This window comes from Tessaracoccus sp. ZS01 (assembly GCF_022342445.1).
GTDB lineage: Bacteria > Actinomycetota > Actinomycetes > Propionibacteriales > Propionibacteriaceae > Arachnia.
In genome coordinates, this window is the sequence record NZ_PQFE01000015.1 from 1 (window position 1) to 57,067 (window position 57,067).

The 57,067-nt window shown below is 69.0% G+C and carries 49 protein-coding genes and 1 riboswitch (1 of these 50 cut by a window edge); of the genes, 27 read left to right on the forward strand and 22 right to left on the reverse strand.

The annotated features are described in order from the left end of the window. The first annotated feature begins 127 nt into the window (after positions 1-127). The 6 genes from C3E87_RS14960 to C3E87_RS11700 all read left to right on the forward strand — a co-directional run bounded on the left by C3E87_RS14960 (position 128) and on the right by C3E87_RS11700 (position 8,527). Positions 128-1,093: a MoxR family ATPase gene (locus tag C3E87_RS14960; RefSeq protein ID WP_076063068.1), complete on the forward strand. Its 966-nt coding sequence runs from the start codon at positions 128-130 to the stop codon at positions 1,091-1,093. Beyond that, positions 1,093-2,328: a DUF58 domain-containing protein gene (locus C3E87_RS11680; RefSeq protein ID WP_083665625.1), complete on the forward strand. Its 1,236-nt coding sequence runs from the start codon at positions 1,093-1,095 to the stop codon at positions 2,326-2,328. Before C3E87_RS14960 ends, C3E87_RS11680 begins: the two co-directional genes overlap by 1 nt. After that, positions 2,325-4,616, forward strand: a complete 2,292-nt coding sequence (locus C3E87_RS11685) for a transglutaminase family protein (RefSeq protein WP_076063070.1) — start codon at positions 2,325-2,327, stop codon at positions 4,614-4,616. Before C3E87_RS11680 ends, C3E87_RS11685 begins: the two co-directional genes overlap by 4 nt. Positions 4,617-4,707: 91 nt before the next feature. After that, on the forward strand, positions 4,708-6,033 hold the full coding sequence (locus C3E87_RS11690; protein WP_083665626.1) for an RDD family protein: 1,326 nt from the start codon (positions 4,708-4,710) through the stop codon (positions 6,031-6,033). 42 nt (positions 6,034-6,075) lie between these two features. After that, positions 6,076-6,651 (forward strand): dCTP deaminase, encoded by a 576-nt coding sequence (gene dcd, locus C3E87_RS11695; protein WP_076063075.1) that lies wholly within the window; start codon positions 6,076-6,078, stop codon positions 6,649-6,651. A 7-nt stretch (positions 6,652-6,658) separates the two neighbouring features. Beyond that, positions 6,659-8,527, forward strand: coding sequence for an ABC transporter ATP-binding protein (locus tag C3E87_RS11700; RefSeq protein WP_076063078.1), 1,869 nt, complete (start codon positions 6,659-6,661; stop codon positions 8,525-8,527). Between the two features lie 29 nt (positions 8,528-8,556). On the opposite strand, the gene C3E87_RS11705 is transcribed toward C3E87_RS11700, so the two are convergent. The 4 genes from C3E87_RS11705 to C3E87_RS11720 form a co-directional block, all read right to left on the reverse strand. After that, positions 8,557-9,408: a carbohydrate ABC transporter permease gene (locus tag C3E87_RS11705; protein ID WP_076063080.1), complete on the reverse strand. Its 852-nt coding sequence runs from the start codon at positions 9,406-9,408 to the stop codon at positions 8,557-8,559. Then, positions 9,401-10,336, reverse strand: a complete 936-nt coding sequence (locus C3E87_RS11710) for a carbohydrate ABC transporter permease (protein ID WP_083665627.1) — start codon at positions 10,334-10,336, stop codon at positions 9,401-9,403. The genes C3E87_RS11705 and C3E87_RS11710 overlap by 8 nt, the downstream gene beginning before the upstream one ends. A 65-nt stretch (positions 10,337-10,401) precedes the next feature. After that, the gene (locus C3E87_RS11715) at positions 10,402-11,703 is read right to left on the reverse strand and encodes an extracellular solute-binding protein (RefSeq protein ID WP_143571022.1); all 1,302 of its coding nucleotides are present in this window, start codon (positions 11,701-11,703) and stop codon (positions 10,402-10,404) included. 95 nt (positions 11,704-11,798) lie between these two features. Further along, entirely contained in the window at positions 11,799-12,974 is a 1,176-nt protein-coding gene (locus C3E87_RS11720) for an ROK family protein (RefSeq protein WP_143571023.1), read from the reverse strand. Between the two features lie 89 nt (positions 12,975-13,063). Here C3E87_RS11720 and C3E87_RS11725 point away from each other — a divergent pair, with 89 nt between their 5' ends. Next, a complete protein-coding gene (locus tag C3E87_RS11725) occupies positions 13,064-14,260 on the forward strand; it encodes a family 20 glycosylhydrolase (RefSeq protein WP_083665628.1) in 1,197 nt (398 codons plus the stop codon). A gap of 38 nt (positions 14,261-14,298) precedes the next feature. Here C3E87_RS11725 and deoC read toward each other — a convergent pair whose 3' ends face one another. After that, entirely contained in the window at positions 14,299-15,009 is a 711-nt protein-coding gene (gene deoC / locus C3E87_RS11730; protein WP_076063085.1) for a deoxyribose-phosphate aldolase, read from the reverse strand. 161 nt (positions 15,010-15,170) lie between these two features. Here deoC and C3E87_RS11735 point away from each other — a divergent pair, with 161 nt between their 5' ends. Continuing rightward, positions 15,171-20,567, forward strand: a complete 5,397-nt coding sequence (locus C3E87_RS11735; RefSeq protein ID WP_083665629.1) for an endo-alpha-N-acetylgalactosaminidase family protein — start codon at positions 15,171-15,173, stop codon at positions 20,565-20,567. 515 nt (positions 20,568-21,082) lie between these two features. On the opposite strand, the gene C3E87_RS11740 is transcribed toward C3E87_RS11735, so the two are convergent. The 4 genes from C3E87_RS11740 to C3E87_RS11755 are packed head-to-tail and all read right to left on the reverse strand — an operon-like array spanning position 21,083 to position 25,139. Next, positions 21,083-22,504, reverse strand: coding sequence for a cell wall metabolism sensor histidine kinase WalK (locus tag C3E87_RS11740; protein WP_076063091.1), 1,422 nt, complete (start codon positions 22,502-22,504; stop codon positions 21,083-21,085). Further along, positions 22,501-23,226: a response regulator transcription factor gene (locus tag C3E87_RS11745; protein WP_076063093.1), complete on the reverse strand. Its 726-nt coding sequence runs from the start codon at positions 23,224-23,226 to the stop codon at positions 22,501-22,503. The genes C3E87_RS11740 and C3E87_RS11745 overlap by 4 nt, the downstream gene beginning before the upstream one ends. A gap of 33 nt (positions 23,227-23,259) precedes the next feature. Further along, on the reverse strand, positions 23,260-23,787 hold the full coding sequence (locus C3E87_RS11750; RefSeq protein ID WP_076063095.1) for a DoxX family protein: 528 nt from the start codon (positions 23,785-23,787) through the stop codon (positions 23,260-23,262). An 8-nt stretch (positions 23,788-23,795) separates the two neighbouring features. Beyond that, positions 23,796-25,139 carry an NAD(P)/FAD-dependent oxidoreductase gene (locus tag C3E87_RS11755; protein ID WP_076063097.1) on the reverse strand — a complete coding sequence of 448 codons (1,344 nt, stop codon included), beginning with the start codon at positions 25,137-25,139 and terminating at the stop codon, positions 23,796-23,798. Between the two features lie 70 nt (positions 25,140-25,209). Between C3E87_RS11755 and mptB the strand changes: the two genes are divergently transcribed. From mptB to C3E87_RS11810, 11 genes are all read left to right on the forward strand, one after another. After that, on the forward strand, positions 25,210-26,574 hold the full coding sequence (gene mptB, locus C3E87_RS11760; protein WP_076063099.1) for a polyprenol phosphomannose-dependent alpha 1,6 mannosyltransferase MptB: 1,365 nt from the start codon (positions 25,210-25,212) through the stop codon (positions 26,572-26,574). 10 nt (positions 26,575-26,584) lie between these two features. Further along, positions 26,585-28,012 carry a threonine synthase gene (thrC, locus tag C3E87_RS11765; protein ID WP_076063102.1) on the forward strand — a complete coding sequence of 476 codons (1,428 nt, stop codon included), beginning with the start codon at positions 26,585-26,587 and terminating at the stop codon, positions 28,010-28,012. A gap of 66 nt (positions 28,013-28,078) precedes the next feature. Continuing rightward, complete coding sequence (locus C3E87_RS11770) at positions 28,079-28,903, forward strand: N-formylglutamate amidohydrolase (RefSeq protein ID WP_076063104.1); 825 nt, start codon at positions 28,079-28,081, stop codon at positions 28,901-28,903. Next, positions 28,900-30,069, forward strand: a complete 1,170-nt coding sequence (locus C3E87_RS11775; RefSeq protein WP_076063107.1) for a flavohemoglobin expression-modulating QEGLA motif protein — start codon at positions 28,900-28,902, stop codon at positions 30,067-30,069. The genes C3E87_RS11770 and C3E87_RS11775 overlap by 4 nt, the downstream gene beginning before the upstream one ends. Then, a complete protein-coding gene (locus C3E87_RS11780) occupies positions 30,066-31,109 on the forward strand; it encodes a glutathione synthetase (protein WP_076063109.1) in 1,044 nt (347 codons plus the stop codon). The genes C3E87_RS11775 and C3E87_RS11780 overlap by 4 nt, the downstream gene beginning before the upstream one ends. A 26-nt stretch (positions 31,110-31,135) precedes the next feature. Then, on the forward strand, positions 31,136-31,726 hold the full coding sequence (locus tag C3E87_RS11785) for a DUF1707 domain-containing protein (protein WP_076063111.1): 591 nt from the start codon (positions 31,136-31,138) through the stop codon (positions 31,724-31,726). Between the two features lie 7 nt (positions 31,727-31,733). Next, the gene (locus C3E87_RS11790; RefSeq protein ID WP_076063113.1) at positions 31,734-32,696 is read left to right on the forward strand and encodes an alpha/beta hydrolase; all 963 of its coding nucleotides are present in this window, start codon (positions 31,734-31,736) and stop codon (positions 32,694-32,696) included. Positions 32,697-32,882: 186 nt separating this feature from the next. Further along, the gene (gene dnaK, locus C3E87_RS11795; RefSeq protein ID WP_076063116.1) at positions 32,883-34,733 is read left to right on the forward strand and encodes a molecular chaperone DnaK; all 1,851 of its coding nucleotides are present in this window, start codon (positions 32,883-32,885) and stop codon (positions 34,731-34,733) included. After that, complete coding sequence (locus tag C3E87_RS11800; protein ID WP_083665630.1) at positions 34,730-35,278, forward strand: nucleotide exchange factor GrpE; 549 nt, start codon at positions 34,730-34,732, stop codon at positions 35,276-35,278. The genes dnaK and C3E87_RS11800 overlap by 4 nt, the downstream gene beginning before the upstream one ends. Positions 35,279-35,380: 102 nt before the next feature. Then, on the forward strand, positions 35,381-36,544 hold the full coding sequence (gene dnaJ, locus C3E87_RS11805) for a molecular chaperone DnaJ (protein WP_076063118.1): 1,164 nt from the start codon (positions 35,381-35,383) through the stop codon (positions 36,542-36,544). A gap of 3 nt (positions 36,545-36,547) precedes the next feature. After that, positions 36,548-36,970, forward strand: a complete 423-nt coding sequence (locus tag C3E87_RS11810; protein ID WP_076063120.1) for a heat shock protein transcriptional repressor HspR — start codon at positions 36,548-36,550, stop codon at positions 36,968-36,970. 203 nt (positions 36,971-37,173) lie between these two features. Here C3E87_RS11810 and C3E87_RS11815 read toward each other — a convergent pair whose 3' ends face one another. Then, positions 37,174-38,124: an L-lactate dehydrogenase gene (locus tag C3E87_RS11815; protein ID WP_076063123.1), complete on the reverse strand. Its 951-nt coding sequence runs from the start codon at positions 38,122-38,124 to the stop codon at positions 37,174-37,176. Positions 38,125-38,352: 228 nt separating this feature from the next. Here C3E87_RS11815 and C3E87_RS11820 point away from each other — a divergent pair, with 228 nt between their 5' ends. Then, positions 38,353-38,919, forward strand: coding sequence for a hypothetical protein (locus C3E87_RS11820; protein WP_076063125.1), 567 nt, complete (start codon positions 38,353-38,355; stop codon positions 38,917-38,919). A gap of 79 nt (positions 38,920-38,998) precedes the next feature. Here C3E87_RS11820 and C3E87_RS11825 read toward each other — a convergent pair whose 3' ends face one another. The 4 genes from C3E87_RS11825 to C3E87_RS11840 form a co-directional block, all read right to left on the reverse strand. Next, positions 38,999-39,841 (reverse strand): hypothetical protein, encoded by an 843-nt coding sequence (locus tag C3E87_RS11825; protein ID WP_143571024.1) that lies wholly within the window; start codon positions 39,839-39,841, stop codon positions 38,999-39,001. Next, a complete protein-coding gene (locus tag C3E87_RS11830; RefSeq protein WP_076063129.1) occupies positions 39,825-41,039 on the reverse strand; it encodes a hypothetical protein in 1,215 nt (404 codons plus the stop codon). The genes C3E87_RS11825 and C3E87_RS11830 overlap by 17 nt, the downstream gene beginning before the upstream one ends. A 14-nt stretch (positions 41,040-41,053) precedes the next feature. After that, the gene (locus C3E87_RS11835; RefSeq protein WP_076063132.1) at positions 41,054-41,596 is read right to left on the reverse strand and encodes a hypothetical protein; all 543 of its coding nucleotides are present in this window, start codon (positions 41,594-41,596) and stop codon (positions 41,054-41,056) included. A gap of 131 nt (positions 41,597-41,727) precedes the next feature. After that, positions 41,728-44,286, reverse strand: coding sequence for a glycogen/starch/alpha-glucan phosphorylase (locus C3E87_RS11840; protein ID WP_083665631.1), 2,559 nt, complete (start codon positions 44,284-44,286; stop codon positions 41,728-41,730). Positions 44,287-44,475: 189 nt separating this feature from the next. Here C3E87_RS11840 and C3E87_RS11845 point away from each other — a divergent pair, with 189 nt between their 5' ends. Beyond that, the gene (locus C3E87_RS11845) at positions 44,476-45,348 is read left to right on the forward strand and encodes a PRC-barrel domain-containing protein (protein ID WP_076063135.1); all 873 of its coding nucleotides are present in this window, start codon (positions 44,476-44,478) and stop codon (positions 45,346-45,348) included. A 236-nt stretch (positions 45,349-45,584) separates the two neighbouring features. Next, positions 45,585-46,550, forward strand: coding sequence for a hypothetical protein (locus C3E87_RS11850; protein ID WP_238974202.1), 966 nt, complete (start codon positions 45,585-45,587; stop codon positions 46,548-46,550). Between the two features lie 199 nt (positions 46,551-46,749). Here C3E87_RS11850 and C3E87_RS11855 read toward each other — a convergent pair whose 3' ends face one another. From C3E87_RS11855 to tdh, 6 genes are all read right to left on the reverse strand, one after another. Further along, positions 46,750-47,436: a TenA family protein gene (locus tag C3E87_RS11855; RefSeq protein WP_076063139.1), complete on the reverse strand. Its 687-nt coding sequence runs from the start codon at positions 47,434-47,436 to the stop codon at positions 46,750-46,752. Beyond that, positions 47,433-48,275, reverse strand: coding sequence for a bifunctional hydroxymethylpyrimidine kinase/phosphomethylpyrimidine kinase (gene thiD, locus C3E87_RS11860; protein WP_076063142.1), 843 nt, complete (start codon positions 48,273-48,275; stop codon positions 47,433-47,435). The genes C3E87_RS11855 and thiD overlap by 4 nt, the downstream gene beginning before the upstream one ends. Further along, positions 48,272-48,949 (reverse strand): thiamine phosphate synthase, encoded by a 678-nt coding sequence (thiE, locus tag C3E87_RS11865; RefSeq protein WP_076063144.1) that lies wholly within the window; start codon positions 48,947-48,949, stop codon positions 48,272-48,274. Before thiE ends, thiD begins: the two co-directional genes overlap by 4 nt. After that, positions 48,949-49,749, reverse strand: a complete 801-nt coding sequence (gene thiM, locus C3E87_RS11870) for a hydroxyethylthiazole kinase (protein ID WP_076063146.1) — start codon at positions 49,747-49,749, stop codon at positions 48,949-48,951. Before thiM ends, thiE begins: the two co-directional genes overlap by 1 nt. Further along, positions 49,740-49,836: riboswitch (TPP riboswitch) on the reverse strand. (Overlaps the previous gene by 10 nt.) Before the next feature lie 24 nt (positions 49,837-49,860). After that, complete coding sequence (locus tag C3E87_RS11875; protein WP_076063148.1) at positions 49,861-51,048, reverse strand: glycine C-acetyltransferase; 1,188 nt, start codon at positions 51,046-51,048, stop codon at positions 49,861-49,863. 48 nt (positions 51,049-51,096) lie between these two features. Then, positions 51,097-52,122: an L-threonine 3-dehydrogenase gene (gene tdh, locus C3E87_RS11880; RefSeq protein ID WP_076063151.1), complete on the reverse strand. Its 1,026-nt coding sequence runs from the start codon at positions 52,120-52,122 to the stop codon at positions 51,097-51,099. 167 nt (positions 52,123-52,289) lie between these two features. On the opposite strand from tdh, the gene C3E87_RS11885 reads away from it, so the two are divergent. The 3 genes from C3E87_RS11885 to C3E87_RS11895 are packed head-to-tail and all read left to right on the forward strand — an operon-like array spanning position 52,290 to position 53,828. After that, positions 52,290-52,646 (forward strand): VOC family protein, encoded by a 357-nt coding sequence (locus tag C3E87_RS11885; RefSeq protein WP_076063153.1) that lies wholly within the window; start codon positions 52,290-52,292, stop codon positions 52,644-52,646. Positions 52,647-52,657: 11 nt separating this feature from the next. Then, complete coding sequence (locus tag C3E87_RS11890; RefSeq protein ID WP_076063155.1) at positions 52,658-52,933, forward strand: DUF2277 domain-containing protein; 276 nt, start codon at positions 52,658-52,660, stop codon at positions 52,931-52,933. A gap of 25 nt (positions 52,934-52,958) precedes the next feature. Continuing rightward, positions 52,959-53,828 carry a hypothetical protein gene (locus tag C3E87_RS11895; RefSeq protein WP_076063158.1) on the forward strand — a complete coding sequence of 290 codons (870 nt, stop codon included), beginning with the start codon at positions 52,959-52,961 and terminating at the stop codon, positions 53,826-53,828. Positions 53,829-53,861: 33 nt separating this feature from the next. Here C3E87_RS11895 and C3E87_RS11900 read toward each other — a convergent pair whose 3' ends face one another. Beyond that, positions 53,862-55,652, reverse strand: a complete 1,791-nt coding sequence (locus C3E87_RS11900) for a glycoside hydrolase family 3 protein (RefSeq protein WP_076063159.1) — start codon at positions 55,650-55,652, stop codon at positions 53,862-53,864. 153 nt (positions 55,653-55,805) lie between these two features. Between C3E87_RS11900 and C3E87_RS11905 the strand changes: the two genes are divergently transcribed. Continuing rightward, complete coding sequence (locus tag C3E87_RS11905; RefSeq protein WP_076063161.1) at positions 55,806-56,381, forward strand: hypothetical protein; 576 nt, start codon at positions 55,806-55,808, stop codon at positions 56,379-56,381. A 14-nt stretch (positions 56,382-56,395) separates the two neighbouring features. Here C3E87_RS11905 and C3E87_RS11910 read toward each other — a convergent pair whose 3' ends face one another. Then, positions 56,396-56,893, reverse strand: a complete 498-nt coding sequence (locus tag C3E87_RS11910; RefSeq protein ID WP_076063163.1) for a histidine phosphatase family protein — start codon at positions 56,891-56,893, stop codon at positions 56,396-56,398. Positions 56,894-57,063: 170 nt separating this feature from the next. Between C3E87_RS11910 and C3E87_RS11915 the strand changes: the two genes are divergently transcribed. Then, positions 57,064-57,067, forward strand: partial view of an ABC transporter substrate-binding protein gene (locus tag C3E87_RS11915; protein ID WP_076063165.1) — the 5' end (the start) only. 1,400 nt of this gene lie beyond the right edge of the window; only the first 4 of its 1,404 coding nucleotides appear in the window; the start codon lies at positions 57,064-57,066; the stop codon falls past the right edge of the window.

The following is a 57,067-nucleotide window of genomic DNA, read 5'->3' on the forward strand; positions in this document are numbered from 1 at the left end:
CCCGAGCCCACCACCTCCACCCCGCCGGACATCAAGCCCACCCGGATCGACGTCACCTGCACGCTGAACGGCTCCACCCAGACCTGGAGCAGGATCAGATGAGCCCGAACGAAGGAAACCAGAGCCAGTGAATCCCGAACAAGCCCGGTGGTTCGGCGAGAACTTCGCCAACATCGTCGCCAACATCGAACGCGTCATCATGGGCAAGACGGAGGCCGTCCGGCTGGCCGTCACCTGCATGCTCGCGGAAGGGCACCTCCTGCTCGAGGACTACCCGGGCACCGGGAAGACCACGCTCGCGCGCGCCATCGCCCAGTCCGTGCAGGGCACCAACAGCCGCATCCAGTTCACGCCGGACCTGCTGCCCTCGGACGTCACGGGTGTGACGATCTTCGACCAGAAGTCCGGCGACTTCGAGTTCCACCAGGGCCCCATCTTCGCCTCCATCGTCTTGGCCGATGAGATCAACCGCGCCTCCCCCAAGACCCAGTCGGCGCTGCTGGAGGTGATGGAGGAGTCGCGGGTCACCGTGGACGGCCAGTCCTACAACGTCGGCCAGCCCTTCATGGTCATCGCCACCCAGAACCCCATCGAGCAGGCCGGCACCTACCGCCTGCCGGAGGCGCAGCTCGACCGTTTCCTCATGAAGACGGCGCTCGGCTACCCGGACCACGATGCCACCATGCGGATCCTCGCCACCGGCGGCAGCCGCCCGCGCTCGACGGCGCTGCCGTCGGTGCTCTCCACCTCCCAAGTGGCGGAGATGAGCCAACTGGCCGCGTCCGTGCACATCGAGTCGTCGATCTTCGACTACATCACCCGCCTCACGGAGGCCACCCGCCACGTCGACGACGTGCGGCTGGGCGTCTCCGTCCGTGGCGCCCTGGCGCTGGTGCGCTCAACCCGCGTGTGGGCCGCGTCGCTGGGGCGGCACTTCGTGGTGCCGGACGACGTGAAGATGCTCGCCATCCCGTGCCTCGCGCACCGTCTCATCCTCGACCCGGAGGCCGAGTTCAACGGAGTCCAGGCGGTTGACGTCATGGCCGAGGTGGTCGGTTCTGTGGAGCCTCCGACGGAGCGTCAGTCCGCCTGATGACCGCAACTCCCGCGCGGTGGGAAGCTCCCGAGGTTGTGGACCCACCCACGTTCGACGGCCTGCGCCGGTTCTATGACCGGCTCCGCCGCGTCACCGGCCTGCGCACCAGCGGCTGGATGGCGCTGGCCGCCGGCGCCCTGGCGTTGGCGCTCGGCCTGGGTTTCGGGTGGTTGGAGTACACCGTCGCGGGAGTGCTGGCGGTGGTCACCGTCGGGCTGTGCCTGCTGTTCACCATCGGCCGGCCCACCCTCGAGGTCGGGCTGCGGCTGGCCGGCCGCGCCGTCGTCGTGGGTGACCCGGCCCAGGGGGAGTTGCTGGTGCGTAACGCCGCACCCCGCCGCCACTGGGGTTCGCGGCTGGACCTGCCCGTCGGGCCCGTGTCGACGAGCTTCTCGCTCCCGTCGCTGGTCTCCGGCGCCGTGTCGCACAACACGTTTCGCATCCCCACGGACAAGCGCGGTCTTGTCACGGTCGGCCCGGCCCAGACGGTGCAGGGCGACCCCTTCGCGCTTGCCGGCCGCTCCACCACCTGGACGGAGGCCCTCGAGCTCTACGTCCACCCCCGCACCGTGCGGCTGCCCGGCCGGCAGGCCGGCTTCGTCCACGACCTCGAGGGCCACGCCAGCTCCCACATCTCGTCGGCCGACATGAACTTCCACGCGCTGCGCCCCTATGTCGCCGGCGACGACCGGCGCCACGTCCACTGGCGCTCCACCGCCCGGGCGGGCGAGTTGATGGTGCGGCAGTTCGAGGAGTCACGCATGTCGCGCGTCGTCGTCGCGCTCGACACCGGACGCGGCGCCTACCTCGACGACGCCGAGTTCGAACTCGCCGTGTCCTGCGCCGCCTCGGTGGCGCTGCAGACGCTGTACTCCGAGTCGCCGCTGGCGGTGCTGACCACGCACGAGACCCTGATGAGCGTCACGCCCACCAGGACGCTGGACGAGTTGTCGCTCGTGGGGCAGAGCACCCGCGGCGGCATCGCGGACCTGGTGCACACCACCATTCGGCGCGAGGCGTCGGCGTCCGTGGCGGTCTGCATCACCGGCTCGACGGCGACCCTGGCTGACCTGCGCCGCTCCTGCGCCCGGTTCGACGTCGACACCCGCGTCGTCGGCATCCGCGTGGCCGACGGCGCGGAGTTGAGGGCCCGTTCCGCGAGCAACGTGACCGTGCTGCAGGTGGGCACCCTCGACGAACTGCCCCGCGCCATGCGGAAGGCCATGCAGTGAGCGCCCCCGCCCGCCGGGCCCTGCCGGCGCACGACGCCACCCCGTACGAGCTGTCCCGACGGTGGCGCTGGGCCGCCGTCGACGCCACCGCGATCCTCGTGCTGCTGGCCCTGGTGGCGCTCTCCTTCTACCCGGTGTACGGCACCCTCTGGCTGTTCGTGGCGGTTCTCGGCTTCGGGGCCGTGGGCATCGGCCTGGCCGTCGTGTCGGCCCTGCAGCACTGGTCCTCGGGCGTCACCGCCCTGGCCGCCGCCGGGGCGTGGTTCCTCTTCGGCGGCCTGCTCGCCATGCCGTCGTCGACGATCGGCTTCGTCGTCCCCACCCCGCGCACGTTGTTCGGCCTGCTCGTGGGGCCAGTGACGGCGTGGCGCGACATGCTGACGCTCGACCCGCCCATCGGCGAGACCTACAACCTGCTGACCGTGCCCGGGCTGGTGGGACTGACGGCCGGCCTGCTGGCGATGGTCATCTCGCTGCGCTCGCGTCGGCCGGCGATGGCCTGGCTCCCGCCGGTGCTGGGCTACCTGATCGGCGTCGTCGTCGGCTCGCAGGTGGCCTACCGCCCCCTGGTGGTGGGTGGCCTGCTGTTCGTCGTGGTGCTCGTGTGGACGAGCCACCGCCGCGCCGTGGTGCGCGGCCAGCTCGCGGGCAGCGCGAACCGGCTCAAGCCGTTGCGCGCGCTGCTCGGCGCCGGCGTGCTGGTGGCCGCCTTCGCGGTGGCGCTGGCCGCCGTGCCGTTCATCTCGCCCACCCCGGCGCGCGAGACCCTGCGCACCGCGATGGAGCCGCCCATCGACCTGGAACAGTTCGCCTCCCCCCTTCAGGGGTTCCGCGCCAACATCACTCAGCACCGTGCGGAGGTGCTGTTCGACGTGCTGGGGGCGCGCCCGGACGACATCGTGCGCATCGCCACCCTCGACAAGTACGACGGCATCAGCTACCGGGTCTCCACCCTCGACGACACCGCGGTGCAGGCCACCACCTTCACCCGCGTGGGCCAGTGGATCGCCGACGACACCGAGGGCGACGACCTCTCCGTGCGCGTCACGGTGCGCGGATACGACGGCGTCTGGACCCCGACGGTGGGGCGCAGCACGCAGGTGGCGTTCCAGGGGCCGCGCCGCGTCGAGCTGGGGGAGAACTTCTTCTACAACCGGAGCTCCGGCACCGGCCTGAACGTGGCCGGGCTGCGGGAGGGCGACACCTACGAGCTCGGCGCCCGGGTCGCGCCCCGTCCCCCGGACGAGGAGATCGCCAAGGCGCGTGCCGGCCGGTTCGACCTGCCGGAGACCAACGGTGTTCCGGACGAGCTGATCGCCGCGGCCCGCGCCTGGGCCCGCGACGGCGGCACGGCCGGCCAGCTCGCGCTGACCCTGGAGGAGCGGCTGAGCAACGGCTACTTCAGCCACGGCCAGGCCGACGAGGTCGCCTCGCTGTCCGGCCACTCCGAGCGGCGCCTGATCGATCTCCTCGCGGACCCGGAGTTGATGGTCGGCGACCACGAGCAGTACGCCGTCGCGATGGCGCTGATGTCGCGGGAGCTGGGCATCCCGGCGCGAGTCATCTACGGCTACCAGGTGGACACGGGCAGCGCGATCTCCGGCGGCCACGTGGGCGCCTGGACGGAGGTCTACCTCGAGGGCCTGGGATGGGTGGTGTTCAATCCCACGCCGCCCGAGGACCGCGAGCCGCCCGAGGACGACGAGCGCACGCCGCCTGAGCAGCTTCCCTTCATCGAGAACCCGCCCCCGCCGCCGCAGCGGCCGGAGGTGCCGCCCCCGGACGAGTTGCTGCCCATCGAACCGGGCGAGGCCCCGGAGCCGGAGAGCCGCATCGACTGGGCGCAGATCGGCGCCATCGCGGCGCTCACCGCCATCCCGCTGCTGACCATCGTGGCGCCGTTGGCGCTGGTCATCGGGCTGAAGCTGCGCCGTCGCTCCCGTCGGCGCAACGACCCCGTCCTGGACAACCGGATCGCCGGCGCCTGGGCGGAGTTGGTGGACCGCGCCCGCGACGTGGGCCGCTCGCCGTCCATCTCGGCCACCCGGTCCGAGCAGGCCGAGGCCCTCGTCGGGGACTTCCCCAAGGTGGGCACGGTGGCGGATCCCATCGCGCTGGCGAAGGAGGCCGACTGGTTGGTGTTCGCCCCGGGCGAGCCCAGCGAGACCACCGCCCGCGAGTACTGGCGGTCGTCCGCCGCCATCAACCGCGGCATGCGGCGCTCCGTCAGTTGGGCGCGTTGGCTGGCCAGCTACCTGTCGACCAAATCGTTCCGGAGGATCAAGTGATGCGGGGATGCCCATCTCACCCCACCGGCCGCCGTGCCGGCTGGCACCCCTACCGGTATCCTCTGCATGTATCTGGTCTAGGAGGAGCTAGGTGAGTCGGCTGATCCCACGCGGTGCCGTGGTCGCTGGGCTGGGGAAGCGATTCCTCGCCGCAGTGATCGACGCGCTGCCGTTCCTCGCCATCGGCGCCCTGGGCGCGTTCGCCGGGCGGTCCGCCAGCGAACCGACGGTGGCCCTGGTCATCGTCATCGGCGCCGGCGTGCTGTCCCTGGCCTTCGCCCTGTACCAGTGGTGGGCCTATGCCGTCCGCGGCGCCGGGCTCGGCGCGCAGGCCATGGGCCTCCGGCTGGTGTCGCTGAAGGACGGCGAACCCATCGGGTGGTGGCGCGTGTTCCTGCGCCACGTCGTGTTCTCCGCGGTGATGGGCACCGTCATCGGCGGCATCGCGCTGCTGATCTTCCTCGTGATCCACGAGCGTCGCCAGGGGTGGCACGACATGGCCGTGTCCGCCGTCGTGGTGCAGCCCAGGGAGGCCGAGGCCCGTTCCGGGGGCGCTGCGCCGCGGAAGACGGCCCAGGCCAGCACCGTCGGGTTGCCGCCCCACCTGTCGAGCTCGTTCAGCCCTCAGCCCGGCACCACCGCCACACCCAACTGGGATTCCTTCGCGCCGCGCGGGGCCCAGCAGGGCGCTCCGCAGGGAGCGCCGCACGGAGGCGTCCCCGCGCAGCCCCGCACCCAGCTGTCAGCGCCGGACTGGTTGCCCGGCGTCCAGTCCGAGCCCGTCGAGCCTGCGCCGCAGCAGGCGCCCTTCCAGGCATCGGCACAGTGGCGGCCGCCGGCCGCCAAGACCCCCGCCCCGTCGCCGTGGCAGGCCCCGCAGCCGCCCAAGCCGGTGCTGCCGGAGCCGACGCCCGCTGAGTCGCCCAAACCTCCCCGCGCCTGGATCCCGCTGCCCACCCCCACGTCGGTGATCGAACCGTCGATGAAGGTGCGCCGCCGAGACTTCGGCGAGGTGGAGGACAACGAAGGCACCCGCATCGCCAACCTGCCGTCCACGGCCAGTCGCGGCGGCGGCGAGGGCTGGTATCTCCGCCTCGACGACGGCCGCGAGGTGGAACTCACCGTCACGGTGCTGCTGGGCCGTAACCCGCAGAAGGGCCCGGAGGACCCGGAGGTGCACCTGGTGCCCGCGTCGGGCGACGGCCGGATGATCTCGCGCACCCACGTGCAGATCGGGACGGACCCCCGCGGCGTGTACGTCGTGGACCGCGGCTCCACCAACGGCACGGCCCTCGTCACGCAGGGCGGCGAGCTGGAACCCTGCCCGTCCGGCACCCAGGTGCGGGTCAGGGAGGGGCAGCAGGTCAGCTACGGCAACCGTTGGTTCACCGTCCTGCGCCGCCCCGTCATCGTGTGAGCACGCCTCTGGGCCGGTCGCCGCGGCGTTAGGATCGACCACATGCTGCTGAGCGACCGCGACATCCTGGCCGAAGTGCACGCCGGGAACATCCTGCTGGACCCCTGGGATCCCGCCATGGTGCAACCCGCGTCCGTCGACGTGCGCCTGGACAAGCTGTTCCGCGTGTTCGAGAACCATCGCTACCCGTCGATCGATCCGTCGGTGGAGCAACCCGAACTCACGCGCCTGATCGAGGTGGCGGACGGCGAACCGTTCGTGCTGCACCCGGGCGAGTTCGCTCTGGCGTCCACGTACGAGCGCATCACGCTCGGCCAGGCGTTGGCTGCCAGGCTGGAGGGCAAGTCGTCGCTGGGCCGGCTGGGCCTGGTGACGCATTCGACGGCGGGCTTCATCGACCCGGGCTTCTCGGGCCACGTCACCCTCGAGCTCTCGAACATGGCCACGCTGCCCATCAAGCTGTGGCCGGGCATGAAGATCGGCCAGTTCTGCTTCTTCCAGCTCAGCTCCCCGGCGGAGCACGCGTACGGCTCTGAGAAGTACGGCTCCCGCTACCAGGGGCAGCGCGGTCCCACGCCGTCGCGCTCGCACCTCAACTTCCACCGAAGCCAGGTCTGATCCGCCCATGAGCGTCGGCAGGGGGATGGGCGGGGGCCGGGTCCTCGGCCGGCTCGCCACTGGATCCGAGATCCGTGACCACAAACTCGACCGCGGCACCGCGCGCCGCGTCATCGCCTACGGCGGACCCTTCAAGGGCCTGATCCTGCTCTTCCTGGTCAGCGTCACGCTCGGGAGCGCGCTGTCGGTGGTGCCGCTGCTGCTGTTCCAGCGGATCATCGACGACGGCGTGCTGGCGGGCGACGTCCGGCTCATCGTCGTGCTGTCGCTGGCGGTGGCGGGCATGGCCATCGGTTCCGCGGCGCTGTCGATCGTTGAGCGGTGGTGCTCGGCGCGCATCGGCGAGGGGCTCATCTATTCGATGCGTACCCAGATCTTCGACCACGTGCTGCGCATGCCCATCGCGTTCTTCAGCCGCTCCCACACGGGCAAGCTGGTCTCGCGGCTCCACTCGGATGTCAACGGCGCGCAGCAGGCGTTCACCTCCACGCTGTCGTCGCTGGTTTCCAACGGCGTCACGCTGCTGCTGGTGCTGGGCTCCATGCTGGCGCTGTCGTGGCCGCTGACGCTGGGCGCGCTGGTGCTGCTGCCCATCTTCATGGTGCCCGCCCAGTTGGTGGGCAGGCGGTTGGCGGACCTCTCCCGTGACCGGATGCAGCACCAGGCGGAGATGTCGGCCACCATGACCGAGCGGTTCTCCGTCTCCGGGGCGCTGCTGGTGAAGCTGTTCGGCGACCACGCCACGGAGAACGCCACGTTCGCCTCGCAGGCCAGGGCGGTGGCCGACGGCGGGGTGAAGATCGCCATGACCTCGCGGGTGTTCATGACCGCGATGACCTTTGTCGGGGCGTTGGCCACGGCGCTGTTCTACGGCTTCGGCGGCTACGCCGCGGTGGAGGGTCAGCTCACCGTCGGTACCCTCACTGCGCTGGTGGCCCTGCTGGCCAGGCTGTACGGGCCGCTGATCCAGTTGAGTTCGCTGCGGGTGGATGTGATGACGGCGCTGGTCAGCTTCGAGCGGGTGTTCGAGGTGCTGGATTTGAAGCCGCTGATCGTCGACGCGCCGGACGCGAAGCAGTTGACCGGGCCGCCGAATGTCGCCTTCCGTGACGTGTGGTTCACCTACCCGGACGCACACCAGGTGTCGTTGGAGTCGCTCGAGCCCGCCATGGCCGTGGGGGAGTCGGCCAACGAGCCGGTGCTGCGGGGCGTGACGTTCGAGGTGTCGCCGGGGCAGACGGTCGCGCTGGTCGGCCCGTCGGGCGCGGGGAAGACGACCATCACGCACCTGCTGGCGCGGCTCTACGACGTGGACTCGGGCAGCGTCGAGATCGGCGGCACGGACGTGCGCGAGCTGGCGTTGTCGTCGTTGCAGGACGAGATCGGCTACGTGACGCAGGACGCCCACCTCTTCCACGACACCGTGGGCGCGAACCTGCGCTACGCCAAGCCGTCGGCCACCGAAGACGAGCTGTGGGCGGCGCTGGAGGCCGCCCAGATCGCGGGGTTGGTGCGGCGGCTGCCCGACGGGATGGACACCGTGGTGGGCGAGCGTGGCTACCGGTTGAGCGGCGGCGAGCGGCAGCGCTTCGCGATCGCCCGGCTGCTGTTGAAGGCCCCGCCCATCCTGGTGCTGGACGAGGCGACGGCGCACCTGGATTCCGAATCCGAGCACCTGGTGCAGCAGGCGCTGGACAACGCGCGGGAGGGTCGCACGTCGATCGTGATCGCGCACCGTCTCTCCACCGTGCGGCATGCAGACCAGATCCTGGTGGTCGAGTCCGGCCGGATCGTGGAGCGGGGCACGCACGCTGAGCTGCTTGAGTCCCGCGGCCATTACGCCACGTTGTACTACACGCAGTTCTCCGACGACTGAGCGCTGGGCGGGGCCACGCGCCGTGGGGTTCAGCCCTTCACAGCGCCGGAGACGAGGCCCTGACCCATCCGGTTCTGGACGACGGCGAACAGGATCATCACCGGCACCGCGATGAGGGTGGAGCCGGCCATCACTCCGCCCCAGTCCGAGCCGCGCAGACCCTGCTGGAACGACTGGAGCCAGATCGGCAGCGTCACCGCGGTGTCCCGGGACAGCACGATGAGGGCCAGGGTGTATTCGTTCCAGGCGTGGAGGAACGCGAACACGCCGGTGGAGATGAGGCCTGGCAGGAGCAGCGGCAGCGTGATGCGCATGAACGCCCCGATGCGGGAGCAGCCGTCCACCATCGCGGCCTGTTCCAGTTCCTGCGGCACCCCGTCGATGAAGCCCCGCATCATCCAGATGACGAAGGGCAGCACGCCGCCGATGTACAGCAGGGAGAGACCGGACACCGAGTTGAGCAGGCTCCAGCCGTCGAGCATCCGGTACTGCGAGAGGAACAGTGCCTCCGCGGGGATCATCTGGATCACCAGGATGGCGACGATGAGGCTCCGCCGGCCACGGAAGCCGAACCTGGAGAGGGCGAGTGCCGCGAGGAGGGAGGCGGCGGTGGTGAACGTAACGGTGATCAATGCCGTGAACAGCGACATCCGCAGCGCCGACCAGAAGCTCGGGTCGCTGAGCACACCGGAGTAATTCTCCAGCGTCGGGTTGGGCGGCAGCAGGTTGGGGGGCGTCGAGAGAAGGTCTGACCGGTCCATGAAGGAGGAGTTGACCATCCAGTACACGGGCAACGCCCAGATCAGGGCGATCAACCCCAGCCCGAGACCCGCCCAGCGCTGGCCGGCGCGCCTCCGGTTCCTGCTCCTGGTCCTAGACATTGGCGTTGCCACCCTTCTTGAAGAGCATCCGGAGGTACTGGAGCGTGATGAGCACGGTGACCAGCAGGATCACCGTCGCGATGGCGGAGGCGGTCCCGTAGTCGCCTCGGGCCACGCCCACCTGGTAGACGTAAGTGCCCAGCAGGTTCGTCTCCGTGGAGATGCCGCCGGACTGCTGCAGGACATAGATCTGGGTGAAGACCTTGAGGTCCCAGATGATCTGGAGGATCCCGATGAGGGCGACGACGTTCGCGATGGTCGGCAGCACCACGTGGCGCAGCCGCTTGAGGTAGCCCGCGCCGTCGATCTGGGCCGCTTCGACGACAGCCTCGTCCACCTGGGTCAGCGCCGAGTAGATGGTGATGGAGGCCAGGGGCACCGACGCCCAGATGATGACCGCCGACGCGACGAGGTAGAAGGTCCAGAAGCTGGACGCCAGCCACGAGAATCCCTCGAACTGCCCGAACCCCAGCGAACTGAGCAGGAAGTTGAGGAGGCCGAAGTTGGGGTCGACGAGCCACTGCCACACCGTGAGGCTGGCCAGCACCGGCATGGCCCACACGACGATGAGCACGATGTTCATGACGGTGCGCATGAGGGGAGACGCGGCGCGCATCAGCAGGGCGATCAGCATCGCCATGCCCATCGTCAGTCCAGCCGTCCAGGCGGCGAACCCGATGGACTTGGCCAGGACCGCCCAGAAGTACGGATCCTTCAGGATGGAGAGGTAGTTGGCCAGCCCGACCCACTCGGCGGGCTGGCCGAACTGCTGCGCCAGCCCGAACTCCTGGAACGACATGGTGAACTGCTTGAGCATCGGGTAGCCGAGCACAATCAGGATGAAGGCCGCGGCCGGTGCCAGGAGCAGCCACGGGGCGAACTGGTGGCTCAGGCGCGATCGGCGACCCGTCCTGCCATTGACCGTCATATGAGTCCTTGTGGGTGGGGCTCCAGCACTGGGGAGGGCTGGAGCCCCGTCGGAGGTGAGGGGGATCAGGAGTTCAGGGCTTCTTCGAACTTGGCGTTGTACTCTTCGGACACGGCAGTGACGTCGCCGCCCTGCGCGATGGCGGTGAAGTAGTCGCGCACGAGGTTGTCGCCCGCGGCGACGGCCCACGAGGGGGTGTTCGGCGTCAGGCGGGAGTTCTCCACGACCTCAGCCGAGATCTTGCCGAACTCACCGGGCACCTCGTCGCCGAACGCAGTGTTGCCGGGCACCCAGCCGTCCGCCGCGATGAGCTTCTGGAAGCCCTCGGAGAAGATCACGCCCAGCGCGGCCCTGGCCAGCTCCGGGTTGGGGGAGTTCTGCGACATGGAGATGTTGGACCCGCCGGCGAAAGTGGCGCCGACCTCGCCGGGGGCGTTACCCGGTAGGGGCATGACGCCGACCTTCCCCTCGTCCCAGAAACGCTGGTCGATGTTGCCGGTGACGTTCCCGGTGCCCACCAGCACGCCGACCTTCTCCTCGTTGAAGTACTTCCAGAACTCCTTCTGGGAGGCCTGGGAATCCAGCGCGTAGGCGGAACCGTTCTTGAACAGGCTGGAGACGCGCTCCATCGCCTCGATCGACTCCGGCGCGGTCAGCTTGCCCACCCACTTGTCGCCCTCCTGGGCGGCCCAGTGGCCGCCGCCGGCGAACCAGACCGATTCTGCACCGTGGATATCGACAGCGGCCAGATACATGCCGGAGAAGCCAGGCACCCCGTCGGGATTGGCGCCGTCGAGCTTGATGACGGCGTCATGGAACTCGTCCAGGGTGGTCGGGACCGCGATGTCGGCCTTCTCGAAGAGGTCCTTGCGGTAGTAGAGGCCACGTGCGCCGGCGTACAGCGGGTACGAGTAGTTCTTCCCCTCCCACAGGCCGGCGTCGACGAAGCTGGGGATGAGCTTGTCGCCGCCCAGGCTGTCGTAGAGGTCGCTGACGTCGGCGAAGGCCCCGACGCTGGAGAAGGCCGCCGACTGCGTGTTGCCCGTCTCCACCAGGTCGGGCGACTCGGACTTCGACGCGAGAGAGGTCTGGATCTTGCTCACGATCCCGTCCCACGGCTGGATCTCCACGCTCATGGTGTTGCCGGGGTACTCGCTCTCGAAGGTCTCCTTGAGGTACTTCTGGGCGCCCTCGCTGATCGAGCCCTCCATGAACCACACACGCACGGTCTTGCCGGTGATCTCGCTGGCGTTGCCGGTCGGCGTGGTGCCGGTCCCCGTGGTGCTCCCGCACGCGGTGAGCCCCAACACGGCCGCGCCGGCGACGGATGCGGTCAGGAAGCCTCTTCTGGTGAAGTTCGACGACATTGTCTCTCGATTCTCGGGGAACCCCGCTCATGACGATGGACGAAGATGTCCATTTCCGTTACACGAGGGTAGACACATCGCTCGGTTCATGTCAATCAATGTGGCATTCCCAGGATCGTGTCGACGATGCGGTCGAAGCCCCTGTGGTCCCGCTTCAGCAACTCGAAGGCCGCGGCGACGACGCTCTCGGGGTTCGACGTGGCGGAGGCGCAGGTGACGCGCAGCGTCCGGGTGATCAGGGGGAGCGCACGTCGCTTGATGGCCTCGCGCACCGGTTCGACGTACAGGTCGCCGGCGCCGGCCACCGGGCCGCCCAGGACGATGAGGTCCGGGTCCAGCAGGTTGCACACCGACGCGAGCGCCTCGCCCATGAGCGTGCCCGTCTGGTCGATGATCCGTTGCGCGGCGTAGTCGCCGCGCCGGGCTGCGGCGATCCCGTCGGTGATACTCGCGCCCGGCCCCAGAATGGCGGCGAACTCCTCCTCGAGGAACTCAGAGCCCACGTACCTCCCGAGGCAGCCGCGGTTGCCGCACTCGCACGGGCGCCCGTTGTGGTCGATGCTGAGGTGGCCGAGTTCACCGGCGCCGCCGTGGCTGCCCGCCGCGATCTCGCCGTTGATGATCTGGCCCATCGCGACGCCGCCCGTCAGGTGGGCATAGATGAGGTTGCGTGCCTCCGGGTGGGCCAGGTGCTCGACGAAAGCGAGTAGTCGGGAGGAGTTCTCGACCTTCACGGGGGAACCCAGCGCAGCCTCCACCATGGTCTTGGGATTGACGTCCACCCAGGCCGCGGAGGCGCGGCCGCCGAGGATCTCGCCGGTGGTGCTGTCCGTCTGCGAGTTGACGGCGACATGGCTCAGCAGGATGGGGACCTCGCCGAGGCCCAGGTCGACCTGCAGCCGCCGCACCATCTCGATGGCCGACTGGAGGCGCATGGATCCGCTGTCGAGCGCGCCTCCATGCTTGACCTCGGATCCCAGGAGGCGGCCGTCGAGCGCCGCGATGCCAACGGTGAGGGTGGTCCGCCGCGAGACGATCGACACCAGCAGTCCGCACCGCTGGGAGATGGCCAGGCGCTGCTTCTTCGGCGTGCCGGTTCCCGTCTCGGCGGAGTCGTCCCCGGCCGAGAGGATGCCCTTCGCGACGAGCGGTGCCACCACGTTGGTCACGGTGGTGCGTGACACGCCCATCACGCGCGCCAGGTCCGCTCGGTGTGTGGCTCCGTCGCGCAACAGGAGCGCGACGACGGTGTCGCGTGGGGTGGTGATCACGGGAGCCTTCACTTTCCGGGGGTGGCCTCCTGGTATCGTCGCACCAGAACGTCACGTAAGTTAACACTAATCTTCTCGGGGAGAACACTATGAGCGAGCTTAGCTCCAGCCGGTCCGCCATTCCATCGCCAGGCCGCGAGGAGAGCCCGGCATACGGCTGGCGAGGGTTCCACCTGGATTCGGCCCGCACGTTCTGGCCGGTCGAGGATGTGCTCGAGATCCTGGAGCTGATGGCGCGCTACCGGCTCAACCGGCTGAGCTGGCACCTCACCGACGACCAGGGGTGGCGTTTCGCCGTGCCGGGCTACGAGCGACTCCTCGACATCTCTGCCCAGCTCCCACGCACCTCGTTCGACAACTACGACAACGCGCTCCCCGCCAAGCGTGAGGCGCTGCACGAGGAGTACAAGGACCGGCCCTGGGGCGGTTCCTACTCCGACGACGAGATCCGCCGCGTCGTGGCCCGCGCCGGGGAGCTGGGCATCGACGTGCTGCCGGAGGTGGACCTCCCGGGGCACATGGCCGCCGTGATCGAGGCGTATCCGCACCTTGGTAACCCCGCCCTCGCGGCGTTGCCCCGCCCGGAATGGACCCGCAACGACCTGTTGTGGCCCACCCCCGAGTCCTACGGCTTCCTCCGTGCCGCGCTGACCCGGGTGACCGAACTGTTCCCCTTCTCCATCGTGCACATCGGCGGCGACGAGTGCCGCTACGAGCTCTGGGAGGGCGACGCGGCTCTCATGGCCGACTCCGCGTCGAGGGGCGTCTCCGGGGCCGCTGCCATCCAGGGGGAGTTCACCAGGTTCGCCAAGGATGTGCTCGCCGAGCGCGGCCGCACCATCGCCGGCTGGGACGAACTCGCCCGCACGCCCATCGAGGGAGACGAACTGCTCCTAGCCTGGCAGGAGGGCGTGGGCGTGGCCAACGCGCTGGGCACCCAGAACCCGTGGCTCTACTGCGACGCCGACTACCTGTACTTCAACCGCCTCCAGGGGGAGCCGGAGACCGAACCGTGCGGCATGTGGCCCACCATCACGCCCAGAATGGTCTTGGAGGCGCCCATCCCGGACAACGACAGGCTGGTGGGCGTCCAGGCATCGATCTGGTGTGAGTTCGTCACGAGCCGGGAACTGCTCTGGTACCACGTGTTCCCGCGGCTGCTGCCCTACGCCGAGCGTGCCTGGCATGGCGCCGACGCCCTGCCCTACGAGGAACTGGAACCCCTCATCCGTCGCGAAGTGGAATGGCTCTCGGCGCGCGGGATCCAGGCCCGCCCGCTGGACTGATCGGGTGTCCCCCGCCTCGGCGGGGGACACCCCAACAATCAGTAGTCGTCGTCGGAGTCGACGTCGGCCTCCGGCGCCTCACCCGATTCAACGCCTTCAGCGCCCGCGAGAACCGAGGCGCTGCCGCTGAGGCCCAGGCGCGTGGCGCCCGCTTCGGCCATCGCGTTGGCGGTGGCGTAGTCGCGGATCCCGCCGCTGGCCTTCACGCCCAGGCGGTCGCCGACGGTCTGCGCCATCAGCGACACCGCGTGCACCGATGCGCCGCCGCTGGGGTGGAAGCCGGTGGAGGTCTTGACGTAGTCGGCGCCGGCGGCCTCGGCGGCCCGGCAGGCCGCGACGATCTCGTCGTCAGTCAGGGCGGCCGACTCGATGATGACCTTCAACAGCACGTCCGGGGCGGCCTCGCGCACGGCGCGGATCTCGGCCTCGACCAGGTCCGCACGGCCCTCCTTGAGGAGGCCGATGTTGATCACCATGTCCACCTCGTGGGCGCCGAGGCGGGCCGACTCGGCGGCCTCCGCAGCCTTCGCCGCCGGGGTGTGGTTGCCGGACGGGAAGCCGCAGACCGTGGCGACCAGCACGTCGCCCAGTTCGACGTCGATGGGAAGCATCGACGGGGAGACGCACACCGAGTACGTGCCCAACTCTCGTGCCTCGGCCACCAGCGCGGCCACCTGGGCGCGCGTGGCATCCGTCTTCAGCAACGTGTGGTCAATCATCTGGGCGAGTGCCGAGCGGGTGATCTGCATTGCGGTCCTTTCGTTTCTTGCATCGTAGCTGTCCATTTGGCGGGTGTTGCGCACTATGAACGAGCGCTTGTCGTCTCGACGTGCCCGCGACAAGGGGCGACGGTTATGGTCGCGGGGAGGTGTGGGCACATCGAAGCGCCCGCCAATGAGAAGGGACTCGGATGTCCACAGTGACAACACGACACGTGGTGGCAGGCATTGCCGCCGGGGCGTTGGCGTTCGGGGGGTTGGTATTCCCCCAATCCGCTACCGCAGCGTACGAATACACAGCCATTCCGCAGAGCCAGATGACGGTGGTCGACGTCAATTCCGTCGAGGTCGGCGGCGAGGGCGCCAACGGTGCCGCCGAACTGGTGCTCGACGGCAACCTGGAGACGTACTGGCACACCCAGTGGTCGGGCACCCTTGTCCCGCCGCCGCACCACCTCACCGTCAAGGTCGCCGACACCCCGGTGCAGCTGGGCCGCGTGCGCCTGACGCCGCGCCAGTCGTCCAACGGCTCCGGCCGCGTCAACGGGTACGAACTCTGGACCTCGGCCAGCGCCTGCACCGCCGACACGAGCGACTTCGTCAAGCGGGCCCAGGGCAACTTCGACGGCCTCGTCGTCAACAACAAGATCGAGCGCGAGATCACGTTCCCGCCGGTGGACGCCACCTGCGTCAAGGTCGTCTACCTCTCCACCTGGGGTGGCCACGTCGCCGGCGAAGAGACGTCCCGCACCGAGAACGTCGGATCGCTGGCGGAGTTCAACGCCGATACCGCCATCGGCGACGGCCCGACCGTCAGCCCCACTCCCACCGACCCCACCGTCCCCCCGGTCACCGACATCGTGATCCCCGAGGGCGCCACCGAGCTGGTCGACGGCGACCTCAAGGTGCGGCTGCACCCGGACTTCCCGCAGGTGGTCGACTACCGCCTCGGGGATGACCAGTTGGCCGGCCGCATCGGCGCCGCGCTGACCACCATCCTCGTCAACGAGGTTGAGCAGCCCGTCACCGTGGCAGATCCGGTGCGCGCCGCCGACGGCCGCTCGGCGAGCTACGCGCTCACCTTCCCGAACCTGACCGGCGTGTCCATGACCGCCCGCATCGAGGTGGCCGACGAGGCCCTGCGGTTCACGCTCACCGACATCGTCGACCCCGACGAGGCCGTCAACCGGGTGCGCATCCCCAACCACAACCTCGTCACCGTCACCGGCAACGGCGCGCAGTTGACCGCCGGCCTGATCGGCGTCAACCGCAACGTCTCGGGTGACAGGTTCGAGCCACTGGCCACCACCCCCGCCGGCGCGATCCAGGGCTCCTGGATGGCCATCGCCAACAACTCCAGCGTCGCCGCCACCCTCGACTCGAACGCCACCGAGGACAACCGCGGCCCGGCGTCCACCGCGGGCCGTGTTGCGGTCGGCAACAACCGCCTGCAGCGCCAGATCACCACGGTCGACGGCGTCAAGCACGGCGCCGTCTGGTCGGGCACGTGGACCTGGCTCAGCGAGCCCGTCGAGCAGCACGAGGGCGTGATCGGCCGAGACGCCGACCCGTACGTCACCGTCAAGCTGACGCGCGACCGCAACGCCGACTCCGTGATCGACTGGCAGGACGGCGCGATCGCCCATCGCGAGATCGTCGAGTCGCCGCTGGGCGCCGACAACGTCAAGAACGAGGTCGTCGCGCGGATCCCCTTCAACATCGTTTCGCAGGCGACGCACCCGTTCCTCCGCACGCTCGACGACACCAAGCGCATCTCGCTCGAGACCGACAACCTCGGCCAGCGCGTGCTGCTGAAGGGCTACCAGTCCGAGGGCCATGACGCTGCCCACCCCGACTATGCCGGTCACTACAACCAGCGGGCCGGCGGCTTCGACGACCTCGAGACGCTGACCGAGACCGGCGCCGACTACAACGCGAAGTTCGGCGTGCACGTCAACGCCACCGAGAGCTACTCCGAGGCCTACTCGTTCTCGGAGGACCTCCTGCAGATGCCGCCGAAGAAGGCCTGGGGCTGGATGAACCAGTCGTACTACATCGACGGCCCCAAGGACCTCGCCACCGGTGCAGTGCTGGACCGCTTCCAGGACTTCTACGACGAGAAGCCGGCCAACCTCACGTGGCTCTACGTCGACGTCTACTACCCCTACGGCTGGGAGATGGAGCGCTTCGCCTCCGAGCTCGCGGACATGGGCTGGGAGCTCTCGTCCGAGTGGTCGGACCGCTTCCCGAACCAGACCCTGTGGTCGCACTGGTCCCAGGACGAGAACTACGGTGGCGCGGAGAACAAGGGCCTCAACTCCACCGTGATGCGCTTCACCTTCAACCACGAGCGTGACACCTGGAACCCGCACCCGATCCTGTCGAACAGCAACGTCGTCGAATTCGAGGGTTGGAGCGGCGGCAACAACCACAACGCGTTCCTCCGCAACGTCTGGGAGCGCAACCTGCCCGCCAAGTTCCTCCAGCAGTCGCCGATCGTGAAGTGGGAGACCAACCGGATCGCGTTCGCCAACGGCACCGTGGCCACCTCGCCGCTCACGACCATCCCCGGCAGCACGGTCCCGACGAACCGTGAGATCACGTTCGACGGCGCCACCGTCTTCGCCGACGGCGGCTACCTGCTGCCCTGGCAGAACGGCGGCGAGAACCGTCTGTACCACTACAAGATCGGCGGCGGCACCACGCAGTGGACCCTGACCGACGCGTTCGCGGGCCAGACGTCGCTGAAGTTGTTCAAGCTGACCGACACGGGCCGTGAGGCGCTCGCCGACGTCCCCGTGGTCAACGGCAAGATCTCGCTGACGGCAGAGGCCAACACCGCCTACGTGCTCTACCCGACGACCACCGTTCCGCAGGTCCAGGACCCCAACTGGGGCGAGGGCAGCAACATCGAGGATCCGGGCTTCTTCTCCGGCACCCTCGACGCCTATGAGACGACCGGCAACGTCGCCGTCGAGCGCAACGCGCGCCGCAACTACGAGGCCCGGATCGGCGCCGGCGAAGCTTCGCTCTCGCAGACCCTGAACCTCCCTGCGGGCACCTACTCCGCGTGGGCCTCGGTGGAGATCGACCCGCTCAAGACCCGGGATCTCACGATTGAAGCCTCCGGTACCGGAGTCACCGCGGCGGGTTACGCCGAGACGGACGGCGACGGAAACGTCGTCAACACCATCTCTGCCTCCACCGTGCGCAACTCCACGGCCTCGGATCAGAAGCGTGACTTCTATCACCAGCGTCACCGTGTCACCTTCACCACCGCCGGTGGTGACGTCACCCTGGCGTTCAAGGCCGGCGACGGGGATGCCCGCATCCTGATCGACGACCTGCGCGTGGTGGAGTTCCTGGCACCGGTTGACCCGGACAGCTTGGAGCGCCCTGACACGGTGTTCTTCGAGGACTTCGAGAACATCGACACGGGCTACTACCCGTTCGTGACCGGCGCCACCAACCGCGGTGGCGACGCACGCACCCAGCTCGCCCGTCTGCACGCTCCGTACTCGCAGAAGGGTTGGTGGGGCGTCGACAGCACGAACAACGTGGTCGAGGGCGGCAAGCTCAACGACAACGTGCTGCGTGGCGACTGGTCGTTGATGGCCAACAACGAGAACACCGGCGAGATCCTCAAGACCGCTCCCGGCGCGATACCGTTCGAGGCAGGCCAGCGTTACCGCGTGTCGTTCGACTACCAGACCACCTATGCCGACCAGTACCGCGTCCGCATCGGAAGCGACGTGGTGACCGCCACAGGTGTTCGCACCATCAACACCGTGTCGGCCGTCCTGGGCCAGCAGCGTGTCACCACCACGTACTCGGCCGAGCTCGACACCGCATGCGGTGCCAACGCGTTCATCGCGATCGACAAGCTGGCCGGGGCCAACACCCAGCACAACATGACGATCGACGACCTGCGCGTCGAGCATCTGGGCGAGGCTGAGTCGGGCGCCTGCATCGAAGGCTCCATGTCCGTCACCGGAACCGCTCAGGCGGGTCGCGAGCTCACCGTCACCACCAACGTGGTGTCGGTGCTCGGCGCGGGCACCGAGGTCAAGCACGAGCTGACTGCTCCCGAGGGATGGACCACGACCGTGGCCACCCCGGGCGCGACCGAGCTGGCCGAGGGCGCAACCTCGACCCAGGTGTGGAAGGTGCTGTTGCCGGAGGGTGTCGAGGACGCCGTCCTGCAGTTCCGTGGATCGATGACTCAGGGCGGGGAGACGGCCATCGTCGAACGCTCTGCGAACGTCACTGTCATCCCCCCGCTTCCCGGCGGCCAGGTCTACCTCTCCGACATGCGTGAGCGCATCGTCGGAACCCCGACCAACGGTTGGGGGCCCATGGAATGGGATCTGTCCAACGGCGAACAGGGCGGCGGCGACGGCGGTCCGTTGAAGATCGACGGCGTCACCTACCCGAAGGGCATCGGCATGCACGCTCCGGCGAGCGTCACCTTCAACCTCGAGGGTGAGTGCCAGGCGTTCAGCTCCTTCATCGGCATCGACGATGTGCAGACCGGGCGCGGCACTGTGCAGTTCGTGGTGATCGGTGATGGCGAGGAACTGTTCCGGTCGGAAACCCTCCGCCACGACAGCGCCGTCGTCGAGATCAAGGACCTCGACATCACCGGCGTGCAGGAGTTGACGCTCAAGGCTGAGACCACGGCCGACGGCAACGGCAACGACCACGCCGACTGGGCAGAGGCCCGCGTCACGTGCAACACGGTCGAGGACGTCACCGGCCCGGTGGTGGACACCATCACCGCTCCGGCCGACGCCCAGGTGGGCAAGGCGCTGAGCATCGCCGTCACGGCGACCGACGCGTCGACCCCGCTGACCTACGCCGCCACCGGCCTGCCGGCCGGTGTGACGATCAACGCCGGCACCGGCGTGATCTCGGGCACCCCGACGGCGGACGGCACGTTCAGCGTCACGGTGACAGTCACCGACGCCAAGGGCAACAAGACGGACTCGACGTTCACCCTCGTGGTGGCGAAGAAGGCCGGACCCACGGTGTCGCCGAGCCCGTCGGTGTCGCCGTCGGTGAAGCCCTCGGTGACGCCGTCGGTCAAGCCGTCGGTGAAGCCGACGGTCACGCCTTCGGGCAAGCCGACGACCACGCCGGCCTCGGACAAGTTCGTCCCGACGGTGCCGTACACCCTGCCGGGTAGTCACGACTTCAACGGCCGTCAGTGGTTCACCACCTGTGAGGCGTACTCGCAGACGGAGCGTTGCCGCACGGAGATCTGGGCCACCGTGGTCAAGGTCGAGGACGGTAAGTTCGTCCGCGAGTCGGGTTGGGCGTTCAACAACCTGACGTACCTGCCGTACATGACGCGTGCGGCGTGGAAGGGCAACCCGCTCGGCCAGGCTGGGGTGTTCACGTCGGCTGGTCGTCAGTGGAAGACCGAATGCGACACCGCCGCCACCGGTCGGGGCGCGTGCCGCTCCTACACGATGACGACGGTGTACGCCGCCACTGCGAAGCCTGCGGGTGGGTATACCTTCTCGCAGAGCAACGAGTGGGTCTTCAACAACATCGTGATGTTCGGAGGACCCGAGAAGCGAGGCTGACCCTCACCTGAGCCGGGCTTCCCCGTCCGGCTCAGTCGGTCAGCCCAGTAGCTGAAACGGAACCCCCGGGCTCCCAGGCAACACGCTTGGAAGCCCGGGGGTTCTTCGCGTCAGCGCGTCGGCTCTCGGCCGCTGGGGCTCCCCGTGGGCGAAGGCAGCCAACGCGTCAGCTGGGCGGCACCCAGCGTCGTCCGGCGGCCTCAGCTTCGCTCCACTGCCGGGTTTGTGCCCGAGGACGGCGTCACTTCCAGCACTGAAACCGGGCGGCCGTGTTCAATGCTGGGTTTGTGCCCGAGGATGGCGCCAAACCCAGCACTTGCGTGACCTGAAGTCCGCCCTGGCGCCTGGCCCGTGCCCAGCTCCGGCATTGCTGCCTTGCCCAGCGGAAGCATCCAGCGCCTCGACGTCCAACGGGAGACCCCAGCCCACCGAAGGACGCGTCACTGGCTCGCGCCTGCGCACGGGCGTCGTTCACCGCGGGGTCGTCGAAGTGGCGGGCTGGAGCCGCCCGTCGATCAGTCGACGGGGGCCAGCGGCAGCGTCACGGTGAACGCCGTCCTGCCGGGCCTGCTCGACACCATCGCCGACCCGCCGAAGCCCTCGGCGATGGCACGCACGATCGCCAGCCCCAGCCCCGTGGACGGAACGGTGGAGTGGGTGCGCGCGTCGTCGGCCTTCGTGAACCGCTCGAAGACGCGGGGGAGGGTGTCGGGCGGGATGCCGGGCCCGTTGTCGGCCACCTCGATCACCGCGCGGTCCCCATGCCGCCGCACGCACGTGCGCACCACGGTGCCGGGCGGCGTGTGCGTCCGGGCGTTGCTCAGCAGATTGATCATCACCTGGTGCAGCTGGTCCGCGTCGGCCAGCACCATGACCTCCGGCTCCGGCAGCATCAGTTGCCACTGGTGGTCGCGGCTCGCGGCCTGCGCGTCGCTGACCGCGTTGACCACCACCTCGACGGCGTCGACGGGCCTCGCCTCCACCTGCGTGTCGGCATCGAGCCGGGCCAGCAGTAGCAGGTCGTTGACCAGCTTGGTCATGCGTCGTGATTCGGAGTCGATGCGCTGCAGCGCGAAGGACTTCTCGCCTTCCGGGGCGCGCTCCGCCAGCTCGCTGTAGCCCCGGATGGCGGCCAGGGGGTTGCGCAGCTCGTGGGACGCGTCCGCGACGAACCGGCGCAGCTTCACCTCGGACGCTTCGCGTGCGGCCAGCGCGCCTTCGATCCGGTCCAGCATGTCGTTGAAGGCGGTGGCCAGGCGGGTGACCTCGTTGTTCTCCGGCAGCGCGCCCACCGAGACCCTCGGTACCTCGACGCGTCCCCGTTCCAGCTGCAGGTGGCTTACCTGGTCTGCCGTGTTCGTGAGCGCGGTCAGCGGCCGGGTGGCGCGGCCCAGCACCTCGCGCGTGACCAACGCCGTGACGGCGACGGCCGACAACGAGATGCCCGCCGCGAACAGCGTCAGCCACAGCAGGGAGCGGTCGATGTCGCCGGTGGGCAGCCCCACCGACACCTTGCCCAGCCGCGTCTCCCGCGCCTCGACGCGGTACTTGCCCATCCCGGGCAGCATCACGGAGCGCTTCTCGCCGTCGGCCGGCAGTTCGACGAGGCGGATCATGGCGGCCGTGGTCACGGAGTCCACCTCGCCGTCCTCGATGACGCTGCCCACGGCGCTGCCGTCGGGCAGCTCCAGGGCGATCACGGTGCCCACCCTCATGCCGGGCGTCTCAATGCCGGGCACGCGGTCGCCGCTGCTCCAGCCCGGCCCGCGGCCCTGCCGCACCTGTGCGCCGTCCAGCTCCGTGTCGAGTTGGCGGTACAGGATGGTGGCGGCCGCGAAGACGGTGACCATGCTGACCACGAGCGCCAGCACCGCGACGGTGATGACGACGCGGGGCTGGATCTGGGCGGCGAGGGAGCCGCGTCGCTGAGGGCTCATCCGGCCGCCGGCCGCAGCACGTAGCCCGCGCCGCGCATGGTGTGGATCATGGGGTCGCGGTTGGCGTCGATCTTCTTGCGCAGGTAGGAGATGTACAGCTCCACGACGTTGGCCTGGCCGCCGAAGTCGTAGTTCCACACCCTGTCCAGGATCTGCGCCTTCGACAGCACCCGCTTGGGGTTGCGCATCAGGAAGCGCAGCAGTTCGAACTCGGTTGCGGTGAGGTTGATGTGTTCGCCGGCGCGGGTCACCTCGTGGGAGTCCTCGTCGAGGATCAGGTCGCCGACGATGATCTGCGTGTCGGGGCGGATCGACGTGGCACCGGAGCGGCGCAGCAGCCCGCGCAGCCGCGCGATGACCTCCTCGAGCGAGAAGGGCTTGGTGACGTAGTCGTCGCCGCCCGCGGTCAGCCCCGCGATGCGGTCCGTGACGCCGTCCTTCGCGGTGAGGAAGATCACCGGCACGTCCGGGTCCTCGGTGCGGATGCGGCGCATCACCTCCAGCCCGTCGAAATCCGGCAGCATCATGTCGAGCACCAGGGCGTCGGGCTGCGCCTCGCGGGCCACCTTGACGGCCTCCGTGCCGGAGGTCGCCGTGTAGACGTCCCACCCCTCGTACCTCATGGCCATCGACAGCAGCTCGATGAGGCTGGGTTCGTCGTCGACGGTGAGCACGCGGATGGGGGTGCCGTCCGGGCGGGTCAGGGTGTCAGCATGGGCCATGGCTCCACTCTCCCACCGCGGGGTGGGTGAATGCTATGAGGTTTCTGTGGGATACCTGTGAGAGCCCGTCGCCGGTTCGTCCGGCACCGGGTAGGAAGCTGGCCGGTCACGCGGGTCCGGTTCGATCAGGCGCTCGCCGGCGTCGTCGCGGGGGCGCAGGAACAGGTAGTCGAGGCCGGCGCGGCCGGAGCCGAAGGCCAGGAAGATCAGGCCGAAGGTGGCCAGGACGGCGTTGTACTCCCAGCCCCGGTCGTGCTGGTAGAAGCCGGCGTCGAGCCGCGTCGTGAGCATGACCGCCCCGTTCTGGACGATCATGCCCAGGCCGATGAGCGGCGTGGCCAGCCCGAAGATGAGGAGGGCACCCCCGATGAGTTCGAAGGCGATCGTCGCGATGACGAGGCCCTCCGCACTGGGCAGACCCACACCTTCCAGGATGTTGGTCTGGTCCTCGAGGCCCGTGATGTTCCAGCGGTACCAGCCGTGCGCCATCAGCGTCACGCCCAGCACGATCCTGGCCACGAGCAGCGCGAGGTCACGCACTACCTTCAGGAAGGCGTCCATCGCAGCTCCTAGTCCTCGGTGAGCTCCTCACCGTGGATCAGCTTGCCAGAAGAACCGGCGCCGAGACGCTCCAACGCGAGGCGCGCCACCATTTGCTGGTTGGTGACCACCCGCTGTGAGCGGCCGTTCGTCACGAACGTGATGAACCAGCTCAGCAGCGTGGTGATGCGCTGCTTGAACCCCGCGATGTAGAGGAGGTGCAGGAACAGCCACGCGAGCCACGCGATGAAACCGGTCAGCTGGATCTTGCCGATCTGCGTGACGGCGGCGAACTTGGAGATGGTGGCCATGGACCCCTTGTCGCGGTACCTGAACGCGCCGGGCTCACGGGAGTTCTCGACGCGGGCCCGGATCGTCTTCGCCGCGTGCTTCGCGCCCTGGATGGCGCCCTGGGCGACACCCGGCACTCCCGGCATCGACGCCATGTCGCCGATGACGAATACCTCAGGGTGCCCGGGGAGGTTCAGGTTCTCGTCGACGACGACGCGGCCCGAGCGGTCCAGTTGGGCGTCGGACTGCTCGGCGAGGGTCGCGCCCAGCTCGCTGCCCTGCACGCCGGCGGCCCACACCTTGCAGCCCGCCTCGATGCGCTCGGTGCTGCCGTCCTTGCGGCGGAAGGTCAGGCCGTCGTCGTCCAGGTCCGTGACGATGGCACCCAACTGCACCTCGACGCCCATGCCCTCCAGCGTCTCCTGCGCGTTGCGACCCAGCCTGGGGCCGAACGGCGGCAGCACCTGGTCGGCGCCGTCGAGGAGTACGACGCGGGCGTCGGACGGATTGAAGGAGCGGAACTCGTTGCGCAGCGTGGAATCCGCCAGCTCGCGGATCTGGCCCGCCATCTCGACGCCGGTGGGGCCGGCGCCCACCACCGCGAACGTCAGGAGCCGGCGCCGCTCGTCGGGATCGGTAGTGAACTCGGCCACCTCGAACGACTTCAGGATGCGGGCCCGCAGCTCCAGCGCGTCGTCGATCGTCTTCATGCCCGGCGCGAACGTGCGGAAGTGGTCGTTGCCGAAGTAGCTCTGGCCCGCGCCCGCAGCCACGATCAGGGTGTCGTAGGGCGTCTCCTGGTGCCGGTTGTGGTAGCGCCACTTCACCGTGCGCCCGGTCAGGTCGATGTCCTCCACCAGCCCCAGCAGCACCTTCACGTTCTTCTGCCGGCGCAGGATCTCGCGGGTGGGGGGTGCGATCTCGCCCTCGCTGAGCACGCCGGTGGCCACCTGGTAGAGCAGGGGCTGGAAGAGGTGCGTGTTGGTCTTGGCGAGGAGGGTGATGTCCACGTCCGTGCGCTTCAAGGCCTTGGCCGCGAACAGCCCGCCGAACCCGGACCCGATGATGACGACACGATGCATAGCTACAGACTAATCTGCAACAAAGCTGTGGCGAAAATATGTTCGAGATCGGGTCCACTAGTCTGGCGCGGTGCGCAACTGGCTGTGGGTGACAATCGGGTTCTCGGCGGTGCTCGTCATCGTCGGTGCCGCGTTCGTCGACGCCCCCGGGCTGCTCGAGGGCCCCGCCTCCTGGTGGCGCGTGATCGTCTCCTTCACCGGCCATTGCGCGCTGCTGCTCGCCTGGTGGCAGTTGGGTCCCCGCTGGCACCGCCCGCTGACGACGGCGGCCCTGTGGTCGCTGCCCATGCTGGTGTCGCTGCCGCTCCATTCCCGTGATGCCTACGCGTACGCGGCCACCGGTTGGCAGGTGGCCCGCGGCATCAACCCGTACGAGACGGCCATCGGCGATGCGGGGCAGCCGGGCCTGCTCGTGGGCACCCACTGGCACACCACCACGTCGGTCTACCCCTCGTTGCAACTCGACCTGTTCGGCCTCGTCTCCCGGCTGACCGCCGGCGACATCCTCGCCACCCCGATGGCCATGCGGATCCAGAGCGTGCTCGCGCTGGCGATCCTCGCGTGGGTGCTGCCGCGGCTGGCGCGGCGCTTCGGCGTCGACCCGGGCCTGGCGCTGTGGGCGGGGCTGCTCAACCCCGTGATCCTCGTGCAGTGGATCGGCGGCGCGCACAACGACGCCCTGATGGTCGCGCTCGGCGTGGCGGCGTTCCTGGCGGTCACCGACCTGGGCTGGCGCGGCTGGCGCGGGCTCGTCGTCGCCGGCCTGCTGCTGGGCGTCGCGATGGGCATCAAGCAGTCGGCCGCGCTGTACGGGCTCGGTGTGGTGGCCGTCGCCTGGAGCCTCCGTCGGCCCGCCCGGTCCTCGTGGTGGGGCCCGGCGTGGGTGGCCGTCGTGCCGGGAGCGGTGACCGTGCTGACGTTCCTGGCCACCTCGCTCCACTGGGGCCTCGGCTGGCGTAACCCGACGGCGGGCCAGCCCATCGGCGCCACCAGCAACGCCCCGCTGTCATGGGTGGCGTCCTTCGCGCGCTACCACGAGATCTTCCCGGAGGGGGTCTCCGACGGCGTCATCAATCTGCTCTCCACCCTGCTGATCGCGGTGGTCGTGGTGCTCCTGTGGGTGAAGTGGGGCCCGAAGGGGCGGGCGGCGGGGGACCGGCCCTGGCTCTTCGCCGTCGCCGTGCTGGTGGCCTTCATGGTGTGCGCGCCCGCGCTGCAGCCGTGGTACCTCACGTGGCTGCTGCCGCTGTATGTCTTCTGCCCGCGGTCGCCGCTGACGGACCGCGTCTGGCTGGTGGTGGTGGCCGCGTTCGCGCTGCTGCCCGCGCTGCAGGATGCGATGGCGCCCTATGTCGCCATGGTGGTGGTGGGGGTGCCGCTGTGGTGGTGGTGGCGCCGCGGAATCCCCGCCATCGAGCAGCGGCCCGCACACTAGACTCCACCCCATGCTCTACGTCTCCACCCGTGATGCCTCGGGCGCGCCCGGCAAGCGGTTCAGCGACATCCTGCTCGAGGGTCTCTCCGCCGACGGCGGGTTGTACCTGCCGGACAGCTATCCGCAGGTCTCCGTCGCCCAACTCGATGCCTGGCGCACGCTGCTGGCGGAGGAGGGCTACGCGGCGCTCGCGTTCGAGATCGTCGCGCTTTTCGTCGACGACATCCCGGCCGAAGACCTGCGCGGCATCGTGGAGCGGGCCTACGCGCCGTCGAAGTTCCTCGACCCCGCCGTCGTGCCGCTGACGCAGCTGAGCGACGGCCTGTGGTTGGCGCATCTGAGCAACGGCCCGTCCGCCGCCTTCAAGGACATGGCGATGCAGCTGCTGGGCGAGCTGTTCGCCTACGAGTTGGAGCGCCGCGGGGAGAGGATCACCATCCTGGGCGCCACCAGCGGCGACACCGGGTCCTCGGCCATGTACGCGCTCCGCGGCAAGCGGGGCGTGAAGGTGTTCATGCTGTCGCCGCAGGGCCGGATGACGCCGTTCCAGCAGGCGCAGATGTTCTCCATCGACGACCCGGACATCGTCAACATCGCGGTCGACGGGGTGTTCGACGACTGCCAGGACATCGTCAAGGCCATCAACGCGGACGCCGACTTCAAGGCCCGGCACAAGATCGGGGCCGTGAACTCCATCAACTGGGCACGTCTGCTGGCCCAGGTCGTCTACTACTTCGCCGCCTGGCTGCAGCTCCCCGGGAAGCTCGCGGGGCCGGTCAGCTTCGCCGTGCCGTCGGGCAACTTCGGCAACATCGCCGCCGGCCACATCGCCCGCGAGATGGGCCTGCCCAGCCACCGGCTCATCCTGGCCACCAACGAGAACAACGTGCTGGAGGAGTTCTTCCGCACCGGCGTCTACCGCGTGCGGGCCGGTGCCGAGACGCACGCCACGAGCTCGCCGTCGATGGACATCTCGAAGGCCTCGAACTTCGAGCGCTTCGTCTTCGACCTGCTGGGCCGCGACGCCGCCCGCGTGCGGGAGTTGTTCGTCGACGAACTGGGCTCCCGCGGCTCCTTCGACCTGAGCGACACCCCGGAGTTCCGCGGCCAGGTCGAGCGGTTCGGGTTCGTGGCGGGGACGTCCACGCACCAGAACCGGCTCGACCAGATCCGCCGCGTCTTCCGGGCCGACGGCGTGGTCATCGACCCGCACACGGCCGACGCCGTGCAGGTCGCCGGCAGCCTCCCCGTCGACGGCCCGGTCATCGTGCTGGAGACGGCGCTGCCGGTGAAGTTCGCCGAGACCATCGTCGAGGCGATCGGCGTGGTGCCGTCACGCCCGGCGCGCTTCGAGGGGATCGAGGACCTGCCCCGCCGCGTCGTCAGCGCCCCCAACGACGCCGTCGCCGTGCGCGCCATCATCGAGCGTTCCGCGTAGCCAGGCAAAGCCCACATAGCCGTACGTTTTCACCCCCGCGAACCGGTCGTCGGGTAGGAATGGTGCATGCAACCATTCGAGTTCCTCGGTGACTGGTCCGGTCAACTGATCGCCACCTCCATCCATGCCGGGCATGACCTGAGCCCAGAGATCGCCAGGTCCATGGTGCTCGACGAGGAGGTGCGCTTCCGCGAGGAGGACCCCTTCACGGACCTCATCGCCGGTCGCATCCCGGCCCGGGTCAACGTGCACCTGTCGCGGTTCGAGACGGACCTCAACCGGATCCGCACCAAGGCCGTCTACCGGACGCCGGACGACTGCTGGGGGCTCAAGGTCTGGGACACCGACGAGCTCCCCGAAGACGCCGTCGACATCGCGCTGGCAGGCTACGACGCGTTCTACGCCGCCCTGGCGGAGCGCCTGGATGTGGTCGCTGAGCGCGGCCCGTTCGTGATCTACGACGTGCATTCCTACAACCATCGCCGCGACGGCGCGGACGCCCCCGACGAGCCGGTCGAGGACAACCCGGAGGTCAACCTGGGCACCGGATCGCTCAACCACGAGACGTTCGGCGACGTGGCGGGCGCCTTCCGCGAATCGATGCTGGGCCAGGGGTTCGACATCCGCGAGAACGTGAAGTTCAAGGGGCAGAACCTCGCCTGGTTCGTCCACGAGCGCTACCCCGGCGTGGGCTGCGTGCTGGCCATCGAGTTCAAGAAGACGTTCATGGACGAGTGGACGGGGGAGCCGGACCAGCAGCACATCGAACGGCTCGCCGCAGCCCTCGAACAGACGCAGGGCCCGGTGCTGGCGGCGCTCGCCGAGATCCCCGAGCGGCACATCCCGCAGCACCGGGATCCCGAGCAGGCCATGGCTGGCGAGGGCGGATGAGTAACAACCCGCTCTCGATGGTGGACCAGGCCATCGACCTGCAGCTGTCGCAGCTGAGTACCAGCTTCCGGTTCATCCTGGACGTCACGCCCATCGACGCCAACGACGTGAAGGACGCCTTCATCGCGGGCGACGTGCGGGAGCCGGAGTTCGCCTACCGCGACTACATCATCGAGCCGGAGGTGCTCCACACGGTGCTGCACAGCATCGACGTCACCCGCGTGCAGGACGCGACGGTGGGCGCGCTGTTGCGCAACAAGCACCGCGAGCTGGACCTCCAGCTGTCGATGTTGCGCTGCCGCGGCTCGCAGGACTTCCGCAACCTCTCCATCGAGCTGTTCGGCGGGGTCCACCAGGACCTGCTCACGGCGGCCGAGGCGATCCTCAGCCGGATCGACGCCTCGACATGGTCCGGTGAACGGCTGACGGCCGAGGAGTTCCTGGCCTTGGCCAACGAGGAACTCGACTACTACCGGGGGCTCGAACCCGACGTCGACATCCACGCGGAGATCCGGCCGGATTCCACGGGAGTGATGGTGTCGGGCAACCTGCTGCTGATCGGGCCGGAGGCGTCGGTGTCGGCGGACCGCGCCAACGCGCTGATCCAGCACGAGGTCGGCACGCACCTCGTCACCCAGGTCAACGGGTCCCACCAGCCGCTCCAGGTGCTCGGCACCGGCCTGGCCGGCTACGACGAGACCCAGGAGGGCCTGGCCGTGCTGGCGGAGGTGGCGTGCGGGGAACTGACCGCGTCCAGGCTCCGCCAACTCGCCGGCCGCGTGCTCACCGTGTCGCGGATGCTCGGCGGGGCGTCGTTCCGCGAATGCTGGGAGGGTCTCGTCGACGACGGCTTCCATCCCGGAGGCGCTTTCTCCACGGTGATGCGCATCTTCCGCTCCGGTGGGCTGACGAAGGACGCCTGCTACCTGCGCGGCCTCATCGACATCCTGGGCCACCTCCGCTCCGGCGGCGACCTCGGCGCCTTCTTCCTCGGCAAGTTCGCCCTGGAGGACCTCCCCCTCATCGAAGAACTCAACGCTCGCGGGGTGCTCAGCGACCCCGTCGTGCTGCCCCGCTGGTTCGACGAGGCGAGCAGCCGCGAGCGGCTCCTCGTCGCAGCCCAGACCACAGACCCCACCGAACTCATCCAAGGAGTTGCAGCATGAAGATCGGATTCGTCGTCAACGACGTCATGACCGAGAAGGCCGAATACACCACCACCAGGTTGGCCATGCACGCCACCAACATGGGTCATGAGGCGTGGCTGATGGGGATGGGCAACTTCGCCTACGAGCCCGACGGCTCCCTCAGCGCCCGCGCCCGAGCCGGGGCCGGCAAGAACTACCGCTCACTCGAGCGCTACATCGAGGACGTGCAGAAGCCCACGTCGGAGGAGCGGCTGCCGCTCAGTGAGTTCGACATCGTGATGCTGCGCTCGGATCCCGCCGACGACGCGCAGGGCTCGGCGTGGGCCAACAACGCCGGGGTCGCCTTCGGCCAGCTCATCGCCGCCGCTGGCGTCCTGGTGGTCAACGACCCCACCAGCCTGGCCAACGCGTTGTCGAAGGCCTACTTCCAGCACTTCCCGGAGGCGGTCCGCCCCACCACGCTCATCTCGCGTGACGAGGCCCAGATCGTCGACTTCGTGAAGGATCTCGGAGGCCGGGCGGTGCTCAAGCCGCTGCAGGGTTCCGGCGGCAGCGGTGTGTTCCTGGTGAACACGGACGAATCCCCCAACATGAACCAGATCATCGAGGCGATCTCCCGCGACGGCTACGTCGTGGCCCAGGAGTACCTGGAGGAGGCGAAGAACGGCGATGTGCGGATGTTCGTGATGAACGGCAAACCGCTGATGATGAACGGCAAGTACGCGGCGTTCCGCCGCCGGTCGAGCGGCTCCGACCTACGCTCCAACATGTCGGCCGGCGGCAAGGCGGTGGCGGTGAAGGTGACCGATGAAATGCTCGAGATGGTGCATGTGGTGCGGCCCAAGCTCGTCGCGGACGGGATGTTCCTCGTCGGGCTCGACATCGTGGGCGACAAGCTCATGGAGGTCAACGTCTTCAGCCCTGGCGGCCTGGGCTCCTGCGCCGCGCTGTACGACGAGAACTTCGCCATCGCGGTGATCTCGGACCTGGAACGCAAGCTCGAGATCCGTCGGCACTACGGCACCGAGATCTCCAACATCAGCCTGGCGGCTCTCTGACAGGGGGAAGGCCTAGGGTCGTGGTCATGGACGTTCAACGATTGCGCGCAGGGGATGCGGATCGCGATCACACCCTCACCATCATCCAGCGGGCCTACGAGGCCGGCCGGCTCGACCTCGACGAGATGCGGGAGCGTCAGGAGAAGGCGCTCAAGGCCGTCTTCACCGACGAGCTGCCCGCGCTCGTCGCGGACCTCCCGGAGGGCAGTGACCTGATGCTGCAACAGGACCAGATGGGGCCCCTCCCGCCGCACCATGAGGCGCTGCCCGCCACCGCTCAGGGCGACGGCGGGTTCACCGTCGCCATCATGAGTGGCCGCGACATCCTCGTCGAGCCGGGTACCCGCGACGTCGGCTGCCTCGCCTTCTGGGGAGGCAACAACTACGATCTCACCAAGGCCATGGGTCCCGGCCGCATCGTGACGCTGACGTTGAACGCCATCATGGGCGGGTGCGTCGTCTACGTGCCGCCGGGCGTGCGCGTCATCGACCAGTCGGTGGCCATCATGGCCGGCAACGACATCCACGCCGACGCCCAGGGCGACGGCTCCAACGGCACCGTGGTGCTCAAGGGGCTGCTCTTCTGGGGCGGCAACGACGTCAAGCTGCGGAAATAGGAGTTACATGTCGCACCAGTACAGCCGGGTCGATCCGGAGTCCCGAGAGGTGCTCGAACAGCACATGAGGCTCGTCCCGGGTGGGGTCAACGCCATCGCAGACCCGGTCGCCAGGCGCGAGGCCTCCGACGCACTGTCCGCAGCCGGCATCGAGGCGGCCGGCGGTCCCGATCAGAGGGTGGGCCGTGAGGACCTCGTCGTCCCCGGGCTGGACGGCGACCCCGACGTGCCTGTGCGCGTCTACCGCCCCGCCGACGCAGCGGGCCCGTTGCCTGGCATCTTCTTCATCCACGGCGGAGGCATGATGATGGGCTCCGTGGCGGGGGAGGACTCCACGGCCGCCGTCTACAGCCTCGCCGCCGGCGCCGTCCTGGTCTCCGGCGGCTACCGGTTGGCCCCCGAGTACCCGCATCCCGCCCAGTCGCGTGACACCTACGCCGGCTTCTCCTGGATGATGGACAACGCGGAGGCGTTGGGCATCGACCCGTCCCGCGTCGCGATCGTCGGGGGCTCCGCAGGTGGCAACCTGGCCCTCGTGACGGCGATGCGGGCCCGCGACGACGGCCGCCCCTCCCCGCAGTTGGTGTTGGCCGCCTACCCGATGCTCGACCCCACCAACACCACCGCCTCCAGCCACGCGGTCACCGAACTGGGAATGTGGGACAGGGGCACCAACATCGAGGCCTGGCAATGGTTCCTGGGCGGCGCGGAACCGGACAGGTACGCCTCGCCCCTCCTCGAGACCGACTGGGCCGGTTTCGGGCCGGTCTTCATGGACGTCGGCACGGAGGATGCGTTCCGCGACGAGGACCTCGCGCTGGTCGCCGCGATGGTGAAGCAGGGGGTGTTCGTCGAGTTCCACCTCTACCCGGGGGCGTATCACGCCTCGGAGGCGTTGGCTCCAGAGGCCGAACTTTCGCGACGGATCACGGCCACCCGCCTCTCGGCAGTGCGGCGGGCCCTCGCCTGACGTCGCACGGGAGCGACGGCCCCCGGCGCCCCTGGAAAGGGTCAGGGTTCTCCAGGGTTGAGCCTGATAAGCTCAACTTTGACTTGAGCGCGGGCGGGGTCTGTGGTTAGCTTGAGTCAACCCCGCTCAAGGGAACTGATTCGACTTCAACAGCTTCACAGCAGCTAACACCCAGGAGGAAATCCCATGGCTCGTGCAGTAGGCATCGACCTCGGCACCACCAACTCGTGCGTCGCCGTCCTCGAGGGCGGCGAACCCACCGTCATCCCCAACTCTGAAGGCTCGCGCACCACCCCGTCCGTGGTGGCCTTCTCGACCTCCGGCGAGGTCCTCGTCGGCGAGGTCGCCAAGCGTCAGGCGGTCACCAACGTGGACCGCACCGTCCGCTCCGTCAAGCGCCACATGGGCACCGACTGGAAGGTCGAGATCGACGGCAAGGACTACCGTCCCCAGCAGATCTCCGCATTCGTGCTGCAGAAGCTGAAGCGTGACGCCGAGGCGTACCTGGGTGAGTCGGTCACCAACGCCGTGATCACCGTCCCGGCCTACTTCTCCGACGCCGAGCGCCAGGCCACCAAGGAGGCCGGCGAGATCGCGGGCCTGAAGGTGGACCGCATCATCAACGAGCCCACCGCCGCCGCGCTGGCCTACGGCCTCGACAAGGGCGACACCGAGCAGACCGTGCTCGTCTTCGACCTCGGTGGTGGCACGTTCGACGTGTCGCTGCTCGAGATCGCCGACGGCGTCTTCGAGGTCAAGGCCACCAAGGGCGACAACCGCCTGGGTGGCGACGACTGGGATTCCATCGTCGTGGACTGGCTCGTCACGCAGTTCAAGAACAAGAACGGCGTGGACCTGTCCAAGGACAAGATGGCCCGCCAGCGTCTGCAGGAGGCCGCCGAGCGCGCCAAGATCGAGCTGAGCTCCGCGTCGGAGACCGCCATCAACCTGCCCTACATCACCGCCTCGGCGGAGGGCCCGCTGCACCTCGACGAGAAGCTGACCCGCTCGGAGTTCCAGCGCATGACCCAGCCGCTGCTGGACCGCTGCCGCGCCCCGTTCAACGCCGTCATCTCCGACGCCAAGACCTCCGTCGACAAGATCGACACGGTCCTCCTCGTCGGTGGCTCCACCCGCATGCCGGCCGTCGCGGACCTGGTCAAGGAACTGACCGGTGGCAAGGAGCCCAACAAGGGCGTCAACCCGGACGAGGTCGTCGCACTGGGCGCCTCGCTGCAGGCCGGCGTGCTGAAGGGCGAGGTCAAGGACGTGCTGCTCCTCGACGTGACCCCGCTGTCGCTGGGCATCGAGACCAAGGGTGGCGTGATGACCAAGATCATCGAGCGCAACACCACCATCCCCACCAAGCGCTCCGAGGTGTTCACCACCGCTGAGGACAGCCAGCCGTCGGTGATGATCCAGGTCTACCAGGGCGAGCGTGAGTTCGCCCGCGACAACAAGTCGCTCGGCAACTTCGAACTGACCGGCATCCTGCCCGCACCGCGGTCCGTGCCCCAGATCGAGGTCACCTTCGACATCGACGCCAACGGCATCGTGCACGTCAACGCCAAGGACCTTGCCACGAGCAAGGAACAGTCCATGACGGTGACCGGCGGCTCCGCCCTGGCCAAGGACGACATCGAGCGCATGGTCAAGGACGCCGAGTCGCACGCCGAAGAGGACCGCAAGCGCCGCGAAGCCGTCGACATGCGCAACGAGGGCGACGCCCTGGTGTTCCGCACCGAGAAGCTCCTCACCGAGCACGACGAGACCATCGGCGAGGACGTGAAGGCGCCGGTCGTCGAGGCCACCAACGCGCTGAAGGAGGCCCTGAAGGGCGAGGACGACGACGTGGTCAAGGCCGCGATCGACGACCTCAACACGAAGGCCGCCGCGATGGGTCAGGCGATCTACGCCGCTGCCCAGGCCAAGGCGCAGGAGTCCGCTCCGGCCGACGGCGGGGCCGCTGACGCCACGCCCGAGGGCGAAGAGGACGTCGTCGAGGCGGAGATCGTCGACGAGGAGAACGACAAGTGACCGATTCGCAGTTCACTCCGGACAGCGACGCAGTGGGCGAGACCGTCGAGGAGACGGCCTCGCCCACGGGCGCACCTGAGACCCCCGTCGAGTTCGAAGCCGTTGAGGCGCCTGACCGTGTGGCCGAGCTCGAGGAACTCGTGGCGGAGCGCACGACGGATCTCCAGCGCCTCGGCGCCGAGTACGTCAACTACAAGAAGCGCGTGGACCGCGACCGCGACCTGGCCCGCCAGGCCGGCATCGAGTCCGTGCTGACGGACTTCATGCCCGTGCTGGACTCGATCGCGCTCGCCAGGCAGCACGGCGACATCGACGGCGGTTTCCGCATGGTCGCCGACGAGCTGGAGAAGGTCATGGCCAAGCACGGCCTGGTGACGTTCGGTGAGGTGGGCGAGGAGTTCGACCCCAACCGCCACGACGCCCTCATGGCGGTCCAGCTGGACGAGCCGGTCACGGTCACCACCGTGTCGCAGGTCATGCAGCAGGGCTACGAGCTCAAGGGGCGGGTCGTGCGCCCGGCACGCGTCGCCGTCGCCAACCCGTAATGCGGTGCCTGGCCTGCCCTCGCGACGAGGTCGCGCGGGCAGGCCGACCGGCCCGTGGAGGAACAAGCATGCACCCTCATTCAGAAAGGAGATGATCGGGAAGTGAGTACCAAGGACTGGCTCGAGAAGGACTACTACAAGGTTCTCGGCGTCTCCAAGAACGCGTCGCCGGACGAGATCAAGAAGGCCTTCCGTCAGATCGCCCGCGACAACCACCCTGACCAGAACCCGGGCGACAGCGCCGCCCTGGCCCGGTTCAAGGAGGCCTCTGAGGCCAACGCGGTGCTGTCGGACACGGAGAAGCGCAAGGAATACGACGAGGCCCGCAGCCTGTTCGGCGGCGGCTTCCGGTTCAACCGGCCCGGGCAGCCCGGCGGCGGTGCGTCGCCGTCGTTCGAGGACCTGTTCCGCAACGCGGGCCAGGGTACCGGGCAGCAAGGCTTCGGTGACCTGTTCGGCGGCCTGTTCAGCGGGGGCGCCGGGGCAACCCGTCGCGCCACGCAGCGCGGCCCCCGCCGCGGCGCCGACATCGAGGGCGATGTGACCATCACCTTCGAGCAGGCCGTCGAGGGCGCCACCGTGACCATGCGGACCGTTTCGGACCAGCCGTGTCCGTCGTGCCGGGGCACCGGCGCGAAGGCCGGCACCCTGCCGCGGGTGTGCCCGTCCTGTGAGGGCTCGGGGATGCAGTCGTCTCAGGCCGGCGGCGTGTTCCACATGAGCGAACCGTGCACCGACTGCCTCGGTCGCGGCCTCATCGTCGACACCCCCTGCCCTGACTGCGCCGGCTCCGGCCGGGGGAAGTCCACCAAGACGATGAACGTGCGGATCCCCGCAGGCGTCGAGGACGGGCAGCGCATCCGGCTCAAGGGCAAGGGTGCGGCCGGCGAGAACGGCGGCGCGCCGGGAGACCTGTACGTGGGCGTGCACGTCACCCCGCACAAGCTGTTCGGGCGCACCGGCCCCAACCTCACCCTGGACGTTCCCGTGACGTTCACCGAGGCGTCGCTGGGTGCCGACATCCAGATCCCCACCATGCAGGGGCAGCGCGTGAAGCTGCGGATCCCGCCGTCGACGCCGAACGGGCGCACGATGCGGGTGCGCGGCCGCGGCGCGCGGAAGCCTGACGGTACGCAGGGTGACCTGCTGGTGACCATCAAGGTCGAGGTGCCGGACGACCTGAGCCCGGAGGCCAAGGCCGCACTGCTGGAATACGCAGAGAAGGCCCACGAGGTCAACCCTCGCGAGTCACTGTTCGGAGGGTGACCGATGAGCCAGCATCTGCAGCCCTTTGACCCCGACGCGGCGGTCTTCCCCGTTTCGGTGGCCGCGTCGCTGGCCGACATGCACGCGCAGACCCTGCGCGGTTACGACCGGCTCGGCCTCGTCGTCCCCCAGCGGGCGCGGGGCCGGGGCCGGCGTTACTCATTGCGTGACATCGCCAAGCTGCGGCACGTGCAGTACCTGTCGCAGACCGAGGGCATCAACCTTGAGGGCATCCGTCGCATCCTCGCGCTGGAGGAGCAGGTTGACGGCATGCGTGACCAGGTGGAGCGCCTGAGCGAACTGGTCCGGCGCATCCAGAGCGACGAACTCGCCGCGCGGGTGTTCACCGCGGAGTCGTCGGGGCGCGTGCACCAGGGCCGGTACCGGCCGCAGCGTCGGCTGGCGCTGCCGCCGTCCGCCACCTGACGACGCGGCGGTGGCAGAACCGCCGGATTGGCTCGGGCCGCCGTCGTTGTGGCGGTTGTGGCCAGCCCGCCCGTAGAGCCGAACTCCCGCCCACCTCCGCGTCGGGTGCCCTGCCGAGCGCAGCCATCCAGCGCCTGGGCCTCCAGCGGGTGACCGACGCCGGCCCGAGGTCTCTGCGCGTCACCCGCTGACCGGCGTCCGGCTCAGAAGCCCAGCCGGCGCGCGACCTCACGAATGTGGTCCGCGCTGTCGCGCAGGCGCTGGAGTTCCCCGTCGGTGAGAGGTAGCTCAAGCGCCCGGCCCACACCCTTGCCGTCGACGATGTGCGGCACCGACATGCACACGTCCGAGATCCCCTGCCAGTTCTCGAGGTACGACGACACCGGCAGCACCCGGTGCTCGTCACGCAGCACGGCCTGGATGATGCGCGTGCCCGCCAACCCGATGGCGTAGTTGGTGGCGCCCTTCCCCTCGATCACCTCGTAGGCCGCGCCGACGACCTGCTCGGCGATGCGTTCGCGCACCTCGCGGCTCAACTGGCCGGTCTGCTCCTCCCACTGCTTCAGCGGCACGCCGCCGATGGTGGCGGTGCTCCACAGCGGGGTCTCGGTGTCCCCGTGTTCGCCGGCGATGTAGGCGTGCACATTGGTCACAGAGACGGCGCACTCGGCGGCGATGAGCCACCGCAGCCGCGACGAGTCGAGCACCGTGCCGGAGCCCATCAGCTGGTTGCGGGGGAGACCCGAGATCTTGAGCGCCGCCTGGGTGGTGACGTCGACGGGGTTGGTCACCATGATGAACACCGCGTCGGGCGACTGCTCCACCAGCGGCGGGATGAGCGACTTCATCATCCCGACGGTCTTCGCAGCGAGGTCCATCCGGGTCTCGCCGGGCTGCTGCTTCGCACCCGCCGCGACGACCACCACGTCGGACTTGGCCGTCACCGCGACATCGTCGGAGCCCTCGACGGTGACGTGGGGAGGCAGGAACTGGCTCCCGTGGGCGAGGTCCAGGGCCTCGGCCTTGACCTTGGTGGCACTCAGGTCGTGCAGCGCCACGTGCGTCGCCGCCCCCTTGATCAACGCCGCGTACGCCAGGGAGGTACCGACGGCGCCCGCGCCGACGACTGACAGTTTCGTGCCTCGCATCTTCATACCCACATCTTGCCCACAACTCCAAGACACCGCGTGCGGGACGGGCCCGAATCTGGATCTGGGTCGGTCAGGGACCCCACATCCAGATGTGGCGCCGTCGGCGCTCCGGAACGGCCCGCGGCCCATCCTCAGGGGTGAGTAGGGGGCTTTTGGGGGAGCTAACCCCTCGTGGCGGCGCCCTTTACGTTGCACACTAGATAAGGAACGCACGAGATCCAGGAGGGTCCCATGACCGAGCATTTCAACGACCGACCGGACGACCAGACCCAGGGCGAGCGCTTCGCCGACGAACCCACCTACACCTACGACGCCACTGAGGCCGCGTCCAGCCAGGAGTCGGGGGCCGAATACGGCACCACCGGCACCACCGGCACCACCGGCACGACCGACGCCCCCGACGCGTCCACCAGCGACGCGTGGGGCCAGCAGCACACCGCCGTCGACGGCCCCGAGCAGCAGCACCGGAGCCCGGAGCAGTTGGGCGACAACCTGCGCAAGGCGGCCGAGGAGACGGCCTACGCCGCCGTCGGTTTCGTGGGCCTGGTGGCCGACAAGGCCAAGGAGTTCTACGAGGAGCAGAAGAAGCAGTACGTCGAATCCCACCCCGAAGCCGATTCGGAGGCGGGTGCGAAGAACGTCCTGGCCCAGCTGCGCGAGCAGCTCGACAAGTTCATGGACGAGATCAACCGTGGCTTCCGCGACCTCGCCGAGCGCGGCCGCGCCTCCGGCAAGGAGCCGGGCACGCACGACGCGGCAGATCAGTCGGACGAGAACAACAAGGATTACACCATCTGATCCGGTGACAGCACCCGATCAGGCGACACCGAAGCGGCCGGCACCCCTGGGGTGCCGGCCGCTTGGCTGTGCCGTCAACTCATCCGTTGAAGGTTGCTGATGACAATTGGGTGTAGTCGGCGGACTCCAGGATGGCCGTCGTCACGCCGCCGTCCCGCTGCACTGCCAGGCGGGTGGCGAGGCTGGGATCAGGCAGGGAGCCGAGGAGTCCGTCGACGGCGGAGGCCAGATCCCCTGCAGGCGGGAGCGGTGCCGGCTCCGGCACTGGGCCGTCAGAGGGCAGCGGATGGGACGCGACGCTGGTGCTCGCCGCGTCCAGGCCGCGACTCCACTGGTAGATCCTGGCTGTGTCGACACCGCGCACGGAGACGACGGCCGAGCCTTCCTCCGCGTCGATCTCGACGGACAGGACTTCGTCGGTGAGGCCCGCGCGCTCGATCTCGGACCAGACCTGGGTGAGAGCGGCTCCGGAGATGGGTTCGGTGATCGGCTCCAACTGCTCGCCGTCGAGGAAGACGCTGCCCTGCCCGTCGCACTGGGCTTCGGCCACCGCGATGCCCGGTGACAGGGCCCGCACCGCGACGCGGGAAGCACCGTCGCACGCGTCGATCTGCGCCTCGGCCAGCTCGATGCTGTCGTCCAGGGGGAAGTCGTCCCTCGGCACCGTGATGGGCGCGGCGGGATCCGCGAGGCTGGATCCCTCAGTGGGGTAGAGCTTCTGCGTCTCGGGCGGCTGCCCGCCGACGACCTCGAGGCGCCACTCATCGGTCACCGTGAACCCGGCGGGCCTCGCGGTGGCGCCGATGTACTCCCGCAGCCGTTCTGTGGACTCCGCACGCTCGTCGGCGGCGGGGGTGCAGCCCGCGAGGGCCAACACGCCGACTGCGGCCCAGGCCGCTGCCCGCCTAGCCGAAGTACTCATTGAAGAGGGAATCTGCCTGGGAGGTGGAGGAGGCTTCGTTGTCCAGGTAGTTGCGCGCGGTCTGTCGCAGCGAATCGCGCATGGATTCAGCGGCGGCGCGGCCTCCGTCGATGGCAGTGGTGATGCTGTCTGCCAGCCCGTTGAGCGACGACGACTCGGCGGCCGAGAAGTGGGGCATGTCGATCATGATGACCGGCAGCCGCGACGCGCCGGAAGCGGTGCTGTGCAGCGTCGACATCTGGGTGGCCAGGTCGTCCCAGTAGGCGACCTGCGACTGGAACCACTCGGCGTTGGTGCGCACCTCGTCGTTGCCGGTGGAGCCCGGCTGGTCCAGGTCGCGCGACACGTTGCGGGGCGACGGCCAGGTGCCGCCCGGCCCGATGCCCGTCAGGTCGTTCTCCAGGAGCCCCACCTGGACGACGGAGGAGATGGCCGCCGACAACTGCCTGCCCTGCTCCTGCACGCGGTCGTAGAAGAGCTGTCGCTGGTCCATGACGAGCTGTGCGAAATCCTCCACCGCGCCGATGAAGCTACCGATCGTCGGCTCCATGATCGCGATCTTGATGGCGTCGAGGTAGAGCTGCTCCTGCTGCTGGGCAAGGTTCGTCAGGTTGGCGATCGAGTCCGTGACGTTGCCGAGATACGTCGTGGTGTTGGACACCAGCCCGCCGGCGACACCGCGCGTGGTCTCCGCGGCGGTGCGCTGGCTGCCGATGGACGCGTCGTAGCCCGCGGCGTTCCCGCTCACCCACGGCTCGCCGTTGGAGGGGATCTCGTTGGTGTTGGCCGGGTAGTAGACGCCCTCGAACGAGGCGTCGATGCTGAACCAGTCGAGGAGGAAGCCGCCCACGTCCGTGGGGATGCTGACCAGCTTGTCCTTGCGGCTCGTCTGCGCTGTGCAGGTGGTGTCGTAGCCGGACTCGGCCTCGGCCAGCGCTTCCATCGCCTCGCCCTGGCGCTCGTGGTCACTGGTACGGATGGTGTGCCAGAACAGGTTCCAGCCCGACGGGCGGGTTTCGCTGTAGTAGCCACCGGAGGGGCAGAACGGCCAGCTCTCGCAGCGGTACTCCTTGAACTCGCCGACGAGCGCCCTGGACGCCTCCATCTCGGCGAGGACGAGTTCGGCCTGCAGTTCGTAGGCGTCCTGCAGGTCCTCGGTCATCTGGGTGATCAGATCCAGCGTTGCCTGGGGGCTCATGGGATGTCTCCGTCCTATTTCTCGACGAGGTAGCGGCGCGCTGCCGCGTAGTGGGAATGGGCGTCGGCGATGTCGGCGTCCTCGGCAGCGGGCTGCACCAGCGGCTTCGGCAGGACCTCCAGGATCTCGTCGGCGAGCGCCTGCAGGCTGGCCTTCGCTGCCCACTCGGGGTTGATCTGGAGACCGTGGAAGCGGCCGGCGGTCAGGAAGACCTCCACCCTGTCGTGCGGGGTGCCCAGTACCTCTTCGCGACGACGGTCCACCTCACCGGCGCGGAGCCGGGCGAGGTAGCGACGCATGGCCGCCCGGCCCGCGCGCATCTCAGCGAGATAGGAGGGGATGGACGAGAGGGGGAGGTGCACCTCCGGCAGGGTCGACGGTGCGGCTGCCTCGAGGGGCGGCAGCGCCCGGCGGATGAGAGCCGAGATCGTCTCGGCCAACTCTCGGGGATTGAACCGGTCTCTCCATGAGGCGCTGATGCGGAGGGAGACCACCTCCAGCCCCTCCACGGTGATCTCGATGGCCCCGGACTCATCCGTGATGACGGTTTCCTGCACGCTACCTCCCCAATCTGCCTGTGCAGCCTACGGTCGCACGGGGTCATCGGAGCAGGCCCGCGCCCAGGTGGACACCGACGACGAAGCGGCCGGCACCCCGTGGGGGGTACCGGCCGCTTCCGAGTGCGGGATCAGATCATCGGGGTGGTGTGCCAGATGCGCTGCAGGTAGTCGCGCATCGAGCGGTCCGAGCTGAAGAAGCCGGTGCGCGCCACGTTCAGGATGGCGGAGCGGGTCCAGGCCTCCTGGTGCGCGTAACGCTCCTCGACGCGGGCCTGCGCGTCCACGTAGCTCTGGAAGTCTGCCAGCGCCATGAAGCGGTCCTGGTTGATGAGGTTCAGCACCACGGAGTCGAAGATGTGCCCGTTGCCGCCGGAGAAGTGACCCGAGAGGATCAGGTTCAGGGCGTCGCGCAGGTTGGTGTTGGCCTCGTAGTACTCCGTGGGGTTGTAGCCCTTGGCACCCAGGTCCGCCACCTCCGGTTCGGACATGCCGAACAGGAAGAAGTGCTCGTCGCCGACCAGTTGGCGGATCTCGACGTTGGCGCCGTCGTCCGTGCCGATGGTGAGGGCGCCGTTGAGCGCGAACTTCATGTTGCCGGTGCCCGAGGCCTCCATGCCGGCGAGCGAGATCTGCTCCGAGAGGTCTGCCGCCGGGATGAGCTTCTCCGCGAGGGTGACGTTGTAGTTCGCCGGGAAGGCGACCTTCAGACGACCCTCCAGGCGCGCGTCGTTGTTGACGACCTCTGCCACCTTGTTGATCAGGTGGATGGTGTCCTTGGCCATGCGGTAGCCGGGGGCTGCCTTGGCGCCGAACAGGACGGTGCGCGGGGTCAGTTCCGCGGCGGTGATCTTGCCGCTGATGACCTGCTCGTACAGCGACACGATGTGCAGGACCTTGAGCGACTGGCGCTTGTACTCGTGCAGGCGCTTCACCATGACGTCGAGCATGTGACCGTCGGGCAGGTCGATGCCGTCGCGCACCTTCAGTAGGCGCGTGAGGCGGCCCTTGTTCCACTCCTTGATCTCACGGAAGCGGGCCTTGAAGTCCTCGTCCTCGGCGTAGGGCTCCAGCTCGCGGAGCCGTTCGAGGTCAGTGACCCAGCCGCTGCCCAGGGTGTCGTTGAGCAGCTCGGCGAACTTGTAGTTGGCCATCCGCACGAAGCGACGGGGCGTCACGCCGTTGGTGACGTTGGTGAACTTGTCCGGCCACAGGTCTGCGAAGTCCTTGAGCACCTTGTCGCGCAGCAGCTGCGAGTGGAGCGCGGCCACGCCGTTGATCTTGGTGGCGGCGACGGCGGCCAGGTGCGCCATGCGGACCCCGCGCTCCTCCCCCTCGACGATCAGCGACATGCGGCGGGCGCGGATCTCGTCGCCCGGGAAGGCGGCGCGCACCTCGCCCATGAGGTTCTCGTTGATCTGGTAGATGATCTCCAGGTGGCGGGGCAGCAGGCGGCCGAGCAGCTCGGTGGACCACACCTCGAGCGCCTCAGGCAGCAGGGTGTGACACGTGTACGCGAAGCACTTGCCGGCGATCTCCCATGCCTCGTCCCATTCGAAGCCCTCTTCGTCGATGAGGATGCGCAGGAGTTCGGGCACCGCGATGACGGGGTGCGTGTCGTTGAGCTGGAAGATGATCCGCTCAGGCAGGTTGTGCAGGTCGAAGTCTTCTTCGAGGCCGTCCAGGAAGTCGCGCAGCGAGGCGGCGACGAAGAAGTACTGCTGCTGGAGGCGCAGTTCCTTGCCCTGGGGCGTCGAATCCTCGGGGTAGAGGACCTTCGAGATGTTCTCCGCGAAGGTCTGGGCGCGGACGGCCTGGGCGTAGTCGCCGGAGTTGAAGATCTGCAGGTCGAACGCCTTGGTGGCCGACGCGCTCCACAGGCGCAGCGTGTTGACGCGGCCGTTGAGGTAGCCGGGCACCATGTAGTTGTACGGCACGGCGAGCACGTTCCAGGCCGGCACCCAGCGGCACCGCTCCTCGCCGCCGCCGTCCGTGTAGCGCTCGGTGTGGCCACCGAAGTTGACCACGACGGAGGCCTCGGGGTGCGGGAACTCCCACGGCGCGCCCAGCGCGAGCCAGGTGTCGGGCTGCTCCACCTGGCGGCCGTCGACGAAGGTCTGGCGGAAGATGCCGTACTCGTAGCGGATGCCGTAACCGACGCAGGGCACGTTCATGGTGGCGAGGGAGTCGATGAAGCAGGCGGCGAGGCGGCCGAGGCCACCGTTGCCCAGCCCAGGCTCGATCTCCTGCGCGCGCAGCGTGGGCAGGTCCAGGCCGCACTGGGCCAGGCCCTCCAGGGCGATGTCGTGCAGGTCCGAGGCGAGCAGCGCGTTGTTGAGCTGGCTGCCCAGCAGGTACTCGGCGGACAGGTAACCGATGGTCTTGACCTTGGCGTCGTGCGTCTTGCGGTTGGTCTCGAGCCAACGCGCCATGAGGTAGTTCTTCACGGTGCTGGCGAGAGCGAGGTACTGGTCATTGACCGTCGAACGCGAGAGCGTGACGCCCTGGTTCGTGTTGAGTTCGTGGAGGAACTCGCGCACGAAACCGTCGACCGAATAGGTCGGCGCGCCAACCGGAGCGGTGGCGAGAGGGTGCGTCGGCGTCGATGTGGGCCCGACGCGGCGAACGTCGGTGTTGGGGGATTCATCGGCCCGCATGGGGCCCCCGTTGTGCTGCGCAAACTCAGGCATGGCACCACAGTAGTTTGAACGTGCACATTTCTCACATCGGGCGTGTCCCGCGCGCTCAGATACCCGGTACCGGGCGTCCCAATCACCTCCCTCAGGGTGTTTTTCCCGCCCCTTTTCTGAGAGAGGCTGGAACGTACCCCCGGTTACACGGATCGGTCAGATTCTGGCCGGGAACGAAGGGAGCACACCATGCACCACGACGAGAACATCGACCAACTGCTCGAGGCCACGGCCTACGACCGAAGCGGCGAGAAGATCGGCGGCGTCAGCGGCGTCTACCTCGACGACCAGACCAGCCAGCCCATGTGGGTCACGGTCAACACCGGCCTCTTCGGCCTGCGCACCAGTTTCGCGCCGCTCGCGGGATCCTCGCTCGAGGGCGACCGCCTGACGCTGGCGCACGACAAGGACACCGTCAAGGACGCTCCGAACGTGGACGAGGACGGGCACATCACCCGGTCCCAGGAGGACGACCTGTACCGCTACTACCAGGTGGACAGCAGCGTCATCGAGGAAGAGGGCCTCCGCACGCGCCGCTGGGACCGCGACCATGATCTGTCCGGCGAGGAGCGCTCGGATGGACCCCTGCTGGACCGCGACCGCGACGGACGCGGCCCCGTCGGCGAAGTGCTGGACGGCCCGGACCACACCCGTGGCGACAACGCCGACCTCCACACCGGCAGCCTCGGCTCGCCCGGCGTCGGCAACGAGCGTGTCGTCGAGAGCGGCAGCCTCGGCTCGCCCGGTATGGGCAACGACAATGTACGCAGCCAGCAGGACGACCTCGTCGGTGACCCCGCCTACCGCAACGACCCGTCCTTCGTGGACGACCAGGCCGACCTGGGCGGCGAAAGCTACGTCGACGACGAGCGCCTCCGTGACGATCGCCTGCGGGACGTCGGCCCGGACGGTGAACTGGTGGACGACGAGGCGTACCCCAGGGACGACGTCTCCGGTTACCCCGACGCCGCCGACGGCCCGTTGGGTGAACGCACCCGTGGGCAGCGGCCGATCGACAACATCTTCGACGCGCCTGACCCGGGCAACCCGCGCCCCCACTGAGTGACCTGACCCGAAACGGCCGGCCCTATCACGGGCCGGCCGTTTCCGTGCCTGAAAAGGGTCTCGGCCGACGGCAACCACATTGAGTCCCGCGACGTATTCACATCGACTCCCCGAAGAACGAGGATGACTTCATCCACGGGGCTCCGCCCCAGGCACAGTTAGGAACAGCAATGTCGCTTCTCCGCAGAACCGCCATCGCCACCGCAGCAGCGGGACTGGCTATCTCAGGGTTGGTGACCCAGCCCTCCAACGCCGCCGACACCACCGACGTCTACTCGACGCCCGGCGGCCACATCCAGAGCGGCAGGCTCTGGGACACCGAGTGCGAGATGTACTCGTCCAACGTCGTGCGGTGCGAGACCAAGATCTGGTCGACGCAGGTCGTGTACAAGAACGGCAGATTCGTCCAGGACACCGACTGGCACTTCAACAACCTCTCCTACCTGCCGTCGCCGCGCTCCAGTTGGGCCGGCAACCCGCTCGCGGCCAACGGCACCTTCACCAGCGCCGGTCACAGGTGGCGCACCGAATGTGACACGCCGGCCACCGGCCGTGGCGGCTGCCGCTCGTACATCGAGACCAACTTCATCGCCAAGGAGGGCAACTCCTACGTGCGGAAGACGGGCTTCGTCTTCAACAACCTGGTGCGCTTCTCGGGTGGCTCGGTCGCCCCTGTCACCAGCATCCCGGCGCACGTGCTCGACCAGAGCAAGCTGACCTTCGACGGCCTCGGCCCGTTGACCTACGCCCCCTACACCCAGGCGGCCTACAACAACGCGCAGCTGAACTACCTGCGGCTGGGCTACATCGTCCCGTCGCCGGTCGAGGACTGCGACGCCTACCGCAACGGGCCCGAGCTGGTGGACCGCGGCATCTCTGTGGTGGACCTGGCCGACGTGGCCGTGCGTGAGCCCGGCATCCAGACCGAGGACGGCGCCGAGGTCGGCATGACCGTGGCGCAGATCCAGGCCATCTACGGCGCGGACTTCAAGCAGGTGCGCAAGCAGAACCATGGCGAGCTGCAGTACTTCGGCTCCGTCAGGCTCGGCGACCGCGAGCTGCAGTTCCGCGTCGAGGGCGAGCCCTACCCGGGCGGCGATGCGCGCTACGCCCCGCTGACCCCGATGAAGGGCACCGACGTGATCGTCGAGATCTCGGCCCAGAAGTACACCGAGGACGTGAGCTTCGGCGGCTGCTGACCACCCGCCCGCAATCAGTTCGCTCCCGCGCCCTCTGAGGGTGCGGGAGCGAGTTGCGTCACGACGGTGGCGAGAGTCGCAAGACGGCTCGGGCCTTCGTCGCAGTGTGGGTTCTGGTACCGACTGGGGTGTGAGATCTGGCACTACGTGCCCCGCCCCTGCCGTAGTGGGAGATGTGAGACGGCTTTCCCAGCGCCGGTCAGATCGTCCAGGTCTCCTGGGCGTAGGACTTCGCCCAGAACTGCTCCTCGTAATAGGTGGCGTCGACGAAGGCGGTGAGCATCTGCCCGCGCGTCGTCTCGTCCGCCGACGTAGCCGCCTCGTCCAGCAGTTCGATCGCGCGTCGGGTGGCGTCCTGGAAGGCGGGGTCCGCGTAGGAGGCCGCCCAGTGGCCGAAGGGGTGGTCCCGCACGGCCGAGGCGGTCTCGGCGAGCCGGGCGCCGACGTCGGCGTAGACCCAGAAGCACGGGAGCACCGCGGCGACTCCCACCTCGTAGCGTTCGTAGGCCGTCATGGTCTGCAGCATGTTGACGTAGGCGCGGGTGGTGGGGGACGCGACGGTGGGGCGGGGCGCGCCGGCCAGCGCCGGGTCGCTGAACAGCCCGGCGTGCATCTCCACCTCAGCGGCGACGGCGCCACCGGCGCTCGTCGCCCAGAAGCCTGCGGCCTCCGGGGAGGGAGCGCGGGTGGCGAGCATCGCGAGGGCGCGGGTGTAGCCGCGCAGGTAGAAGTCGTCCTGCACGAGGTATTCCACGAAGCGGTTGACGTCGAGGGTGCCGTCCGCGAGTTCGGTCAGCAGGGGGAGGTCGTCGATGCGGCGGCGGATCTCCGCCGTGGCCTCCCAGGCCCTGTCGCTGAATTCGCCGGTGTTCCAGGTGATGGTCATCGCGTGCTTTCTACGAAGTGGTCCACGGGTCCGTGGCCCAGGTCTGGCGTTCGGGAGAGCGTCCAGCCGGCGCCGGACGCGATGGCGCGCATGAGGTAGTCGCGGGCCTGTTCGATGCTGGGCAGCCGCACGCCGGTGCGCGGAGTGTCGCCGTTGCGCGCCGCGTGGGCGGCGATCGCCGACGACAGCGTGCAGCCGGTGCCGTGCGTGTGCCGCGACCTGATCCGGGGGCCGCTGAGGATGGCCACGCCGTCGGAGGTGGCGAACGCGTCGGTGACCTCGTCGTCGGACAGGTGGCCGCCCTTGACCAGCGCGGCCCTCGCGCCGGCCTCGACGAGCGCCTTGGCCTGCGCGATGACGCCGTCGCTGTCCGTGGCCGGGGAGATGCCCAGGAGCACCGCGGCCTCCGGCACGTTGGGCGTGACCACGTCCGCCAGACGCATGAGCCGCTCGCGGACGACGGCGACGGCGTCGTCCTGGAGGAGTGTGTCGCCGGAGGTGGCGACCATGACGGGGTCGAGGACCACGACGCCGAACTCGGCGCGCCGCTCCTCGAGCAGGTCCGCGACGACGCCCGCGACCTCGGCGTTCGAGAGCATGCCGAGCTTGGTGGCGGCGACAGGGAGGTCGTCGAGCACCGCCTCGATCTGGCTGCGCACGAAGGCGGGGTCGACGGCGCGGCCCTCGCGCACGCCCTGCGTGTTCTGGGCGGTCAGGCCGGCCAGCGCGGCGGTGCCGTAGACGCCCAGCGCGTGGAAGGTCTTGAGGTCGGCCTGGATGCCGGCGCCGCCGCTGGGGTCCGAGCCGGCGATGCTGAGCGCGATCCTGGGTGTGGTCATCGGGTCCTCCAGAGCGACATGAGTTCCTTGGCTGCGGCCAGCGGGTCCGGGGCGGTCATGATGGCGGACACGACGCAGATGCCATCCACCCCCGTGTCGATCACCCAGCGGGCGTTGACCTGGTTGATGCCGCCGATGGCGACGGTCTTCGCACGGCCGGCCGTCTCGCGCACGATCTGTTCGGCGCCCTGCAGCTCCAGCGGCGGTTCGGTGTCGGTCTTGGTGCTGGTGTTCCAGATGGGCGACAGGCCCAACACGTCGGCGGTCTGGTGGCGCAGTTCGGTGCGCAGTTGCTCGCTGTTGGAGATGGACAGGCCGATCATCAGGTCCTGCCCGAGCCGCCGTCGGGCCTCCGCGATGTCGCCGTCGCTCTGCCCCATGTGGAAGTGGAGGCCGAGGTCCGCGGCGATGTCGAGGCGGTCGTTGACGAAGATGGCGGCGCGGTGGCCCGTGGCGTCGAACACGCGCTGGGTGGCGTCGACGCAGGCCTGCGTGAGGTGGAGGAACTCGACCTCCGACATGTGCTTGTCGCGCACCTGGACGACTCCGGCGCCGCCCAGCACCGCCTGCTCGATGATTCGCGGCACCCTGTCCGGGCCGCCCGCGAGCTCCGTGTCCGTGACGACGTAGAGCCGCCAGTCCACCTGTTTGGCCAGTTTCTTGTGGGCCTGCATCAGTCCTCCTCGACTGTGACGAGTCCTTCCACATCTGCCGGCGTCAGCGCGTGCAACGCGTCGAGCCAGAGGGTGCGGAAGGTGCCGGGGGCCGAAGCCCCCCGGGCAGCGGCGATTCCGGCCGCCCCGAAGATGGCGTGTGCGGCGACCACGGCGTCGTGCCGGTCCGCTTCGCTCTCGGCGACGGCGAGGCAGGCCGCGACGGTGGCGCCCAGCGCGCAGCCGGTGCCGATCACCAGCGGCATGAGGGCGTCGCCGCCCGTGACCCGGGTGATCCGGCCGGCCGACACGATCACGTCGACCGGGCCGGAGATGGCGACGACGGCGCCGGTGGTGGCGTTGAGTTCGCGGGCGGTGCCGACGGCGGCCTCCACCTCGTCGGTGGCGTCCACGCCGCGGCCACCGGCCGACGTGCCGGCCAGGCCGAGGACCTCGGAGGCGTTGGCGCGGATGGCGGCGGGCCGGTGGGCGAGGAGGTCGCGGGCCAGTTGGGTGCGCACCGGCAGGCCGCCGACGGCGACCGGGTCCAGCACCCACGGCTTTCCCGCGGCTGCGGCGGCGGGGGCGGCGAGGCGCATGCCGGCGTGCTGCTCCGCCGAGCCGTTGCCGACGTTGATCAGCAGCGCCGACGCGAGGCCGGCGAAGATCTCCGCCTCCTCGGGCAGGTCGATCATGGCGGGTGCCGCGCCGACGGCGAGCAGCACGTTGGCGGTGATCTCGGGCACCACGGTGTTGGTCATGCAGTGCACCAACGGGGTGGTGGCGCGGACGGCGCTGAGGACGTCGGCAATACCGGTCATGGATTGCTCCCTTCGCTAGAACGACCTAGATCAGGTGACTACGGGTGTGTTCTCAGCCCCTCCTGCGGGGCACCCCGGCTTCGCCCCGACCCTACCAGTGTCGCCTGACGGTCAGCGGGCCACGGCGTCCCGGGCGGCGACGAACGCCGCCACCGCCGCGTCCATGTCCTCCCGGGTCAGGGCGGCGGACAACTGGGTGCGGATCCGCGCCTTGCCGCGGGGCACCACGGGGAACGAGAACGCGCGCACGTAGACGCCCCGGGCGAGGATCTCGTCGGCCATCTGGGCGGCCAGCGCCGCGTCGCCGATCATCACGGGGACGATGGGGTGGTCAGACTCGGGCACCTCGAAGCCCTCCTCGACGATCCGGCGGCGGAAGTAGGCCGTGTTCTCGCGGAGCCGGTCGAGCAACTCGGGCCGGGAGGCGATGAGGTCGATCACCGCGATCGCCGAGGCCGTGATGGCGGGGGCGAGCGAGTTGCTGAACAGGTACGGCCGCGACTTCTGGCGCAGCAACTCGACGATGGGCCCGCGCGCGCAGGTGAAGCCACCCGACGCGCCGCCCATAGCCTTGCCCAGCGTGCCCGTGAGGATGTCGACCCGCTCGGTCACGCCGAACAGTTCCGGCGTGCCGGCGCCGGTGTCGCCGATGAAGCCGACGGCGTGGGAGTCGTCGACCATCACCAGCGCGCCGTATTCATCGGCGAGCGTGCAGATGTCGTCGAGGGGCGCCACGTAGCCGTCCATCGAGAAGACGCCGTCGGTGGCGATCACCCGGTGGCGCGCGCCCTTGGCGGCCTCCAGTTGGGCGCGCAGGTCGTCGAGGCTCCGGTTGCGGTACCGCAGGCGCTGCGACTTCGTCAGCCGCACGCCGTCGATGATCGACGCGTGGTTGAGCTCGTCGGAGATGATGGCGTCCTCGGGCCCGAAGACGGTCTCGAACAGGCCGGTGTTCGCGTCGAAGCACGACGAGTAGAGGATCGTGTCGAAGCCCTCGGCGCCCTTCCGGAGGAAGCCGGTGAGCTTCGCCTCCAGATCCTGGTGCTGCGTCTGCGTGCCGCAGATGAACCGCACCGAGGCCATGCCGAAGCCCCAGCGGTCGAGCGCCTCCTTCGCGGCGGCGATCAGCTCGGGGGAGTCCGCAAGGCCCAGGTAGTTGTTGGCGCACAGGTTGATGACCTCGCCGCCGAGCGTGCCGACGTGCGCGGCCTGCGCCGTCGTGAGCGGGGCCTCCTCCTTGTACAGCCCCTCGTCGCGGAGGGCCTGGATCTGCTGGTTGATGTCATCGAGGAAGGTCATGGTGCTCCTGTTCGGAAAAGTAACTGGCGGGGATCCCATGCGGCGTGGTCAGTCCCACGTGAGGATGACCTTGCCGGACCGGCCATCTGAGGCGACCTCAAAGGCTTCAGCGAAAGACTCGGCCGGGAACCGGTGCGTGATCACGCCGGAGATGTCCAGACCGGAGCGGATCAGCGCGTTCATGGCGTACCAGGTCTCGAAGATCTCGCGCCCGGTCACGCCCTGGATGGTGAGCATGTTGAAGATGATGGTGGCGAAGTCGACGGTGAGTTCCTGCGTCGGCGACCCCAGCAGCGCGATCCGCCCACCGTGCGTCATGTTGTCGATCATCGAGCGCAGCGCGGGCCCGGAGCCGGACATCTCGAGGCCGATGTCGAAGCCCTCCACCATGCCGAAACGCTCGTAGACGTCCTCCAACCGCTCCACCCCTGTGTTCACGGTTGACGTGAGCCCCAGCGAACGGGCCAGCTCCAGCCGCTCGTCGGACAGGTCCGTGATCACCACGTTGCGGGCGCCCTGGAACTTGGCCACCAGCGCGGACATGATGCCGATGGGCCCGGCTCCGGTGACCAACACGTCCTCCGCCAGTGCGGGGAACTGGAGCGCGGCGTGGACGGCGTTGCCGAACGGGTCGAAGATGGCGGCCACGTCCGGATTCATGCCGTCGGGATGCACCCACACGTTGCGGGCGGGCATCACGAAGTACTCGCAGAACACGCCGTCGACGTGGTAGCCGATGCCCTTGTAGTTGCGGCAGAGGTGCCGCTTGCCGGCCAGGCAGGCCCGGCACCGCCCACAGACGTAGTGCCCCTCGCCGGAGACGAACTGGCCCACCTCGAGGTTGGTCACCGACGAGCCCAGCTCCACGATGTCGCCGCAGAACTCGTGCCCGATGATGCGCGGGCACTTCACGTTCTTCTCGGCCCAGCCGTCCCAGCGGTCGATGTGCACGTCGGTCCCGCAGATGCCGGTGCGCCGGATCTTGATGAGCACGTCGTTGGGGCCGGGGACGGGGATGGGCATGTCCATGAGCTCCAGCCCGGGGCCGGGAGCTGTCTTCACCAGGGCCAACATGTCAACCATCGTGGCACGCCGCCCGCGCCGCCTGCGGGCGCCCTGCCGCAACGAGCGTCCACCTTCACCGGCCCGCCCGCGATTCCGCCTCTGCGGGTGCGGAAACCCCTGGCACTGGGCCGAGGCCCGGCTTAGGCTGGTGGCAACCGAGTGTGAAGGAGGCTCCCGTGGCCCACGGCGACATCACCCACATCGACATCCCGGTCTCGGACCTCAAGCGGTCGCAGGACTTCTACTCCGCCCTGTTCGGGTGGGACATCCAGGAGTACCCCGGTTTCGAGGGCTACCCGATGTGGCGCGCCCCCAACCAGATCAGCGGCGGCGGCCTCGCCCCGCGGGGCGACGGCTTCACCCAGCCCCGCTCCTACGTCGAGGTGGATTCCATCGACGACACCCTCAGCGTCGCGAAGGACCGCGGCGCCACGGTCGTGATGGAGAAGACCGAGATCACCCCCACCAGTTGGTTCGCCGTGTTCGAGGACCCGGACGGCAACCCCATCGGCCTCTACGAGGGCACCACGTAGGAGATCTGGGTATGTGCCGCAACATCCGCCCGTTGAACAACTTCGAACCGCCCGCCACGCACGACGAGGTGCACGCCGCCGCGCTGCAGTTCGTCCGCAAGGTCTCGGGCACCACGAAGCCGAGCAAGGCCAATGAGGAGGCGTTCAACCACGCCGTCGAGGAGGTCGCGCACATCACGCGCCACCTCCTGGAGGACCTCGTGACCGTAGCGCCGCCGAAGAACCGGCAGGAGGAGGCGGTGAAGGCGAAGGCACGCTCCGCGAAGCGCTTCGCCGCCACCGGCTAGACCCCTCCCCAGCTACTCTGCAGGAATGCCGCGCACCCAGCCCCCGAAGCACAGCGCCGGCTCGCTCCTGTGGCTGGGCGCGGGACTGGCCTACCTGTCCATCCTCGTCCCTGCCCTGCTGGGCGGCGTCGGGGCGGCGCTGGTCCCGTGCGGCGGGTTCCTCTGTAACGTCGGCTACGCGTTCCTGGGCGCCCTCGCCGGCGCGGCGCTGGGCGTGGTCGTCGTGGTCTTCCTGGCCGCGAGGCTGGGGCTGCGCTGGTGGTTCGTGCCGGTCCTGCTCGCCGTGGCCGCGGCGGGCGTCGCGCTCTTCACGACCTTCGACGGCGTGCCCGCCGGGGCCGGTGTGCTGGTGGCCGTCCTGGCGCCGGTGGCGGGGGCGTTGACCGCCTCCGGGCTGAAACCCCGGCGGCTCCTCGTGGGCGCCGTCGCCCTGCTGACGGCGATCGCGGTGGGGGTGGCGCTCCTCACCCTGGGCGACCACCTGGACCGTCGCAGCCAACTGCAGCAGCGGGCCGAGAAGTTCCGGACGACCACGCTGCCCCTCGTCGCGCCCACCAGCATCGAGGCGCCCGAACTCCGCCTGGTCCTGGCGGAGCCGGAGCAGGTCATCTACGACCTGCGCACCCCGGAGCACGCGGGTTGGCTGCGCATCGTGCTGGAGCCCACCGCGGTCCGGGAATGCAGCGAGGGCAACGTCACCGACCTGGGAGACGACATCTTCGCCTCCGGGGAGGGCCATTCGTTCCGGCGGGTCTGCCGGGAACTGGGCGAGGTCGACGCGGAACTCTGGCCCGACGGCGGCGACAGCGACTGGGGCTCCGACGAGATGGTGGAGGTCGCCAGAGCGCTCGAGCCCGCCGGGGCCCAGTGGTTCGCCGACCATCAGGAGTCGTGAACCGGACCCGGCGGGCTCGAACGGTAGGGGTGGCTAGTAGCTCAGCCCGTGCCCGAAGGCGTAGGCCACGCCGCCCGACGGCGAAGGTATGTCGACGGGGAGCTTGCCGGTGGGGTTGACCTCACCGGTGATGACCCGCACGAGAGCGCCCGGCATGACCGGCGCGTAGGAGTACGTGCAGATCTCCGCTGGGGCTTCGTAGTTGCCCACGTCGTACGGGTTGCGGACGGCAACGGCCACCACCGGCTTGCCGGTTGCCACCAACGCGTTCACCAGCCTCGCGAGCGGGGACGTGGGGCCGGCGTTGTTCGTGAGCACCACGATCAGGTCGCGGTCGGCGGCTGTTGCCACCGCCGTGGCGATGTCGGCGGCGGTGGGGCTGTTGTAGTTGAGACTGGTCGCCGTCGCGCCGGCAGCAGTGAACGCGGCCTGCACGTTCGTCGTCGTCCCGGCGCCCCAACCGGTGACCAGCACCCGCTTGCCGCTGACCGGCATGGGCAGGACGCCGTCGTTGCGCACCAGGGTGACAGTGCGGTCCGTGACGGCGTCGGCGATGGACAGGTGCTCGGGGATCCCCACCACGCTGCTGATGAGGGCGGGGTCGCACTTCGGCGCGGAGATGATGCCGCGACGGAGCTTCATGCGCAGCACCCGCTCCACCTTGCGGTCGATCTCCGCCTCGTCGATGCGGCCGGAGTGCACCGCGTCGAGTACGGCGTCGCGCGCCTCGATGGGCGACGGCGACATCAGCAGGATGTCGACGCCGGCCTCCAGCGCCCGGACGGCCACCTCGGGGTCGCCGTACATCTCGCGCACGCCCTCCATGTTGAGCGCATCGGTGATGACCACGCCGTCGTAGCCCAGCTCATCGCGCAGCAGTCCGGTGAGGATGGGCTTGGACAGCGTGGCCGGGTCTCCGGAATCGTCGAAGGCGGGCAGCAGCAGGTGCGCCGTCATGATCATGTCGATCCCGGCCGCGATCGCCGCACGGAACGGCGGTGCGTCGAGCCGCTCCCATTCCTCACGCGTGTGGGTGATGAGCGGGAGGCCGTAATGGGAGTCGACGGCGGTGTCGCCGTGGCCGGGGAAGTGCTTGGCCGACGCGGACACGCCGCCCTCTCGCTGGTACCCCTCCACCTGCGCGGCCACCATCTGCGAGACCAGCGCGGGGTCAGAACTGAACGAGCGCACGCCGATCACGGGGTTGTCCGGGTTGACGTTCACGTCGGCGACCGGGGCGAAGTTCGTGTTGATGCCGACGGCGCGCAACTCCTTGCCGGTGATGGCAGCGGCCACCCGGGCGTCGTCCGCCGAGCGGCCGGCGCCCAGCGCCATCGCGCCCGGGAACTGCGTTGCCGGCGGGCCGAAGCGGGTGACGAGGCCCTGCTCCTGGTCTGTGGCGATCAGCAGCGGCACGGCCACCTTGTTGCCCTGGGGACGACCCTTGGTGGCGGTCACCCGCGTCTCGAGGGCCGTGGCCTGCAGCGCGTTGCTCAGCGCGGCCACACCCTCAGGCCCGCGCGTGAAGCTGTCGGTCCAGGCGAAGTAGATGACGCCACCGAGGTGGAGTTCGCGCACCACGTCGACACCCTTGCCGATGCCGAAGCGGGTGATGTTGCCGGAGTGTTCGACGGTGGGGTCGATCCCGTAGACCTCGGATACCATGAGCTGGCCCACCTTCTGCGGGAGGGTCATGCGGGAAACGATGGACTGGACGTAGCCGGTGACGTTGTCGGCGGCGGCCGGCAGGCGGCCCGCCACGGCGCTCGCGGCGAGCGCTCCCACGCCGAGGCCGAGCATCTGTCGGCGGTTGAAGGTCAGCATCTTTGCTCCTTTCACATCGCCCCGGAGGGAGCGATCTTCGTCACTCTGCCACCGGGAAGGGTCACTGACAAGGGGTTGATGGCGCCGCACCCCGAACTCCGCTGGGGCTGCCCCACGGACCGCCTAAGGTTGTGAATGACCCGAGGAGGCACCATGAGCGGCGCAGCTGAAGTCCACGTCGGAGCAGAACTCCGCCCCACCAAGATCGAGCTGCTGCAGGACTGGCTGCCCCGCCAGCACTGGTTCTTCGGCGACGCGGGCAAGCTCGAACGCGTCGCCAACTTCCGCCTGGTGGATCCCGACGGTGAGGTCGGGCTGGATTCCATGGTGATCTCAGACGGGGTGCACGCCTACTTCGTACCGGTCACCTGGCGGGCAGCCCCGCTGGACGGCGCAGACCTCATCGGCACCCTCGAGCACTCCGTGCTGGGCACCCGCTACTGCTACGACGCGGCCACGGACCCGGTGTTCATGGGCGAGCTGGAGCGCGTCATCCGGGAGGCGGACGGACAGGCGGATGTGCACGACCACGACGGCAACGTGCTGCCGCTGGTCATGGACGTCCAGGGCAGCGGCGTGGTGCCCGGCGAGGGGTCAGACGCGGAACTGGAACTGGTGCGGGTGCTCGAACGCTCGGCCGACGTGCCCGGCGACGCGCTCGGCACGCTCATCGCGGACTGGACAGACGACGCCGGCCCGCGCCACGACCTGCTCGCGCTCCTGCGCTGAGCTTCACCCCTGGATCACGGGCGCACAGACCAGCTGTCGTCCGCCGGTCGCCCGGCGGCGATGACGGTGCCCTTGCCCTCGGCGACGGCGCCCCAGTTGGGGAGTTCGAGGACCGCCACGGCCGACGTCCGCATGGGGACGGAATGTCCGGTGGATAGCCCGATCAATTCCTCCAGCGCGGGGTTGTGCCCCACGAGGATGACCGTCGACGCAGAGCCCGGTAGCGCGGAGACAGCTTCTGCCAGTTCCTCCCCGTCGAAGGTGTAGGCGTCTTCCGAGTCGATTGTCCCTGAGGCGGGGTGGAGATGTGCGGACAAGATCCCCCAGGTCTGTTGGGCCCGCGTCGCCACAGAGACGAGGGCGAGGTCCACCCGGGTGAAGGTCTCGCCCAGCCACTGGGCGGTGGCCGTTGCCTGGCGAACACCCCTGTCAGATAGTGGACGGCGGCGGTCCGGGACGTCCGTGTGCCAGTCGGATTTCGCGTGCCGGACGAGAATCAGCGTCACTGCCATGCCTCCACCCTAAGCACGGGGAGGGGATAGTGGAAAAGTTAGCGAAAAGAGACATTTGTTAGCGTGAACAGGCATGGACGGGTGGCTAGGTTGGAGGTGTTCACCGGCTAGACGACGACGCTGTCGCGAGGAGCGACGTTGAGAAGTGTCGTCGCAAACGAAGGAGACACATGT

What these genes read in the sequence shown, in the direction of transcription:
- thiM (WP_076063146.1), bottom strand. Translation starts at nt 49,749, where the DNA reads ATGACCGGTATTGCCGACGTCCTCAGCGCCGTCCGCGCCACCACCCCG.
- C3E87_RS11840 (WP_083665631.1), bottom strand. Translation starts at nt 44,286, where the DNA reads ATGCCTGAGTTTGCGCAGCACAACGGGGGCCCCATGCGGGCCGATGAA.
- C3E87_RS11810 (WP_076063120.1), top strand. Translation starts at nt 36,548, where the DNA reads ATGAGCCAGCATCTGCAGCCCTTTGACCCCGACGCGGCGGTCTTCCCC.
- C3E87_RS11790 (WP_076063113.1), top strand. Translation starts at nt 31,734, where the DNA reads ATGTCGCACCAGTACAGCCGGGTCGATCCGGAGTCCCGAGAGGTGCTC.
- dcd (WP_076063075.1), top strand. Translation starts at nt 6,076, where the DNA reads ATGCTGCTGAGCGACCGCGACATCCTGGCCGAAGTGCACGCCGGGAAC.
- dnaK (WP_076063116.1), top strand. Translation starts at nt 32,883, where the DNA reads ATGGCTCGTGCAGTAGGCATCGACCTCGGCACCACCAACTCGTGCGTC.
- C3E87_RS11750 (WP_076063095.1), bottom strand. Translation starts at nt 23,787, where the DNA reads ATGGACGCCTTCCTGAAGGTAGTGCGTGACCTCGCGCTGCTCGTGGCC.
- C3E87_RS11780 (WP_076063109.1), top strand. Translation starts at nt 30,066, where the DNA reads ATGAAGATCGGATTCGTCGTCAACGACGTCATGACCGAGAAGGCCGAA.
- C3E87_RS11830 (WP_076063129.1), bottom strand. Translation starts at nt 41,039, where the DNA reads ATGAGCCCCCAGGCAACGCTGGATCTGATCACCCAGATGACCGAGGAC.
- tdh (WP_076063151.1), bottom strand. Translation starts at nt 52,122, where the DNA reads ATGTTGGCCCTGGTGAAGACAGCTCCCGGCCCCGGGCTGGAGCTCATG.
- C3E87_RS11820 (WP_076063125.1), top strand. Translation starts at nt 38,353, where the DNA reads ATGACCGAGCATTTCAACGACCGACCGGACGACCAGACCCAGGGCGAG.
- C3E87_RS11815 (WP_076063123.1), bottom strand. Translation starts at nt 38,124, where the DNA reads ATGAAGATGCGAGGCACGAAACTGTCAGTCGTCGGCGCGGGCGCCGTC.
- C3E87_RS11705 (WP_076063080.1), bottom strand. Translation starts at nt 9,408, where the DNA reads ATGTCTAGGACCAGGAGCAGGAACCGGAGGCGCGCCGGCCAGCGCTGG.
- thiD (WP_076063142.1), bottom strand. Translation starts at nt 48,275, where the DNA reads ATGACCACACCCAGGATCGCGCTCAGCATCGCCGGCTCGGACCCCAGC.
- C3E87_RS11845 (WP_076063135.1), top strand. Translation starts at nt 44,476, where the DNA reads ATGCACCACGACGAGAACATCGACCAACTGCTCGAGGCCACGGCCTAC.
- C3E87_RS11785 (WP_076063111.1), top strand. Translation starts at nt 31,136, where the DNA reads ATGGACGTTCAACGATTGCGCGCAGGGGATGCGGATCGCGATCACACC.
- C3E87_RS11745 (WP_076063093.1), bottom strand. Translation starts at nt 23,226, where the DNA reads ATGGCCCATGCTGACACCCTGACCCGCCCGGACGGCACCCCCATCCGC.
- C3E87_RS11825 (WP_143571024.1), bottom strand. Translation starts at nt 39,841, where the DNA reads ATGAGTACTTCGGCTAGGCGGGCAGCGGCCTGGGCCGCAGTCGGCGTG.
- C3E87_RS11710 (WP_083665627.1), bottom strand. Translation starts at nt 10,336, where the DNA reads ATGACGGTCAATGGCAGGACGGGTCGCCGATCGCGCCTGAGCCACCAG.
- C3E87_RS11910 (WP_076063163.1), bottom strand. Translation starts at nt 56,893, where the DNA reads ATGGCAGTGACGCTGATTCTCGTCCGGCACGCGAAATCCGACTGGCAC.
- thiE (WP_076063144.1), bottom strand. Translation starts at nt 48,949, where the DNA reads ATGCAGGCCCACAAGAAACTGGCCAAACAGGTGGACTGGCGGCTCTAC.
- deoC (WP_076063085.1), bottom strand. Translation starts at nt 15,009, where the DNA reads ATGCAGATCACCCGCTCGGCACTCGCCCAGATGATTGACCACACGTTG.
- C3E87_RS11715 (WP_143571022.1), bottom strand. Translation starts at nt 11,703, where the DNA reads ATGTCGTCGAACTTCACCAGAAGAGGCTTCCTGACCGCATCCGTCGCC.
- C3E87_RS11680 (WP_083665625.1), top strand. Translation starts at nt 1,093, where the DNA reads ATGACCGCAACTCCCGCGCGGTGGGAAGCTCCCGAGGTTGTGGACCCA.
- C3E87_RS11770 (WP_076063104.1), top strand. Translation starts at nt 28,079, where the DNA reads ATGCAACCATTCGAGTTCCTCGGTGACTGGTCCGGTCAACTGATCGCC.
- C3E87_RS11775 (WP_076063107.1), top strand. Translation starts at nt 28,900, where the DNA reads ATGAGTAACAACCCGCTCTCGATGGTGGACCAGGCCATCGACCTGCAG.
- C3E87_RS11740 (WP_076063091.1), bottom strand. Translation starts at nt 22,504, where the DNA reads ATGAGCCCTCAGCGACGCGGCTCCCTCGCCGCCCAGATCCAGCCCCGC.
- C3E87_RS11855 (WP_076063139.1), bottom strand. Translation starts at nt 47,436, where the DNA reads ATGACCATCACCTGGAACACCGGCGAATTCAGCGACAGGGCCTGGGAG.
- C3E87_RS11900 (WP_076063159.1), bottom strand. Translation starts at nt 55,652, where the DNA reads ATGCTGACCTTCAACCGCCGACAGATGCTCGGCCTCGGCGTGGGAGCG.
- C3E87_RS11700 (WP_076063078.1), top strand. Translation starts at nt 6,659, where the DNA reads ATGAGCGTCGGCAGGGGGATGGGCGGGGGCCGGGTCCTCGGCCGGCTC.
- C3E87_RS11895 (WP_076063158.1), top strand. Translation starts at nt 52,959, where the DNA reads ATGCCGCGCACCCAGCCCCCGAAGCACAGCGCCGGCTCGCTCCTGTGG.
- C3E87_RS11905 (WP_076063161.1), top strand. Translation starts at nt 55,806, where the DNA reads ATGAGCGGCGCAGCTGAAGTCCACGTCGGAGCAGAACTCCGCCCCACC.
- thrC (WP_076063102.1), top strand. Translation starts at nt 26,585, where the DNA reads ATGCTCTACGTCTCCACCCGTGATGCCTCGGGCGCGCCCGGCAAGCGG.
- C3E87_RS11735 (WP_083665629.1), top strand. Translation starts at nt 15,171, where the DNA reads ATGTCCACAGTGACAACACGACACGTGGTGGCAGGCATTGCCGCCGGG.
- C3E87_RS11755 (WP_076063097.1), bottom strand. Translation starts at nt 25,139, where the DNA reads ATGCATCGTGTCGTCATCATCGGGTCCGGGTTCGGCGGGCTGTTCGCG.
- C3E87_RS11890 (WP_076063155.1), top strand. Translation starts at nt 52,658, where the DNA reads ATGTGCCGCAACATCCGCCCGTTGAACAACTTCGAACCGCCCGCCACG.
- C3E87_RS11725 (WP_083665628.1), top strand. Translation starts at nt 13,064, where the DNA reads ATGAGCGAGCTTAGCTCCAGCCGGTCCGCCATTCCATCGCCAGGCCGC.
- C3E87_RS11875 (WP_076063148.1), bottom strand. Translation starts at nt 51,048, where the DNA reads ATGACCTTCCTCGATGACATCAACCAGCAGATCCAGGCCCTCCGCGAC.